Here is a 44,679-nt window from a genome sequence, read left to right as displayed (position 1 = left end):
CCCCTGAACCACGCCAACCCGCCGCCCCACGCGAGCCGAACATTCTCGACCGCGCGATCAGCGGCGCACGCAATTGGCTGTTTGGCGGCAACACCGTGCTGCGCGTCGGCGTGGTGCTGTTGTTCCTCGGTCTGGCGTTCCTGTTGCGCTACGCCACCGAAGGCATGGTCGTGCCGATCGAAATGCGTTACGCCGGCGTCGCCGCCAGTGCGCTGGGCTTGCTCGGGCTCGGCTGGTGGCTGCGCCATCGCAACAACCATTACGCGCTGATGCTGCAAGGCACCGGGATCGCGGTGTTGTACCTGACGGTGTTTGCGGCGATGCGTTTGCATCCGCTGCTCGACCCGAGCGCCGCGCTGGGACTGCTGGTCGCGGTGACCGTGTTCTCGGCGATTCTGGCGATTACCCAAGACTCGCTGGCATTGGCCTGCGCCGCCGCGCTCGGCGGTTTCGCTGCGCCGATCCTGACCTCGACCGGCGCCGGCAACCACGTCGCGCTGTTCAGCTACTTCGCGCTGCTCAACACCGGCATCCTCGCCATCGCCTGGTTCAAGGCGTGGCGCCTGCTCAACCTGATCGGTTTTGTCGGCACCTTCGGCATCGGTTTCGCCTGGGGCCTGCGGTCTTACACGCCGGAACTGCTGTGGAGCACCGAGCCGTTTCTGATTCTGTTCTTCCTGATGTACTTGGGTATCGGCCTGCTGTTTACCCGTCGCAAGTTGCTGGAAATGCCCGACGAGCCGCAGGACGACAGTCGTCAGGCGCTGCTGCACTGGTCGGCGCGCAAGGGCGATTACGTCGACGGCACGATGCTGTTCGGGCCGCCGCTGGTGGGCTTCGGTTTGCAGTTTGCGTTGGTCCAGCACCTCGAATTTGCAGCGGCGTTCAGTGCGCTGGCGCTGGGCATGATCTACATGGCGCTGGCCCGGGTGTTGATGGGCGGGCGCGCGTTGCTGCTGGCGGAAACCTGCCTGGCGCTCGGGGTGATTTTCACCAGCCTGGCGATCCCGCTGGGCCTCGACGCACGCTGGACTGCAGCCGCGTGGGCGGTGGAAGGTGCGGGGATTTTCTGGCTCGGTTTGCGTCAGCAACGACCGCTCGCGCGGGCCTTCGCGTTGCTCCTGCAACTCGGTTCGGCGCTGGCGTTTCTCAGCGAATTGGGGGTTGGCGAGAGCAGCCTGCTCGACGGTTCATGGCTCGGCGCGCTGATGCTCGGCGTGGCGCTGCTGTTCAGTTTCTACCAACTGCACAAAGCCGCGCCGGAGCAGATTTCGGCGTGGGAGCGCCAAGGCTCGCCGCTGTTGGCGTGCCTCGGGTTGAGCTTCCTGTATTTGCTGGCGCCGCTGTTCTTCTTCACCCAAGGCACGGCGATCATCTGGGCGCTGGCCGGTCTGGTCACGCTGTTCGCCGGCCTGCGCCTGCAATCGCGCACGTTCCTGTTCACCGCGTTTGCTGTGCAATTGCTCGGTGGCGCGTTGTTCCTGCTGCGCTTGCAAGGCGCGAGCAGCGATTCGACGGCGGTGTTCAGCGCCGGTTGGAGCGGCCTGCTCAGCGCTTCGCTGATTGGCTTGGCGCTGATCGCCGGCATGTTGCTCGCGGCGCGCGATGACATGGTTCGCAGCGACGTGCGCCTGTTGCGCGGCTTGTCGGTGGTGTTGCTCGCCGGCCTGGTGCTGATCAACCTTGCGGTGCTGTTCGTGCTGCCGTGGCAAACCGCGAGTGCGGTGTGGGCGGCCAGCGGTTTATTGATTATCTGGCTGAGTCTGTACCTCAAGCAGCGCGTGAGTTTTGTCTTCGGCCTGGTGTTGCAGGTGATTGGCGGCGCGGCGTTCCTGTTTGCCGGGCCTGATCTACTGAGGTTTGAGATGCTGGGTCCGCTGGCCAGTGAAGGTTTGAGGCCGCTGGCGCACAGCGGTTTCTGGACGCCGTTGGTGCTGGGTCTGGCGGCATTGGTCGGCGCGTGGCGCTTGCAAGTCGGCAATCATGCAGCGGCGTTCGATGGCCTGAGTTTGCAGCGCTTGTCCGACGTGTTGCTCGCGTGGGGCGCGGGTTGGTGGGCGTTGGCGTGGATCAGCGAAGTGCTGCGTTTTGCCGCGCCGGAGTTGCAAGCGCCGCTGTTGCTCGCAGTCGCGGCGCTGAGTGTGGCGCTGTGGACGGTGCTGGCGCTGCGGCTCAACTGGTCGTCGCTGGGCTTGCTCTGCACTTTGTTGATGCCGGCGGCGGCACTGGTGCTGGTCGCCGCGTGGCATGCGCGTTATCACCCGGCGGCCAACTTCGGCTGGCTGGCGTGGGCGGCGCTGTTTGCCGTGCATTTCATCTCGCTGCGCCGGTTGGCGCCGATGCTGCCGGCGCGCGCGTTGAGCAGCGCGCATGTGCTCGGCTGCTGGCTGTTGCTTGGCGTGCTGGCGCTGGAGTTGCGTTTCGGTTTGCTGTTGTTGTCCGAGCAATACAACGCCTGGCGCTGGTTGGGTTGGGCGATTCTGCCGAGCCTGTATCTGGTGCTCGCCGCCGCACCGCGCGCCTGGCCGTGGCCGGTGTCGGCGCATGCCCGCGAATACCGCGTGTACGCCGCCGCGCCACTGGCGGTGTTGCTGCTCGGCTGGTTCTGGTTGGCCAACACCTTCAGCGACGGCAGCGCCGAACCGCTGCCGTATGTGCCGCTGATCAACCCGCTGGAATTGGGCCTGCTGTTTGCGCTGTTCGGCGTCTACGTGTGGTCGCGCAGCGCGATTGCGCAATCGGCGATTCGCCAGGACCGCGCCGACAACGCCACGCAACTGATCGCCGGGGTTTCGCTGTTCGCCTTCTTCACCGCGCTGGTCAATCGCACCGCGCACCATTGGGGCGGCGTGCCGTTTGAACTCGATACGCTGCTGGCGTCGATGCAGGTGCAGGCCGGTCTGTCGATCGTCTGGACCTTGATGGCGCTGGGCTTGATGATCGGCGGCCATTTGCGCCATCGCCGGGAAGTCTGGCTGATCGGTGCCGCGCTGATCGGCGTGGTGGTGGCCAAACTGTTCTTTGTCGAATTGAGTAACCGTGGCGGGCTCGCGCGGATCGTTTCGTTTATCGGCGTGGGCGTGCTGTTGCTGGTGGTCGGCTATTTCGCGCCGTTGCCGCCCAAGCGTGCCGACGCTGTGCCGGAGGCTGATAAACCGGCCGCTGAACCTGAAGGAGTGTCGTCTTGAGTCAGAAGCTGAACCTGGGTTGGTTGGGCGCCGTTGCGCTGGGCGTGGCGCTGTCGGCCGGGGCGCAGGAAAAACCGGCGGACTTCAGCACGCAAGTGCCGCTGTCGGTGAGCGGCGAAGGCCCGTGGTATCGCCTCGAATTGCCGCTGAGCGTGCAGCTGAATGCGCAGCAAACCGATCTCAGCGACGTGCGCGTGTTCAACGCGGCCGGCGAGCCGCAGGCCTACGCCATGGCCCGGGCGACGGCGCAGTCTGCGCAAGATCGCAACGTGACCGAGGTGAAGTGGTTTCCGCTGTACAACGCGGCGGACGACACCGAGCGCGCGCCGAGCGTGCGCGTGCAATCGAGCGCCAACGGCACGCTGGTCGAAGTGCAACCGTCGAGCCAATTGGAGGCGGGCGAAGAAGTCCTGCGCGGCTGGTTGCTCGATGCCAGCGCGATCAAGGCGCCGTTGCAGCAGTTGATCCTCGACTGGACCAGCGAGCGCGACGGTTTCCAGCGGTTCAGCATCGAGGCCAGCGACGATCTGCAACATTGGCAATCGTGGGGCGAAGGGCAGGTCGCGCGTTTGTCGTTTGCCGAGGAGCGCGTCGAACAACATGAAGTCGGGCTGCCGGGGCAATCGGCGCGTTACCTGCGCTTGCTCTGGAACACCCCGCAATCGGCGCCGACGCTGACTTCGGCGCAACTGGAAAGCGCCAGCACCCGCAGCCTGCCGTTGCCGTTGGTCTGGTCGCAACCGCTGGCCGGGAGCAGCGCGAAGGCCGGTGAATACACCTGGCAATTGCCGATGGGCGTCAACGTCGAGCGCGTGCAAGTTGAATTGAATCAGCCCAACAGTCTGGCGCCAGTGACGTTGGCGGGACGGCGTGAAAGCAGTTTGCCGTGGCAATCGCTGAGCAGCGGTTTGCTCTATCGCCTGACCCAGGGCGGTCAGGACGTGGTGCAAGACGAATTGCAGTTGTCCGGGCAAACCGTGCAGCAATTGAAGCTGACCGTGGATGAGCGCGGCGGTGGTCTGGGCGCCGAGGCACCGAGCGTGAAATTTGCCGTGCGCTCGACGCAAGTGGTGTTTCTCGCGCGCGGTGCCGGGCCGTACACGCTGGCGCTGGGCAATGCCACGGTGAAAGCGGCGAACCTGCCGTTGTCGACGCTGATTCCGGATTACAGCGCGGCGAAGTTTACGACGCTGGGCAAGGCTGCGATCGACGGCGGGGCCGTGGTCACGCAAGCACCACCGGCGGTCGCCGCAGCGACGGCGGACACCAACTGGAAGAAATTCGGGTTGTGGGCGGTGTTGCTCCTGAGCGTGCTGTTTCTGGCGGTGATGGCGTTCAGTCTGCTGCGCAAACCGCCGGCCAAACCCTGAGAATGGCCGGCGCTGCGCGCCATTCGCGGGCAAGCCTCGCTCCTACAAGTTCGCGTCGTGCCAATGTCCGCGAACCACACAAAACTGTAGGAGCGAGGCTTGCCCGCGAAGGCGGCTTGCCTGCCACCAAAAATCCCGAAACCGCGTCGGTTTCGAACTACGCTCAACCCGACGCATGAACTCTATTCGGCGTATCACGTCTGATAGGAGGAAATGCGCCCCGACTCGCGCTAAACTGCGCGGGTTTTTAGCCCCCCATTCCACCGGAGCCGTCCATGTCCCGCGTTACCCTGAGTCGCTATTTGATTGAGCAGACCCGTAGCAACAACACCCCTGCCGATCTGCGTTTCCTGATCGAAGTGGTGGCGCGCGCTTGCAAGGAAATCAGCCACGCCGTTTCCAAAGGCGCCCTGGGCGGCGTTCTGGGCAGCATGGGCACTGAAAACGTCCAAGGTGAAGTGCAGAAGAAACTCGACGTGATGTCCAACGACATCCTGCTCGAAGCCAACGAATGGGGCGGTCACCTGGCCGGCATGGCGTCCGAAGAAATGGACAATGCCTACCAGATCCCGGGCAAATACCCGAAAGGCGCCTACCTGCTGGTATTCGACCCACTGGACGGCTCGTCGAACATCGACATCAACGCCCCGGTCGGCACGATCTTCTCGGTACTACGTTGCCCGAACGAATACCTGACCCAGAACGAGCCTTTGAACGAAAAGGCCTTCTTGCAGCCAGGCACTCAGCAGGTCGCCGCCGGTTACGCGATCTACGGTCCACAGACCATGCTGGTGCTGACCCTGGGCAATGGCGTCAAAGGTTTTACCCTGGACCGTGAAATGGGCAGCTTCGTGCTGACCCATGAAGATATCCAGATCCCTGAGGCCACCCAGGAATTCGCGATCAACGCCTCCAACCAGCGTCACTGGGAAGCGCCGGTTCAACGCTACGTCAGCGAATTGCTGGCCGGCGATGAAGGCCCGCTGAAGAAGAACTACAACATGCGCTGGGTCGCCGCGATGGTCGCCGATGTGCACCGCATTCTGACCCGTGGTGGCTTGTTCATGTACCCGCGCGACAGCCGCGAGCCATCCAAGCCGGGCAAGCTGCGTTTGATGTATGAAGCCAACCCGATGTCGTTCCTGGTTGAGCAGGCCGGCGGCGCATCCACCGATGGCCACCAGCGCATCCTCGACATTCAGCCAGATGGCCTGCACCAGCGCGTCGCGGTGTACCTCGGCTCGAAAGAAGAAGTCGAACGCGTCACGGCTTACCACAAGGAATAAACCATGACCGAGCCCTGGCAGCCGTTGCTCGAATGGTGGTTCGGTTCAGCCGAAACCCCCGACGATATCGCGGCTGACAAGGGCAAGTTATGGTTCGGCAAGCGCGACAGCCAGGACCTCGAAGCGCAGACGCGTTTCGGGGACTGGGTCGAGCAGGCACTGGCCGGCGGTTTGACCGAATGGGCGCAACGCCCCGAAGGTTGGCTGGCCCTGGTGCTGCTACTCGACCAACTCCCGCGAATGATCTTTCGCGAAAACCCCAAATCGTTTGCTGGTGACCTGCGCGCGCAAGCGCTGGTGGCGCAAGGCATCGCCGCGGATTTCGATCGGCAGTTGCAACCGATTCAGCGCGTGTTCATCTACCTGGTGTTTGAGCATTGCGAGCATCTGGCGGTGCAGAACGAAGCGGTTTCGCGCTTTCTCGATCTGACCGAGCAACAACCCGAAGCACAGCGCGCGGTGTTCGCCGACAACCTCGATTACGCCGAACGGCACCAGAAAATCATCGCCCGGTTTGGCCGCTTCCCGCATCGCAATAAAGTGCTGGGGCGAGCGTCTACGGCTGAAGAGATCGAGTTTCTGTCAAAACCGGGTTCACGGTTTTAGATTTTCCTTGCGCCTCAAGCCGTCATCGCGAGCAAGCTCGCTCTCACATTTGATCTCCGGTGGACTCAGATTCTGTGTCCAGCCAGAGCCCCTGTGGGAACGAGCTTGCTCGCGATGAGGCCTGCAAAAGCGCGTTAGATCCTGAAGCTACCGACCAATTGCTTCAGCCGCGCCGCTTGCTGTTCGAGGTCCGAGCAGGCGCGCAGGGTTGCTTGCAGGTTTTCTACGCCTTCCTGGTTCAGCGTGTTGATTTCGGTGATGTCGACGTTGATCGATTCGACCACCGCGGTCTGTTCTTCGGTCGCGGTCGCCACGGACTGGTTCATCCCGTCGATTTCGCCGATGCGCTGGGTCACGCTGCCCAGGCGTTCGCCGGCCTGGTTGGCGATGCCGACGCTGCTTTCGCTCTGGCGCTGACTGTCGGTCATGGTGCTGACCGCTTCGCGGGCGCCGATTTGCAGTTCTTCGATCATCTTCTGCACTTGCTGCGCCGAGTCCTGCGTGCGGTGGGCGAGGTTGCGCACCTCATCCGCGACCACGGCAAAACCACGGCCGGCCTCACCGGCACGCGCGGCTTCGATAGCGGCGTTGAGCGCGAGCAAATTGGTCTGCTGCGAAATACTGGTGATCACTTCGAGAATCTGCCCGATGTTCACCGTGTTGCTGTTCAGCGTTTCGATGTTGCCGCACGAATCGCTGATCTTTGCCGACAGCTGCTGCATCGCCGCGATGGTTTTATCCACCACTTGCTGACCGTCTTCGGCCAGCGCGCGGGCGTCGCTGGAATGTTGCGAGGCGAGGGCGGCGTTCTGCGCGATTTCCTGGGCGGCGGCGCCCAATTCGTTGATCGCCGCAGCGACGCTGCTGGTGCGCGAGGCTTGCTGGTCGGAGTTGAACATCGACGAGTTCGAAGCCGCGACCACGCGCAACGCCACTTCGTTGACCTGGCCAGTCGCCGAAGCCACTTCGCGGATCGAGGTGTGAATGCGTTCGACAAAACGGTTGAACGAGGTGCCCAGCGCACCGAATTCGTCGTGGCCGTGGATGGTCAGGCGTTTGGTCAGGTCGCCTTCACCTTCGGCGATGTCATGCATGGCGCGGCCCATGGTCAGCAGCGGCTGCATCAGGAAGCTGATCAACATGCCGAGCAACGCGATGATGATCACCACGGCAATGACCATGGCGATGATCGCCGAGGTGCGGAATTCGCTGAGCATCGCAAACGCGGTGTCTTTGTCGAGCACCAGCGCCACGTACCAGTCGGCCGACGGCACGCCGTTGACGTGGGTGAACGAGACGAATTGGGTCTTGCCGTCGAACTCGACTTCTTTCAGGCCCGGGCTGACCTGCGGCGCGCCGTTCGGGTAGGCCTCGGCGAGGGTCTTGAGCACGAGTTTGCTGTCCGGGTGAATCAGGATCTTGCCGTCGGCGCTGACGATAAAGGCGTGGCCATGGCCACCAAAGTTGAGCGAGTTGATGATCGCGCTGACACTCGACAAATCAATGTCGGCGCCGGCGACGCCGATCATCTGGTTCTGATTCTGCACCGGCGTGGCCACGGTGATCACCAGTTTGCCCGACGACGCAGCGATGTACGGTTCGGTGACGATGGTTTGCCCGGCGCTGTTGGCCGCTTTGTACCAGCCACGCGCGCGCGGGTCGTAATCGGCGGTGCGGTTGCCGGCCGGGATCGAGAACATCACGCCATCGGTGCCGCCGAAGTAGCTCAACTGGAAATTGCTGGTGTAGGCCGGCAAGTCGATCGCCCGTTTCAGGCTGGCCGGGGCGCTGCCGTCGACGCTGATCTGCTGCGACAGCGATTGCAGCAACTGAATGCGGCTTTCCAGCCAGGTCTGGATGTTGCTGGTGGTCAGGCTGCCGAGTTCCTGCATCGAGGATTCGGTACTGCTGCGCAAAGTCTGGCGCTGGCGGTAGTCGTTGAACAGGATGAAACAAGCGAATGCAACGGCCACCACGAGGGCAGCAGCCAACAGGATTTTGTGGCTGAACTTCATGTTTCTGGTCATTTAATGAGCTACCGCGGAGGGGGCTGGTCAACAAGGGGCGTCAATTTGCCACAGTGATGGGCTTTGCGCTGCTCTTATTTCGACTGGTCCGCGCCAAAGATTAGGCGGTTTTTGGCGAAAACCGACGAAATACCGGACGGCCCGACAAAGTTCCTGATTTATCGGCAAAAGCCAGACGGGCGGCTGAATAAATAGGCGGGCGCTCGGGGAACCAGACAGGGGTTTTCTCTTCTAAGCTCAAGCTTGGCAGCCATGCCAATTCTCGTTCCCCAGGAGTTTCACCATGTCGCTGCGATCTTTCGCCTTGCTCTCGTTCTGCGTCTTGTTGGTCGCGTGCAGCAAGGTCAATCAGGAGAACTACGCCAAGTTGTCGGCCGGCATGCCCAAAGCCGAGGTTGAAACCTTGTTGGGCAAACCTACCGATTGCTCGGGCGCGCTCGGCATGTCGAGTTGCACTTGGGGCGACAAAAACAGCTTTATCAGCGTGCAGTACGCCGGTGACAAAGTGCTGATGTTTTCTGGCCAAGGCCTGAAGTAAACCGGGGCCACGCGCCCACGGGAGAAAAACAATGAAGCGGTTATTTTTAGTTCTTTTCGCTGGCCTGGTATTGGCTGGCTGCGCCTCTTCTGGCGTAGATCCGTTGGCACCGAAAACCGTCAACAGCGTCAACCTCAAGAAGTACCAAGGGACCTGGTACGAGTTGGCGAGACTGCCGATGTATTTCCAGCGCAATTGCGCGCAATCCGAAGCCCGTTACACGCTCAAGCCTGACGGCAACGTGGCGGTGCTCAATCGCTGCCTGACGCCGGACTGGCAATGGGAAGAGGCCCGAGGCACGGCTTATCCACAGGTGCAGGGCAAGACCGACAAGTTGTGGGTCGAGTTCGACAACTGGTTTTCACGGCTGATTCCGGGCGTGGCGAAGGGCGAATACTGGGTGCTGTACGTCAGCGACGACTACAAAACTGCCATCGTCGGCGACCCGAGCCGCAAGTATCTGTGGCTGCTGTCGCGAACGCCGAAGGTCAATGGTGTGGTCCGTGAAGAACTGCTGAGCAAGGCACGTCAGCAGGGTTACGACACCACGCGCCTGATCTGGCGCGCGACGGATACGCAGATGGCCAAGACCTCGAACTAGCGGCGCAGCGCGGATTAAAACTGTGGGAGTGAGCCTGCTCGCGATTGCGGTCTGTCAGTCAACATCTCTGTTGGATATGACGGCCTCATCGCGAGCAGGCTCACTCCTACAATTCGTTCTGCGTTAACCCAGCAACTCGCGCAGCACTTGGGTGAACGCCCGGTTACTTTCTTCTTCCCCCGCATGCCGGCCATCGCGCACCACCCATTGGCCGTTGACCAGCACATCGCGCACTTGGCGATCGCCGCCAGCAAACAACCAACGGTTCAAAATCCCGTCACCGCTCGCCGTTGCCAGGTAGGGATCGTTGCCGTCCAGCACCAGCCAATCCGCACGTTTGCCGACTTGCAGCGCGCCAATCGGCTGACCCAACGCCTGCGCTCCACCGTCCAGCGCCGCATCAAACAAGGTGCGGCCAATCATCGGCTGATCGGCGCCATACAAACGGTTACGTCGCTGATCGCGCAGACGCTGGCCGTATTCCAGCCAGCGCAGTTCTTCGACCACGCTCAATGACACATGACTGTCGGAACCGATGCCCATGCGCCCGCCCTGAGCGAGGAAGTCCACCGCCGGGAAAATCCCGTCGCCAAGGTTGGCTTCGGTGGTCAGGCACAAACCGGCGATGGCCCGACTCTTGGCCATCAGCGTGACTTCTTCTGGGTTGGCGTGGGTCGCGTGGACCAGGCACCAGCGCTGATCGACCTCGGTGTTTTCGTACAGCCATTGCAACGGACGGCGACCGCTCCAGGCGAGGCAGTCATCGACTTCTTTCTGCTGTTCGGCAATGTGAATGTGCACCGGGCAATGGGCGTCGCTGGCAGCCAGAACTTCGCTGATTTGCTCCGGAGTGACCGCGCGCAACGAATGGAAACACAAACCCAGCGACTGCGCCGGTTGCTGCGCCAGCAACGGCTTCAAGCGCGACTGCAGGGTGAGGTAATTTTCGGTGGTATTGATGAAACGGCGCTGGCCATCATTGGGCGTCTGGCCGCCGAAACCGGAGTGGCTGTAGAGCACCGGCAGCAGGGTCAGGCCGATTCCGGCGGAGCTGGCCGCCTGGCTGATACGCAGCGCCAGCTCAACCGGGTCGGCGTAAGGCTGGCCGTTGGTGTCGTGATGCACGTAGTGAAACTCGGCGACCGAGGTGTAACCGGCCTTGAGCATTTCGATGTACAGCTGCCGGGCGATCACGCCGAGTTGATCGGGGCTGATTTTTCCGACGAGGCGATACATCAAGTCGCGCCAGGTCCAGAAACTGTCGTTCGGATTACCCGCCACTTCCGCCAATCCGGCCATCGCCCGTTGGAACGCATGTGAGTGCAAATTGGGCATTCCCGGCAGCAATGGGCCGTTCAGCCGCTCGGCGCCATCTGCGTGGGAATCGGCCTGGACATGGGTCAAAACGCCGTCAGCGTTGACCTCAAGACGTACATTGTTGGCCCATCCACTAGGCAGCAGCGCGCGTTCGGCAAAGAAGGCGGACATGGTTCAGCACCCCATCGTGTGTTATTTGTATATACATATACAGACGTTTGCCTGCTCGGTAAACTCCGGCAAGCTAGCCACCTCTATCGAATGAACAAGGATTAAACGTGCCGACTCCGCCTGCCACATTGCCGCCAAATGCCAATCTGAGCGCCAATCTGGGCGACAGTCCGGCGCCCTTGTACGCCCGCGTCAAACAGATGATCACCCAGCAAATCGACAGTGGAAACTGGCCGCCGCACTACCGCGTGCCATCCGAAAGCGAGCTGGTCAGCCAGCTCGGTTTCAGCCGCATGACGATCAACCGCGCACTGCGCGAGATGACCGCCGACGGCCTGCTGGTGCGCATGCAAGGGGTCGGCACGTTCGTCGCCGAACCGAAGAGCCAGTCGGCGCTGTTTGAAGTGCACAACATTGCCGACGAAATCGCTTCGCGCGGTCATCGCCATACCTGCAAAGTCATCACGCTCGAAGAAGAGGCCGCCGGTTCCGAGCGCGCCCTGGCGCTGGACATGCGCGAAGGGCAGAAGGTCTTTCATTCGCTGATCGTGCATTTCGAAAACGACATTCCGGTGCAAATCGAAGACCGTTTCGTCAACGCGCTGGTGGCTCCGGATTACCTCAAGCAGGACTTCACCCTGCAAACCCCCTACGCCTATTTGAACCAGGTCGCGCCGCTGACCGAAGGCGAGCACGTGGTCGAGGCGATTCTGGCCGAGGCCAGCGAATGCAAATTGCTCCAGATCGAAAAAGGCGAGCCGTGCCTGCTGATCCGCCGCCGCACCTGGTCCGGCCGGCAGCCCGTGACTGCCGCGCGGTTGATCCACCCAGGTTCGCGCCATCGTCTGGAAGGCCGCTTCCACAAGTAGAGAGCCGCACATGAAAGTGAAGGTTTTACGCGCCATCGATTACCCGCGCATGCCCTGGAAAAACGGCGGCGGCAGCACTGAAGAAATTACCCGCGACGCTGGCGCCGGTCTTGACGGTTTTGGCTGGCGGCTGTCGATAGCGGATATTGGTGAGTCGGGCGGCTTTTCGACGTTCGCGGGTTATCAACGCGTGATCACCGTGTTGCAAGGCGAGGGCATGACCCTGCGCGTGGACGGTCACGACACCCGCGCCTTGTTACCGCTGGACCCGTTTGCCTTCAGCGGCGAGAGCCAGGTCGCGTGCACTCTGCTCGGCGGGCCGATCCGCGATTTCAACCTGATCTATGCGCCGCAACGTTACAGCGCGCGGCTGCAATGGCTGGACGGCGAGCAGCGGTTTTTCAGCTCGGCGGCGACGCTGGTGGTGTTCAGCGTCAGCGCTGAGCTTGAGGTCAAGGTCGGCACCAGCGCCTCGCAACTCGGTCGGCATGATTGCCTGCAATTGGATGGCAATAGCGGTTTGCTCGAAGTCTCGACCAGCGGGTCGTGCTGCGTGATCGAGCTGATCGCGCGTTGATCCAGCGGTTTAGAAAGTCTCTGTGGCGAGGGGGCTTGCCCCCGTTGGGCGGCGAAGCCGACCCTGATGTCGCTTCAAATTTTGCGCCTGCTGCGCAGCCGAACGGGGGCAAGCCCCCTCGCCACAAAATGTGGCCACATCCTGTTCCCCGAAGCGCACCACTTTGTTACCTAACGCCCCAGCGTGGCGCAAAACCTCGCTGAAGTAACAGCCGACACTCCCTGCAAAAATCCCCCGCCAAAAATTTCATACTCGCCACAACCCCCAAAACACAAGCCTCCCAGCCCCGTAAAAACTTTTCTCGATCACCCCTCCAGCAAGTTGGCCGCTCGATTGCATATGCTTGTATGTACAAGTAAAGACGTATGCGTATGAGTCGCTTGAGACTCTCCGCAGCGTCCACTGATTCGCTGGTCGCGCCTTGAGGCGCACCCGCTCGCTTGCCCGCTGCCAGGGTTGGTTTGAATTGATCGCTGAGGAGTCTTTTTCGTGACTGACAATACCCAGAAACCTACGCCTACCTTTACCAGACGCCGTGACGTCGAAATCCGTGCCGCACGCGGTAACACGCTGACCGCCAAGAGCTGGCTGACCGAAGCGCCGCTGCGCATGTTGATGAACAACCTCGACCCGGAAGTCGCCGAGAACCCTAAAGAACTGGTGGTTTACGGTGGCATCGGCCGCGCGGCACGCAACTGGGAATGCTACGACAAGATCGTCGAAAGCCTGACCAACCTGAACGACGACGAAACTCTGCTGGTGCAATCCGGCAAACCGGTCGGCGTGTTCAAAACCCACAGCAACGCCCCGCGCGTGCTGATCGCCAACTCCAATCTGGTGCCGCACTGGGCGAGCTGGGAACACTTCAACGAACTCGACGCCAAAGGCCTGGCCATGTACGGCCAGATGACTGCCGGCAGCTGGATCTACATCGGCAGTCAGGGCATCGTCCAAGGCACTTACGAAACCTTCGTCGAAGCCGGTCGCCAACACTACAACGATGACCTTAAAGGTCGTTGGGTCCTGACCGCCGGTCTGGGCGGCATGGGCGGCGCGCAACCACTGGCCGCGACGTTGGCCGGCGCCTGCTCGCTGAACATCGAATGCCAACAGGTCAGCATCGATTTCCGCCTCAACAGCCGTTACGTCGACGAGCAAGCCACTGACCTCGACGACGCCTTGGCGCGCATCGACAAATACACCAAGGAAGGCAAGGCGATTTCCATCGCGCTGCTCGGCAACGCCGCAGAAATTCTTCCGGAACTGGTCAAGCGCGGCGTGCGCCCGGACATGGTCACCGACCAGACCAGCGCCCACGACCCGCTCAACGGTTACCTGCCGGCCGGCTGGACCTGGGACGAGTACCGCGCTCGCGCCAAGACCGAGCCTGCCGCTGTGGTCAAAGCCGCCAAGCAATCGATTGCCGTGCACGTAAAAGCGATGCTCGAATTCCAGAAAATGGGCATTCCGACCTTCGATTACGGCAACAACATCCGTCAGATGGCTCAGGAAGAGGGCGTCGAAAACGCCTTCGATTTCCCAGGCTTTGTCCCGGCTTACATTCGTCCATTGTTCTGCCGTGGCATCGGCCCGTTCCGTTGGGCTGCGCTGTCGGGCGATCCGCAAGACATCTACAAGACCGACGCCAAAGTCAAAGAACTGATCCCGGACGACGCCCACCTGCACAACTGGCTGGACATGGCCCGCGAGCGCATCAGCTTCCAGGGTCTGCCGGCGCGTATCTGCTGGGTTGGCCTGGGCCTGCGCGCCAAGCTGGGGCTGGCGTTCAACGAAATGGTGCGCAGCGGTGAATTGTCGGCGCCGATCGTTATCGGTCGCGACCACTTGGACTCCGGTTCCGTGGCCAGCCCGAACCGTGAAACCGAGTCGATGCAGGATGGTTCCGACGCTGTGTCCGATTGGCCATTGCTCAACGCTCTGCTCAACACCGCGAGCGGCGCGACCTGGGTTTCCTTGCACCACGGCGGCGGCGTCGGCATGGGCTTCTCGCAGCATTCGGGCATGGTGATTGTCTGCGACGGCACTGACGAAGCGGCCGAGCGCATTGCTCGCGTGCTGCACAACGACCCGGCGACCGGGGTGATGCGTCACGCCGATGCGGGTTACCAGATCGCGATCGATTGCGCCAAGGAACAAGGGCTGAATCTGCCGATGATTACCGGCAAATAACACGGGCTGGCTTAGCGCAATACCTGTAGGAGCGAGGCTTGCCCGCGAACCGCGGTGTGTCAGAACAGACGCCTTCGCGGGCAAGCCTCGCTCCTACAGGGGATAGCACCAACGACGAATAACAATCCACAGAGGTTGAATCATGGCTGTCACCACCGATCGTGCAGGCAATAAACCGTTGATCGAGAAGCGCTCGATCGACTACATCCCGGAAGCGGAAAGACACGGTCGTCTGTTGAGCCAATTCACCCTGTGGATGGGCGCCAACCTGCAAATCACCGCGATTGTCACCGGAGCGCTGGCCGTGGTGTTGGGCGGTGATGTGTTCTGGTCGTTGATCGGTCTGCTGATCGGTCAACTGCTGGGCGGCGGGGTGATGGCGTTGCACGCGGCGCAAGGGCCCAAGCTTGGGCTGCCGCAGATGATTTCCAGCCGAGTGCAATTCGGCGTGTATGGCGCGGCCATCCCGATCGTGCTGGTATGCCTGATGTACCTCGGTTTCACCGCGACCGGCACGGTACTTTCCGGGCAGGCGCTGGGGCAGTTGTTCAGTGTCAGCGACAGCGCCGGGATCCTGATTTTCGCCAGTGTCATCGTGCTGGTAACGGTGCTCGGTTATCGGGTGATCCACTTCATTGGCCGGGTCGCCAGCGTCATTGGCGTGATTGCTTTCGTTTACCTGTTCAGTTGCTTGATGAGCCAGACCGATGTCGGCGCGCTCCTGCAGATTCGCCACTTCAGCTGGAGCAGCTTCCTGCTTGCGGTGTCGCTCGCAGCGTCCTGGCAGATCGCTTTCGGGCCTTACGTGGCGGACTACTCACGGTATCTGCCGAGCAAGATTTCTTCGGTCAAAACCTTCTTCGCCGCCGGCGCCGGTTCGGTGATTGGTGCACAAGTGGCGATGATCCTCGGCGTGTTTGCCGCGGCCTCGGCCAACGGCCAGTTCGCCGGTCACGAAGTCGCCTACATCGTCGGTCTGGGCGGCACCGGTGCCACCGCGGCGCTGCTGTATTTCAGCATCGCGTTCGGCAAAGTGACCATTTCCACACTCAACTCCTACGGCAGCTTCATGTGCATCGCGACCATCATCAGTGGCTTTCGTGGTCACCTGCAGGTCTCGCGTTTGCAGCGGCTGGTGTTCGTGTTGGTGATTGTCGGCACGGCGACGCTGATCGCGTTGCTCGGTCAGCACTCGTTCCTCGGTGCGTTCAAGTCGTTCATCCTGTTTCTGCTAGCGTTCTTCACACCGTGGAGCGCGATCAATCTGGTGGACTACTACTGCATCACCCGCGAGCGTTATGACGTGCCGGCGCTGGCCGATCCGAATGGTCGCTACGGGCGCTGGAACCCGCTGGGCATCAGCGTCTATGTTTTCGGTGTGCTGGTGCAATTGCCGTTCATTTCCACCAAGTTCTTCACCGGGCCGCTGGTGGAGGCCATGGGCGGCGTGGACATTTCCTGGATCATCGGTCTGGTGCTGCCCGCAGGCCTGTATTACGTATGTGCGAAAAAATGGCACGGCAGCGTGCCCGACCACTTGATCCTGCCGGTCGAGCAGGACACGGTCACCGAACAAAAGCTGAGTAAGGCGGGTCGTGCAGCTGCGATCTAGACCTTCACGGACGTGGACAGGGCTGGATGCCATTTGACCTGCAGGAGCAAGGCTTGCGCGCGAACCGGTGCACCATGGTGCGTCAGGAAAGACGCCTTCGCGGGCAAGCCTCGCTCCTACAAGGACTGACTGCCGTAAGCCAACTCATGATTAGGAGCGTCACCACAATGAAATCGAACAAGACCCTGCTGACCACATTACTGTCCATGGGCCTGCTCGCCAGTGCCGGCGCCACCCAGGCGGCCGGTTGGTGCGAGTCGGGCAAACCGGTGAAATTCGCCGGCCTGAACTGGGAAAGCGGCATGTTGCTGACCGACGTGATGCAAGTCGTTCTGGAGAAGGGCTACGACTGTAAGGTCGACAGCCTGCCGGGCAATTCGATCACCATGGAAAACGCCCTGAGCAGCAACGATATTCAAGTGTTCGCCGAAGAGTGGGTCGGCCGCAGCGAGGTCTGGAACAAAGCCGAGAAGGCCGGCAAAGTCGTTGGCGTCGGCGCGCCGGTGGTCGGTGCAATTGAAGGCTGGTACGTGCCGCGCTACGTCATCGAAGGCGATGCCAGCCGCAAGCTCGAAGCCAAGGCCCCGGACCTGAAAAACATCGCCGACCTGAGCAAATACGCCAGCGTGTTCAAGGACCAGGAAGAACCGGACAAAGGCCGTTTCTATAACTGCCCGGCCGGTTGGACATGCGAGCTCGACAACAGCGAAATGCTCAAGAGCTACGGCCTCGAAAACACCTACACCAACTTCCGCCCAGGCACCGGCCCGGCGCTGGATGCTGCGGTGTTGTCGAGCTACAAGCGTGGCGAGCCGATCCTGTTCTACTACTGGTCGCCCACCCCGCTGATGGGCCAGGTTGACCTGGTCAAACTCGAAGAAAAACCTGGCGTCGACAAGCGCGTGACCATCAAGGTCGGCCTGTCCAAGACCTTCCACGAGCAAGCCCCGGAACTGGTGGCGGTGCTGGAGAAGGTCAACATGCCTATCGACCTGCTGAACCAGAACCTCGGGCGCATGGCCAAGGAGCGCATCGCTTCGCCGAAACTGGCGAAGATCTTCTTGAAGGAACATCCTGAAGTCTGGCACGCGTGGGTAAGCGAAGACGCAGCCAAGAAAATCGACGCGGCCTTGTAGGTCGAGTTTCGCCGACTGTCGGTAACGGCAGTCGGACGCTTGATCGCAACCCCTTGATTGAGAGCCTCTTATGTTTCCCGAAAGCTTTACTTTTTCCATCGCCGACTGGGTCAACGGTTGGGTCGATTCGCTGGTCACCAACTACGGCGATGTGTTCCGACACATCTCCGACACGCTGTTGTGGGCCATCGTCAATCTGGAAGGCTTGCTGCGTGCCGCGCCGTGGTGGCTGATGCTCGCCATCGTCGCCGGTGTTGCCTGGCACGCGACGCGCAAAATTGTCACGACTGCGGTGATCGTCGGTTTGCTGTTTCTGGTCGGCGCCGTCGGCCTCTGGGACAAGCTGATGCAAACCCTGGCGCTGATGATGGTGGCGACGGTGATTTCGGTGCTGATCGGCATTCCGCTCGGCATCCTCTCGGCGCGCAGCAATCGCCTGCGTTCGGTGCTGATGCCGTTGCTCGACATCATGCAAACCATGCCGAGTTTCGTGTACCTGATCCCGGTGTTGATGCTGTTCGGTCTGGGCAAGGTGCCGGCGATTTTCGCCACGGTGATCTACGCCGCACCGCCGCTGATCCGCCTCACCGACCTGGGCATTCGTCAGGTTGACGGCGAAGTGATGGAAGCGATCAATGCCTTCGGCGCCAACCGCTGGCAGCAACTGTTCGGCGTGCAATTGCCGCTGGCGCTGCCGAGCATCATGGCCGGGATCAACCAGACCACCATGATGGCCCTGTCGATGGTGGTGATCGCCTCGATGATCGGTGCCCGTGGCCTGGGTGAAGATGTTTTGGTGGGGATCCAGACCCTCAACGTCGGACGAGGTCTTGAGGCCGGTCTGGCGATCGTGATTCTGGCAGTGGTCATCGACCGCATTACTCAGGCGTATGGTCGGCCACGGCATGAGGTGAACAAATGAGCAGCGAAGCCATCAGCAAAATCGAAGTCAAAAACGTCTTCAAGATTTTCGGCAACCGTTCCAAGGACGCGCTGGCAATGGTTGGCCAGGGCAAAACCAAGGATCAGGTGCTGGCCGAAACCGGCTGCGTGGTCGGCGTCAATGACTTGTCCCTGAGCATCGGCACCGGCGAGATTTTTGTGATCATGGGCCTGTCGGGTTCCGGCAAATCGACCCTGGTCCGCCACTTCAATCGGCTGATCGACCCGACCAGCGGCGCGATCCTGGTGGACGGCGTGGACATCCTGCAATACGACATGGAAGCCCTGCGCGAATTTCGTCGGCACAAGATCAGCATGGTGTTTCAGAGCTTCGGTTTGCTGCCGCACAAGACCGTGGTGGAGAACGTCGCCTACGGTTTGAAAGTGCGCGGCGAGAGCAAGCAAATGTGCTCGGAACGGGCGCTGCACTGGATCAACACCGTGGGCCTCAAGGGCTACGAAAACAAATACCCGCACCAGCTCTCCGGCGGCATGCGCCAGCGTGTGGGCCTGGCGCGCGCATTGGCGGCGGACACCGACATCATCCTGATGGACGAAGCGTTCAGCGCGCTCGATCCGCTGATCCGCGCCGAGATGCAGGACCAGTTGCTGGAACTGCAAAAAACCCTGCACAAGACCATCGTGTTCATCACTCACGACCTTGATGAAGCAGTGCGCATCGGTAACCGCATCGCGATTCTCAAGGATGGGAAATTGATTCAGGTCGGCACGCCGCGCGAGATCCTGCATTCGCCGGCGGATGAATATGTCGACCGGTTCGTCCAGCGGCGGGCTGCGGTGGTTTGAGGCGAATGATCGGTAAGTTGTGAATCCATTGTGGCGAGGGGGCTTGCCCCCGTTCGAGCGCGCAGCGGTCGCAGATTTTTGGGGGCTGCTCCGCAGCCCAACGGGGGCAAGCCCCCTCGCCACAGGTTTTCATCGATCAACAGAATTTTGTATGAGGCTCCCGATGTCCCACGCGGAAAAAATCGTTATCGCCGACACCCCGCTGCGTTGGCAGGATGTGGTCGCCGTCGCCCGTCATGGCGCGCAGCTTGAGCTGTGCGCCGAGACCTGGGCGCGCATCGATAACGCGCAGGCAATCGTCCAGCAAATCGTCAGCAGCGGCGAGCGCGCGTATGGCGTCAACACCGGCCTTGGCGCCTTGTGCAATGTCTCGCTCAGGGACCAACAACTCAGCCAGCTCTCGCGCAACACCTTGCTCAGCCACGCCTGTGGCGTCGGCGCACCACTGGCCGACGAACAGACCCGGGCGATTGTCTGCGCCGCCATTCGCAATTACAGCCACGGCAAATCCGGGATTCATCGGCGCGTCGTCGAAGCGCTGCTGGCGCTGCTCAATCGCGGCATCACCCCGCAAGTGCCGTCCCAGGGTTCGGTCGGTTACCTGACGCACATGGCGCACGTCAGCATCGCGTTGCTGGGCGTCGGCAACGTCAGCTATCGCGGGCAGATCGTCGCGGCGCAACACGCGTTGGCCGAAGAAGGTCTGGCGCCGGTTCAGCTCGGCGCCAAGGACGGTTTGTGCCTGGTCAACGGCACGCCGTGCATGACCGGCCTGAGCTGCCTGGCGCTGGCCGATGCAACCAATCTGCTGCAATGGGCCGACGTGATCGGGGCGATGAGTTTTGAAGCGCAGCGTGGCCAGATCGCCGCGTTCGATGCCGACATCATCGCGCTCAAAGCGCACCCCGGCATGCAGCAGGTCGGCCGCAATCTGCGCGCGCTGCTCGATGGCAGTGAAGTGATCGCGGCGAGCAAAGGCATCCGTACTCAGGATGCGTTGAGCATTCGCTCGATCCCGCAAGTCCACGGCGCCGCGCGCGATCAATTGCAACACGCGCAAAACCAGATCGAAACCGAGCTCAATTCGGTTACCGATAACCCGATGCTGCTCGGCACGCCGGAGAATTTCCGGGTGATGTCGCAGGCCAATCCGCACGGTCAATCAGTGGCCATGGCCGCCGATTTGCTGGCGATTGCCATGGCCGAAATCGGCTCGATCGCCGAGCGCCGTCTCGACCGTTTGATCAACCCGCACGTCAGCGGTTTGCCGGCGTTTCTGGTGGCCAATCCCGGGGTCAATTCCGGAATGATGATCGTCCAGTACGTCGCCGCTTCGCTGTGTGCGGAAAACCGCCAATTGGCGCAACCGGCGGTGCTCGATAACTACGTCACGTCGGGGTTGCAGGAAGACCACTTGAGCATGGGCACCAACGCGGCGCTGAAACTGCATCGAGCGTTGGAAAACTGCACGCAAATCCTCGCCATCGAATATCTGCTGGCGGCTCAGGCGTTTGAATTTCTCAAGGAACAACGCTTCGGCGCGGGCACCGATACCGCGTGGCGTCTGCTGCGCGAACGCGTCCCGGCTTACGACGAAGACCGCTGGTTGGCGCCGGATATCGCGGCGGCCGCCAGCGTGCTGAAACAGCCGAATTTGCTGCGACAAGCTTTGCCGAATCTGCACTGAGTTTCACTAGCAATTTTTACAAACCAGCGTGCCAAGGCGCGGCTCTCCAAAAGCGAGACGCGACGGACAACGGACATCTCCGGAGCGACTGGTCAGTACTCTTCTTTATAAAAGAAGAAAACCTCACAAAAGGAGAACAAAAGTGACTGAGCTAAATTTGATTCCAGGCCAACTGAGCCTCGCCCAACTGCGTGATATTTATCAGCAGCCGGTCAAGATCAGCCTCGACAGCAGCGCCTCGGCGCAGATCGAAGCCAGCGTGGCGTGCGTGGAACAAATCCTCGCCGAGAGCCGCACCGCGTACGGCATCAACACCGGTTTTGGCCTGCTGGCCTCGACGCGCATTGCCAGCGAAGACCTGGAAAATTTGCAGCGCTCGCTGGTGCTGTCGCACGCCGCCGGTGTCGGCGAGCCGATCAGTGACGCGCTGGTGCGGCTGGTCATGGTGCTCAAGGTCAACAGCCTCAGCCGTGGTTATTCGGGCATTCGCCGAGTGGTCATCGACGCGCTGCTGGCGCTGATCAACGCCGAGGTGTATCCGCACATTCCGCTGAAAGGTTCGGTCGGTGCCTCGGGTGATCTGGCGCCGTTGGCGCACATGTCGCTGGTGCTGCTGGGCGAAGGCAAGGCGCGCTACAAAGGCGAGTGGCTGGAAGCCACCGAAGCGCTGAAAGTCGCCGGTCTGACGCCGCTGACCCTCGCCGCGAAAGAAGGCCTGGCGCTGCTCAACGGCACGCAGGTGTCGACCGCTTATGCGTTGCGCGGCTTGTTTGAAGGCGAGGATCTGTTCGCCGGTGCGCTGGCGTTGGGTGCGCTGACCGTTGAAGCGGTATTGGGCTCGCGCTCGCCGTTCGATGCGCGCATTCACGCCGCGCGCGGGCAGAAGGGCCAGATCGACGCTGCCGCCGCTTACCGGGATTTGTTGGGCGAGCGCAGTGAAGTCTCCGACTCGCATCAGAATTGCGACAAGGTTCAGGACCCGTACTCGCTGCGCTGCCAGCCGCAAGTCATGGGCGCCTGCCTGACCCAGTTCCGTCAGGCGGCCGAAGTATTGGCCGTCGAAGCCAACGCGGTGTCCGATAACCCGCTGGTGTTTGCCGCTGAAGGCGATGTGATTTCCGGCGGTAACTTCCACGCCGAACCAGTGGCAATGGCCGCTGACAACATGGCGTTGGCGATTGCCGAAATCGGTTCGCTGAGCGAGCGCCGGATCTCGCTGATGATGGACAAGCACATGTCGCAGTTGCCGCCATTCCTGGTGGCGAATGGCGGGGTGAATTCCGGTTTCATGATTGCCCAGGTCACGGCCGCCGCACTCGCGAGCGAGAACAAAGCGTTGTCGCATCCGCATTCGGTGGACAGCCTGCCGACCTCGGCGAACCAGGAAGACCACGTGTCGATGGCCCCGGCGGCCGGCAAGCGTTTGTGGGAAATGGCCGAAAACACCCGCGGCGTGCTGGCGGTGGAATGGCTGGCGGCGTGTCAGGGCCTGGACCTGCGCGCGGGTTTGAAAACCTCGGAAAAACTCGAAAAGGCGCGGGCGATTTTGCGTAAAGAAGTGCCGTTCTACGAGAAGGACCGCTTCTTTGCGCCGGACATCAACGCCGCGAGCGAGTTGCTGGCCACGCGCTGCCTGAACGAGCTGGTGTCGGCGAAGTTTTTGCCGAGCCTGTAAGTACTTGAGGGGGATTTTCGGCGTGTTTGAAAACCACCCCTCACCCCAACCCTCTCCCCAGAGGGGAGAGGGGGAAAGGGAGCCGATCTCCATGCTTTTCAAAACTTGAATTCGACTTTCGATTTCAGGTCGCAGTAAGCCGAACAAACAACTCGGTCAGTCCCCTCGCCGCTTTGGGGAAAGGGGGAAAGGGAGCCGATCTTCAAGCTTTTCAAGGCCTGAGTTCGGCTCGATATTCCAGGTCGATGTCGCTCGAAAGAACAACTCGGTCAGTCCCCTCGCCCCTTTGGGGAGAGGGTTAGGGTGAGGGGTCAATCTCCATGACACCCCGTAAAAACCAACAACCAACGGAGACCCCAACAATGAAAACACTCTGGCAACACTGCCACGTCGCGACCATGGCGCAAGGCGTCTACTCGATCATCGAGGATGCGGCCATCGTGACGTCCGGTGCGCACATTGAGTGGATCGGCCCGCGCGCTGAACTGCCGTCCGGCGAATACCCGGCGGTCAACGATTTGCACGGGGCCTGGGTCACGCCGGGCCTGATCGACTGCCACACCCACACGGTGTTCGGCGGTAACCGCAGCGGCGAATTCGAACAACGTCTGCAAGGCGTCAGCTACGCAGAAATCGCTGCGGCCGGTGGCGGCATTGCCAGCACCGTGCGCGCCACCCGCGCGGCGACCGAAGACGAGTTGTTCGCCAGCGCCGCCAAACGTTTGAAAAGCCTGCTGCGCGACGGCGTAACCACGGTCGAGATGAAATCCGGCTACGGCCTCGACCTCGCCAGCGAACGCAAGATCCTGCGCGTTATCCGTCGCCTCGGCGCCGAATTGCCGGTCAGCGTGCGCAGCACCTGCCTGGCCGCCCACGCCTTGCCGCCGGAATACGCCGATCGCACCGACGCCTACATCGAGCACATCTGCGCCGAAATGCTCCCGGCATTGGCCGCCGAAGGATTGGTCGACGCGGTAGATGCGTTCTGCGAATACCTGGCGTTCTCGCCGGCGCAAGTCGAGCGTGTGTTCATCACCGCGCAAGCGCTTGGTTTGCCGGTCAAACTGCACGCCGAACAGCTGTCGTCGCTGCACGGTTCGAGCCTCGCCGCGCGATATCACGCACTGTCCGCCGATCATCTGGAATTCATGGACGAAAGCGATGCGATCGCCATGGCCGAATCCGGCACCGTCGCGGTGTTGCTGCCCGGCGCGTTCTACTTTCTGCGCGAAACCCAATTGCCGCCGATGGACGCGTTGCGCAAACACAAAGTCAAAATCGCTATCGCCAGCGACCTCAATCCCGGCACCTCGCCCGCGTTGTCATTGCGCCTGATGTTGAACATGGCGTGCACCTGTTTCCGCATGACCCCGGAAGAAGCCCTGGCCGGCGCGACGATTCATGCCGCCACCGCACTGGGCATGGCCGACACCCACGGTTCGCTGGAAGTCGGCAAAGTCGCCGATTTTGTCGCGTGGCAGATTGATCGTCCCGCCGACCTTTGTTATTGGCTGGGCGGCGACCTGGAAAAACGCGTCGTGCGTCACGGCGTAGAAACAAATCTTCAGGAGAGCACTCGTGGATAAAGTTCTGCATTTCAAACAAGGTCGCGTGCCGCTGCTGATCAGCATGCCCCACGCCGGCCTGCGCCTGACCCCGGTGGTCGAGGCCGGATTGATCGCCGATGCGCGCAGTCTTCCGGACACCGATTGGCACATTCCGCAGCTTTACCAGTTCGCCACCGAGCTGGGCGCCAGCACCCTGGCCGCCGAATACTCGCGGTTCGTCATTGACCTCAACCGGCCGTCCGACGACAAACCGATGTACGTCGGCGCCACCACGGGCCTGTTTCCGTCGATCCTGTTCGACGGCATTCCTCTGTTTCAAGAGGGCATGGCACCGTCGGCGGCCGAGCGCGCGACTTATCTGGAGCACATCTGGGCGCCATACCACCGCACGTTGCAGGATGAACTGGCGCGCCTCAAAGCCGAGTTCGGCTATGCGCTGTTGTTTGACGCGCACTCGATCCGTTCGGTGATCCCGCATTTGTTCGACGGCAAACTGCCGGACTTCAATCTCGGCACCTTCAATGGTGCGAGTTGCGACCCGCAATTGGCCGCGCAAATGGAAGCCATCTGCGCCAAGTACAGCGATTACAGCCATGTGCTGAACGGGCGTTTCAAGGGCGGCCACATCACCCGGCATTACGGCAACCCGGCCGAGAACATCCACGCGGTGCAACTGGAACTGTGCCAGTGCACCTACATGGAAGAATTCGAACCGTTCCGCTATCGCCCGGACCTGGCCGAGCCGACGCAGGTGGTGCTCAAGCAATTGCTCGAAGCGTTCGTGGCTTGGGGGCAGAAAAAATTCGCCGCATGACGGTGCCGGATCACGACCGTCGGCAGCACCTGCGGGGATGTCGGCGGGGCGAATTGCCGGTCGGGTTTGCGGCTGACAGACTCTGAGGTTGCAAGGGCATGCTCATTGGCGTAATTCGGGTTTATGATGCCGGACGGCAGAATAATTGAAGTCCCCAGCAGGGATGACCTCGACCCTATACGGAGCGTGCAATGCAGACTTTGTACCCGCAGATCAAACCCTACGCCCGGCACGATCTGGCCGTCGATAAAACCCACACGCTGTACGTCGACGAAAGCGGTACGCCGGAAGGTTTGCCCGTCGTGTTCATCCACGGCGGCCCCGGCGCCGGGTGTGATGCGCAGAGCCGGCGGTTTTTCGATCCGAATCTGTATCGCATTGTCACCTTCGACCAGCGCGGCTGCGGTCGCTCCACGCCGCACGCCAGCCTGGAAAACAACACCACCTGGGATCTGGTCGAAGACCTCGAGCGCATTCGCAAACACCTGAACATCGAGAAATGGGTGCTGTTCGGCGGCTCCTGGGGTTCGACCCTGGCGCTGGCCTACGCGCAGACTCACCCGGAGCGCGTGCATGGCTTGATCCTGCGTGGGATCTTTCTCTGCCGGCCGCAGGAAATCGAGTGGTTCTACCAGGCTGGCGCCAGCCGTCTGTTCCCCGATTACTGGCAGGACTACATCGCGCCGATCCCGCTGGACGAGCGCGACGACTTACTCACGGCTTTCCACAAACGCCTGATCGGCAATGACCAGATCGCGCAGATGCACGCCGCCAAGGCCTGGTCGACGTGGGAAGGGCGGACCGCGACCTTGCGGCCGAATCCGCTGGTGGTCGATCGCTTCTCCGAGCCGCAACGCGCCTTGTCGATCGCGCGCATCGAATGTCACTACTTCACCAACAAAGCCTTCCTCGAACCAAACCAGTTGATCCGCGATATGGGCAAGATTGCGCATCTGCCGGGCGTCATCGTGCATGGCCGTTACGACGTGATCTGCCCGCTGGATAACGCCTGGGAATTGCACCAGAACTGGCCGAACAGCGAACTGCAGGTGATCCGCGATGCCGGCCACGCCGCCTCGGAACCGGGTATCACCGATGCCTTGGTGCGCGCCGCTGGTCAGATGGCCCGGCGTTTGCTCGACTTGCCGCCAGAAGAAGCATGAAGGGTCTGCTGCAACGGGTGCGCGGCGCGCGCGTCGAGGTAGCGGGGGAAGTGGTGGGCGCGGTGGACCAGGGTTTGCTGGTGCTGGTCGCCGTCGAGCCCGGCGACACTCGGGCCAGCGCCGACAAACTTCTGCATAAGCTGCTTAACTATCGTGTGTTCAGTGACGCTGACGGCAAGATGAATCTGTCCCTGAAGGATGTCGACGGTGGCCTGCTGCTGGTCTCGCAGTTCACCTTGGCGGCTGACACCAAGAGCGGCTTGCGCCCGAGTTTTTCGACGGCGGCGACTCCGGCCCTCGGTGAAGAACTTTTCGACTATCTATTAGGCAAAGCGAAAGTCATGCATGGCACTGTGGCATCAGGTAGATTCGGCGCGGATATGCAGGTGCATCTGGTCAATGATGGCCCGGTTACCTTCCTGTTACAGTCCTGAAAGGCCCTGAAACATGTTTTTAAGGGCATTTCGACTGAAAACAGGGGTTTTTCGCGATAAATACTTTGTTACCCCTGATGCGTTGTAACGCGGCCTACTAGATAATCGCGCGCTACGGGGATCAGCGTTCGTTGGCCCATTTGACTTAGGTAGAGCCTTGCCCGGAACCTGTTGGGGAATCATTTTGCCCCACGGGAGTCGGAACATTGCTCGCCAACCTGGCATATAGATAGCTGGCCGTTGGTTTTTTGATCTGTTTTCGGCGAGGGTTGCTCGTGATTGTTAGTCCCTGTAATGCACCAAAATTGTCTGCCAAACGGTTCCGAAGCGCTCTGGTAGCGGGCTCTGCACTGCTCTGCCTGTTTAGCGCCGGTCAGCTTTGGGCATTCAATCTGGATGATGTGTCGGTCAAGGCGAAAGAGCTGGCCGGGCAGAAATACGAAGCCCCGCGCAGTAACCTGCCGAACGAATTCCGCGAAATGAAATTCGCGGACTATCAGAAAATTCGTTTCCGCACTGAAAAAGCCGAGTGGGCCGATCAGAAGACTCCGTTCAAACTTTCGTTCTATCACCAGGGCATGCACTTCGATACCCCGGTGAAAATCAACGAAATCACGGCCAGCACCGTCCAGGAAATCAAATACGACCCAAGTCGTTTCGATTTCGGCGACGTGCAGTTCGATCCTAAAGCCACCGAACAACTGGGTTATGCCGGTTTCCGTGTGCTGTACCCGATCAACAAGGCTGACAAACAAGACGAAATCATGACCATGCTCGGCGCGAGTTACTTCCGCGTTGTCGGCAAGGGTCACACCTATGGCTTGTCCGCTCGCGGCATGGCCATCGATACCGCATTGCCGTCCGGCGAAGAATTCCCGCGTTTCACCGAATTCTGGATTCAACAGCCAAAACCGGGTGACAAGCACCTGGTGATCTTTGCGCTGCTCGATTCCCCGCGCGCTACCGGTGCTTATCGCCTGACCCTGCGTCCAGGCAGCGACACCGTGGTCGACGTCAAAGCGCAGATGTTCCTGCGTGACAAAGTCACCAAGCTCGGCGTTGCGCCGCTGACCAGCATGTTCCTGTTCGGCGCCAACCAGCCGTCGAAAGTGCTCAACTACCGTCGCGAACTGCACGACTCCAGCGGTCTGTCGATCCATGCCGGCAACGGCGAGTGGATCTGGCGTCCACTGAACAACCCGAAACACCTGTCGGTGAGCAATTTCGGCATCGAGAACCCGCGCGGCTTCGGTCTGCTGCAACGTGGTCGTGACTTCAGCCACTACGAAGACCTCGACGACCGCTACGACAAGCGCCCAAGTGCCTGGATCGAGCCAAAAGGCGATTGGGGCAAGGGTTCGGTCGATCTGGTGGAAATCCCGACTGCCGACGAAACCAACGACAACATCGTGGCTTTCTGGAGCCCGGAAAAACTGCCTGAGCCAGGCCAGCCGCTGGATGTCGCTTATCGCATGCACTGGACCATCGACGAAGCTGCCCTGCACGCACCGGACAGCGCCTGGGTCAAACAGACCCTGCGTTCCACCGGCGACGTCAAGCAGTCCAACCTGATTCGTCAGCCGGATGGCAGCGTTGCCTATCTGGTCGACTTCGAAGGTCCGTCGCTGGCCGCATTGCCGGAAACCGCTGACGTGCGCAGCCAGGTCAGTGTTGGCGACAACGCCGAACTGGTCGAAAACAGCGTGCGTTACAACCCCGACACCAAAGGCTGGCGTCTGACCCTGCGCATGAAGATCAAAGACCCGAGCAAGGCCACCGAAATGCGTGCCGCGCTGGTCGAGAACATCGTGCCTGAAGACCTCGCCAAGACCTCGCTCCCAGCCTCCAATTCCTCCGTTGCCAAGGCCGACAAAGTCGCCGCCAAGCAGCAGGAGAAAGCGGACAAAGAAGCCAAGGACGCCAAGCAGGTTGACGCCAAACAGGCTGAAGCCAAGCCGGTTGCCGATGCCAAGGATCAGAACAAGGACAAGGACAACAAAGACGCCAAGCAGCCTGCTGCTGCGGACGCGGCCCCAGCCACACCGGAATCGACAGCGACTGAACAAGTCCTGACCGAGACCTGGAGCTACCAGTTGCCTGCCGATGAGTAATTCTCAAGTACAGCCAGAGACTCTTTCCGAGTATCTGGCGCATTTACCGATGACCGACCAGCAGCGCGCGGAACTCGCGGGCTGCCAGTCCTTTAGCGAACTGCACCAGCGTCTGTCGTCCTCGACGTTCGACGCACCTGCCGAGGCGGCTCAGGCCTCGGTGGGCAAACGCCTGCTGTTGAACAGCGCGGAAGAACTGGAAGAGGCGGAGATGCTCGCCGTTGATGCCAGTGGCCGCGTTGTGCTCAAGGCGACTCCGCCGATTCGTCGGACCAAAGTCGTCCCGGAACCGTGGCGCACCAACATTCTGGTGCGTGGCTGGCGCCGGATGACCGGTCGCACCAACCCTCCGGCACCGCCGAAGGACGAGAACGTGTTGCCGGCCGCGCGCTGGCGCACCGTCGGTTCGATCCGCCGTTACATTCTGCTGGTGTTGATGCTCGGCCAGACCATCGTTGCCGGCTGGTACATGAAAGGCATCATGCCGTACCAGGGCTGGTCGTTCGTCGACCTCAACGAAGTCCTGCACCAACCGGTCCTGCAAACCATCACGCAAGTGCTGCCGTATGCGCTGCAAACCAGCATCCTGATTCTGTTCGGGATTCTGTTCTGCTGGGTCTCCGCCGGTTTCTGGACTGCACTGATGGGCTTCCTCGAGTTGCTCACCGGTCACGATAAATACCGCATCTCCGGCAAAAGCGCCGGCAACGAGCCGATTGCCAAGGACGCACGCACCGCACTGGTGATGCCGATCTGCAACGAAGACGTGCCGCGGGTATTCGCCGGTTTGCGCGCGACGTTCGAGTCGGTGGCGGCCACGGGTGACCTCGACCGTTTCGACTTCTTCGTCCTCAGCGACAGTAACGAAACCGATATCTGCGTTGCCGAGCAGCAAGCCTGGCTGGACGTCTGCCGCGAAGCCAAAGGCTTCGGCAAGATCTTCTATCGTCGCCGTCGCCGTCGCGTGAAACGTAAAAGTGGCAACCTTGACGACTTCTGCCGTCGCTGGGGCGGCGACTACAAGTACATGGTCGTGCTCGACGCGGACTCCGTGATGAGCGGCGAATGCCTGACCAGTCTGGTGCGCTTGATGGAAGCCACGCCGGACGCCGGGATCATCCAGACCGCGCCGCGTGCGTCGGGCATGGACACCCTTTATGCGCGGATGCAGCAATTTGCGACCCGCGTGTACGGTCCGCTGTTCACCGCTGGCCTGCACTTCTGGCAGCTGGGCGAATCGCACTATTGGGGCCACAACGCAATCATCCGCATGAAGCCGTTTATCGAGCACTGCGCCCTCGCGCCGTTGCCGGGTAAAGGTGCTTTTGCCGGGGCGATTCTGTCCCACGACTTCGTCGAAGCCGCGCTGATGCGCCGTGCTGGTTGGGGCGTGTGGATTGCCTACGATTTGCCGGGCAGCTACGAAGAACTGCCGCCGAACCTGCTCGACGAACTCAAGCGTGACCGTCGCTGGTGCCACGGCAACCTGATGAACTTCCGGCTGTTCCTGGTCAAAGGCATGCACCCGGTGCACCGTGCGGTGTTCCTGACCGGCGTGATGTCTTACTTGTCGGCGCCGTTGTGGTTCTTCTTTCTGGTGCTGTCCACCGCGCTGTTGGCGGTGAACACGCTGATGGAGCCGCAATACTTCATGGAGCCGCGACAGCTGTATCCGTTGTGGCCGCAGTGGCACCCGGACAAAGCCGTCGCGCTGTTCTCGACGACCGTCGTGCTGTTGTTCCTGCCGAAGTTGCTGAGCATCATCCTGATCTGGGCCAAAGGCGCGAAAGAGTTCGGCGGCAAGTTCAAAGTGACGTCTTCGATGTTGCTGGAAATGCTCTTCTCGATGTTGCTGGCGCCGGTGCGGATGATCTTCCACACCCGTTTCGTCCTCGCCGCGTTCCTCGGCTGGGCCGCGACCTGGAACTCGCCGCAACGTGACGACGACTCGACGCCATGGAGCGAGGCGGTCAAGCGCCACGGGCCGCAAACGTTGCTGGGCTTTTTCTGGGCACTGCTGGTGATCTGGCTGAACCCGAGCTTCCTCTGGTGGCTGGTGCCGATCGTCGGTTCGCTGATGCTGTCGATCCCGGTGTCGGTGATTTCCAGCCGTGTCGGCCTGGGCCTGAAGTCGCGCGATGCGAAGCTGTTCCTGATTCCTGAGGAATACAATCCGCCGCAGGCTCTGGTCGCGACCGATCAGTACACCCACGAAAACCGTTATCACGCGTTGAACGACGGTTTCGTTCGGGCCGTGGTCGATCCGCAGCAGAACGCCCTGGCGTGCTCGCTGGCGACTTCGCGTCACGGTCAGGCCGAGCCGATCGAGTGGTTGCGCGTCGAACGCGTCCGTCATGCGTTGAAAGTCGGCCCTGCCGGGCTGAACAACCATGATCGCCTGCAACTGCTGAGCGACCCGGTGGCTTTGGGTCGTCTGCATGAGCAGGTGTGGAACGAAGGTCACGCCGAGTGGCTGCAAGCCTGGCGCCAATCGGTGAAAGCCGATCCGCACGCGCCGCTGCTGCCGCTTAAACCACTGAGCGCACAGCCTCAGTTGGCGTAATGAAAAACCCCGCGAAAGCGGGGTTTTTTTTGTTTGTGGCGTGTTCTGGATGTGTGTGTACCCCAAGAGCCACCCCTCTCCCTAACCCTCTCCCCAAAGGGGCGAGGGGACTGACCGAGGTGTCTTGCTTCATACATCGACCTGAGATATCGAGTCGAACTCAGGTTTCGAAAAGCCCCCGATCTGCTCCCTTTCCCCCTCTCCCCAAAGGGGCGAGGGGACTGATCGAGGTGTCTTGCGTCATACATCGACCTGAGATATCGAGCCGAACTCAGGTTTCGAAAAGCCCCCGATCTGCTCCCTTTCCCCCTCTCCCCAAAGGGGCGAGGGGAATGACCGAGGTGTCTTGCGTCATACATCGACCTGAGATATCGAGCCGAACTCAGGTTTCGAAAAGCCCCCAATCTGCTCCCTTTCCCCCTCTCCCCTATGGGGAGAGGGCTGGGGTGAGGGGTGGCCCTTGAATGTTTAAAAAAACCAACAGCCACCCACATTCCTCCGCAGGGTATTTCCTGCCCCTTAGCCAACAAATCCCAACCAAACACTTGTGCAAACACCCCAGTGCGTTAGCATCCGTCCCCGAATTGGTGCGCCCGGACAGATTTCTGTCCGTATCGAGCGGTTTCCCAGCGGAATCCGCCGATTGCGCGCCTCACAACGCAATGGTTTTGGGGACTTGATGATGAAGAAGTATCTCTCGATGCTGCTGGTCGGCGTCACGGCATTGGTTGCAGTCAACGCGGCGCAGGCCGGTGCCATCGATGACGCGGTCAAGCGCGGCACGCTGAAAGTCGGCATGGACCCGACCTACATGCCGTTCGAAATGACCAACAAGCGCGGCGAGATCATCGGTTTCGAAGTCGACATCCTCAAAGCCATGAGCAAAGCCATGGGCGTGAAACTGGAGCTGGTCTCCACCGCCTACGACGGCATCATCCCGGCGCTGATGACCGACAAGTTCGACATGATCGGCAGCGGCATGACCCTGACCCAGGAACGCAACCTGCGCCTGAACTTCAGCGAACCGTTCATCGTTGTCGGCCAGACCTTGCTGATCCGCAAGGAGCTGGAAGGCACGATCAAGACCTACAAAGACCTGAACACCGACCAGTACCGCATCACTTCCAAGCTCGGCACTACCGGCGAAATGGTCGCGAAAAAGCTGATCTCCAAAGCCAAGTACCACGGCTACGACAATGAGCAGGAAGCCGTGCTCGACGTGGTCAACGGCAAGGCCGATGCCTTCATCTACGACGCGCCGTACAACGTCGTCGCAGTGAACAAGGTCGGCGCCGGCAAACTGGTGTTCCTCGACAAGCCGTTCACCTATGAGCCACTGGCCTTCGGCCTGAAGAAGGGCGATTACGACAGCCTCAACTTCGTCAACAACTTCCTGCACCAGATCCACGAAGACGGCACCTACGATCGCATCCATGACAAGTGGTTCAAAGACACCGCTTGGCTCAAGGACATGGAATAAGCCTTACCGCTGATCGTTCTCACGCTCTGCGTGGGAACGAGCGAATCTGAGAGTCCTGCAATGAAACAGAAAAAAGCCCTGTGGCCCTGGCACCTGCTGACGGTGCTGGTGCTGATCGGCCTGGCCGGCGCGCTGTATTACGCCACCTCGCTGATGTCCTACGAATGGCGCTGGAACCGCGTGCCGCAATACTTCGCCTATCACGCCGAAGAATCCCAGCGCGCCGCCGACATCTCGACCGTCAGCGAACTGGTGCGCAAGGGCGATAAGGCCGACGTCACCCTGCGCAACGACGCCGGCGACGAACAACACCTGACGGTCGACGAAAACAGCCTGCAAGTGGCTCAGGGCGATGACGTGGCGGAGGGCGACGTCGTCGGCGTGACCCGGCATTGGGCCGCCGGACCGCTGTTGTGGGGTTTGTGGACGACGTTGTGGTTATCGGTGGTCTCGGGTGTGCTTGGATTGCTGATCGGCCTGGTCACCGGCCTGTGTCGTCTATCCAGCAACCCGACCCTGCGCGATCTCTCGACCATTTATGTCGAACTGGTGCGCGGCACGCCGCTGCTGGTGCAGATCTTCATTTTCTACTTCTTCATCGGCACCGTGATGAACCTGTCCCGCGAGTTCGCCGGGATCGCCGCGCTGTCGCTGTTCACCGGTGCTTACGTCGCCGAGATTATTCGTTCTGGCGTGCAGTCGATCGCCCGTGGGCAGAACGAAGCGGCGCGCTCGCTGGGCCTGAGCGCCGGCCAGTCGATGCGTCACGTGGTATTGCCGCAAGCGCTGAAACGCGTGCTGCCGCCGCTGGCCGGGCAGTTCATCAGTCTGGTCAAAGACACGTCGCTGGTGTCGGTGATCGCGATTACCGAGCTGCTGAAAAGCGGTCGCGAAGTCATCACCACCTCGTTCTCGCCGTTCGAAATCCTGTTCTGCGTGGCCGGGTTGTACCTGTTGATCAACCTGCCGCTGTCGAAAATTGCCAGCCGGCTTGAGCGGAGGCTCGCGCAAAGTGATTGAAGTCCGCGATCTGGTAAAAGTCTTCGACACCCGTGGCCAAGTGGTGCGCGCGGTGGATAACGTGTCGACGCACGTAGCCAGGGGCGAAGTGCTGGTGGTGATCGGCCCGTCCGGTTCCGGCAAATCGACTTTCCTGCGCTGCCTGAATGGCCTGGAAGAATTCGATTCGGGCTCGGTGAGCATCGACGGCCTGCAACTGGCCGACCCGAAAACCGACGTCAACGCCTACCGCCGGGAAGTCGGCATGGTGTTCCAGCATTTCAATCTGTTCCCGCACATGACCGTGCTGGAAAACCTCTGCCTCGCGCAGAAAGTCGTGCGCAAGCGCGGTAAAAAGGAGCGCGAGGCCAAGGCCTTGGCGTTGCTGGAAAAGGTCGGCATCGCGCAGAAGGCCAATGAGTTTCCATCGCGCCTGTCCGGCGGCCAGCAACAACGCGTGGCGATTGCCCGGGCGTTGGCGATGGAGCCGAAGGTCATGCTGTTTGATGAGCCGACGTCGGCGCTGGATCCGGAAATGGTCGGCGAAGTGCTGGACGTGATGAAAACCCTGGCCGTGGAAGGCATGACCATGGTCTGCGTGACGCATGAAATGGGTTTCGCGCGGGAAGTGGCGGATCGGGTGCTGTTCTTCGATCACGGCAAACTGCTCGAAGATGCCGCGCCAGCGGAGTTCTTCGATGCTCCGAAGGATCCGCGGGCGCAGGCGTTTTTGCGCCAGGTTTTGTAGCTTCGGCGTCTGTTCTGACGCCTTCGCGGGCAAGCCTCGCTCCTACAGTTTTGAGGTGGTACACACAACCCTGTAGGAGCGAGGCTTGCCCGCGAACGGCGCGACGCGGTTTCAAACCTTGAACTTGCCCACCAGCATCTGCAGATGCGTGCCCAATCGTGCCAGTTCAACGCTCGACGCCGCTGTCTCTTCGCTCGCCGCCGAGGTCTGCTCGGACACGTCGCGCACGTTCAGCACGCTGCGGTTGATCTCTTCGGCGACGGCGCTCTGTTGCTCGGCCGCTGCAGCGATCTGTTGGTTCATCGACTGAATCGCCGACACTGTGCGGGTGATGCTTTCCAGCGAACCACCGGCGCGGCGGGTCAGCTCGACGCTGCTGTCGGTCAGGCTGCGGCTGTTGTCCATGATGGTTGCGACTTGCTGGGTGCCGGTTTGCAGGCCGACGATCAACTCTTCGATTTCCTCGGTGGACTTCTGCGTGCGCTGAGCCAGGCTGCGCACTTCATCGGCGACCACGGCAAAACCGCGTCCAGCCTCACCGGCACGCGCGGCCTCGATGGCGGCGTTGAGTGCCAGCAAGTTGGTTTGCTGCGCGACCGACTTGATCACGTCGAGCACGCTGCCGATCTTGTCGCTCTCGCGCTTCAGATCGCCCATGGCGGCCGTGGAGTTGCCGACTTCGATGGCCAGGCGCTCAATCTGCGCGATGGCTTCGCCGACCACTTTGTCACCTTCACGGGCCTGTTGATCGGCAGCGGCCGCCGCTTCCGAGGCTTCCTCGGCGTTGCGCGCGACTTCCTGCACAGTGGCGGTCATCTCGTGCATCGCGGTGGCGACCTGATCGGTTTCGATTTTCTGATTATTGACCCCGGCGCTGGTCTGCTCGGTCACCGCCGACAACTCTTCGGCCGCGCTGGCGATTTGCGTAACGCCATCGCTGATGCCGCCAATCAGCTCGCGCAGGCCCAACGTCATGCTTTGCATGGCGCGCTGCAATTGGCCGAGTTCGTCTTCACGCTGGGAAATCAGGTTGAGCGTCAGGTCGCCAGCGGCAACGCGCTCGGCAACTTTCAAGGTTTCGCTCAGCGGAATCACGATCTGCCGGGTGATCGCCCACGCCGCCAGCAGCCCGACGACCAGCGCCAGAATCGACGCCATCAGCAAATGGGTTTTGGCTTGCGCCGCATCGGTGTCACGCACCACCGTTTGCGAAACGGTGAGTTTTTTACTGAGGTCGAGCAACACATCGCCTTGCGCGACCATGCGTTTGAGGGCAGCGGCGTTGGCCACTTGCGAGTCGCGGAACTGGCTGACGGCGGCGCGATAAGCCTTCAGTGATTCGGCGGCCTGTTGCAGGTTGGCGTTGTGCTGTTCGGTCAGTTGCTCCGGCAGTTGCGTCGGCAGGCTGGCGATGTTTTTCAGCGCGTTGTCGATGGCGTCCAGTGCCGGTTGCTCGGCTTCAGTCTTGGCGCTGTAGGTGTAACCGCGCACCTGGAAGCGGGCTTGCTGGATCAGTTTGCTCAGGTCGACCACCGCGTTGAATTGCGCGACATTTTCGCCCTGGAGCAGGGATTTCTCGACTTCAGCGACTTTCGCCACGGCATTGTCGGCCGTAGCGCCGAGCTTGCCGCGCGCGTCTTCGCGGGTGGCGGCGGCCTGGGTCATGGCGTTGAACGCTTGTTTGTACTCGCTGACGGCGGCCAGTTGCTGGTCGATCATCGCCACGTCGGCCGGTTGTTCGATCAGCTTGCGCGCGGTTTGCAGGCCGGCGTCGAGGCGCCCGAGCATCTCGTTGACCGCGCCCGGGCCTTGTTCGCCACGACGCGTTTCGTATTCCTGGCGGGCGAGGCGCAAGTCTTTGGTCATATCGTTGAGGCTGGCAATGAACCCGAGCTTGTCGCCACGGCTCATCACACCCGTCAGCCCGGTCCAGCCGGTGAAGGCGATCAACAAGGTCAGGAGCAGGACGAGACCGAAGCCGACACCCAGTTTGCGTTTAACGCTTACGTTTCCAAGCTTCTCGGCTAGCCAACGGTACATGCTGCTACTCCCCCACGAACGGCGTTTTGGTTTTATGAGGAATGTATCGGCCCGAGGCTGGGAATCTGTAGCCCTGTGGCGAGGGGGCTTGCCCCCGTTTGGGCGCGAAGCGGCCACTGGTTCCCCCAACACATCACATTTGGCTGTTTGGCGACTGCTTCGCAGCCGAACGGGGGCAAGCCCCCTCGCCACATGGGTGTGTCAGGCAACAGATGAGTTGACTGGCAGTCCGCTATCGCGAGCAAGCTTTGCTCCTACAGGTTTTGTGTATTGCAGGCGGGTGTGTTGTTAAAAGAGGCGGGCGAGCAGGGCGGTGACGGCGGTTTCGACGCGCAGGATGCGCTCGCCGAGTTGCACCGGTTGCAGGCCGGATTTGCCCAGCAATTCGATCTCGTAAGGAATCCAGCCACCTTCCGGGCCAATCGCCAGTGTCACCGGTTCATCGAGACCGCGCGGGCAGGGCGGGTAGTTACCGGGATGCCCGACCAGGCCCAAAGTGCCCTCGGCAATGGCCGGCAAACGGTCTTCGACAAACGGCTTGAAGCGCTTCTCGATGACCACCTCCGGCAACACGCTGTCGCGCGCCTGTTCGAGGCCGAGGATCAATTGCTCACGAATCGCCTCCGGTTCGAGGAACGGCGTCTGCCAGAAGCTCTTCTCGACGCGATAGCTGTTCACCAGCACGATGCGCGGCACACCCATGGCCGCAACAGTCTGAAACACCCTACGGAGCATTTTCGGCCGTGGCAGCGCCAGCACCAGGGTCAACGGCAGCTTGGTCGGCGGCGATTGGTCGAGGGTCACGCGCAATTCGGCTTCGCCGGCCTCCAGCCGCAACACCTCGGCCGAACCCATCAATCCGCCGATTCGCCCGACGCGCATGCTGTCGCCGACTTCGCAGCGATGCACTTCCTGCATGTGCGTCAACCGACGATCACCCAGGACCACGCGGTCGGGCGCGATAAAATCGGCCTCTTCGAGGAGCAGCAGGTTCACGGTTGGGTCGCTGGCGGCTGGTCGTTGTGATCGTCAACCGGCTGGTCTTCCGGTCGATCGCCACGCTTGCTGATGAGGCTGCCGAAGATAATGCCGATCTCGAACAGCAGCCACATCGGCACTGCCAGCAAGGTCTGCGAGAAGATGTCCGGCGGGGTCAGGATCATGCCGACGACGAAGCAGCCGATGATCACGTACGGGCGGATTTTCTTCAGATAGATGACATCGACCACGCCGATCCACACCAGCAGCACCACGGCCACCGGGATCTCGAACGCGACGCCGAAAGCAAAGAACAGCGTCATCACGAAATCGAGGTAGCTGCTGATGTCGGTCATCATTTCGACACCGGCCGGGGTGGCGGCGGCGAAGAATTTGAAGATCAGCGGAAACACCAGGTAATAGGCGAAGGCCATGCCGGTATAGAACAGCATGATGCTGGAGACCAGCAACGGCACGGCGATGCGCTTCTCGTGTTTGTACAGGCCCGGCGCGATGAAACCCCATATCTGATGCAGGATCACCGGGATCGCGAGGAACAGCGACACCATCATCGTCAGCTTCAGCGGCGTCAGGAACGGCGACGACACGTCGGTGGCAATCATCGTCGCGCCGACCGGCAGATACTGGCGCAGCGGCGTGGAGACGAAGGTGTAGATCTGCTGGGTGAACGCGAACAACCCGGCGAAGATGATGAAAATCGCCGCTACGCAGCGCAGCAGGCGGGTACGCAACTCGGTGAGGTGCGAAACCAGCGGCATGTGCTGGTCGTTTTCAGGGAGATCGCTCATGGGGCTCGCGGCGGCAATGGAGTGTCGTGAGGTGCCGGCGTGGTCGGCGCGGCGGCAGGCGCAGCAGGTTGTTCAGGTGCTGCGGGCGCAACAGGTGCTGGCGCGTCAATCACTGGCGCGGGTTCGACGCCGCCCATGCTTGGCACGGATTCGGTGCCCGGCGCGTGAATGGTCTGCTCCAGCACCGGCTCGACCGGTTTGACCGGCGTGGCTTGCTGCTGGGTCGGCGTGAAAATCTTCCGCGCCTCCTGCTCCAGCGACAGAATGTGTTCGTTGTGCAGTTGCCGACGAATCTCGTCGGCACCGATTTCACGTTCAACTTCCTGTTTGATCGCGTTGAAACTGCGCTTCAACCGCCCGACCCACAGGCCAGCAGTGCGCGCAGCACCCGGCAGACGCTCGGGGCCCAGCACCAGCAGGGCCACGAGGCCGACGAGCAGCAGTTCAGAGAAGCTGATACCAAACATTAGTCAGTGCTCACACGTCTTTGCGGATCGGCTCTTCGACTTTCTGCGCCTGCACGTCGATGGTGTGCGGCTGGTTCAGCGGCGAAGTGGCCGTGGGTTGCGCAGGTGGCACCGGTTGCGCCGGGGTCACGGTCGGATCGGCCGGTTTTTCGTCATCATTCATGGCTTTGCGAAAGCCCTTGATCGACTCGCCGACGTCCGTGCCGAGGTTTTTCAGTTTTTTGGTGCCGAACACCAGCACCACGACAACCAGGATGACGATCCAGTGTTTCCAGTCAAAAATGCCCATGTTGCTGTTCCTCTAAATACTAAATAGTTGTTCAGGCGGACGGGCGCGAGGCTTTCTCGGCGTGTCCGGACAGACCGAAGCGACGGTCCAGTTCATCGAGCACAGCCTGTGGATGCTGCCCCAGTTGGGCGAGCATGACCATGCTGTGGAACCACAAGTCGGCGGTCTCGTAGATCACGTCGCTGCAGTCGCCGCTGATCGCGGCGTCCTTGGCGGCAATAATCGTTTCGACCGACTCTTCGCCGACTTTCTCCAGAATCTTGTTCAAACCCTTGTGATACAGGCTGGCGACATACGAGCTGTCGGCCGCCGCGCCTTTGCGCGCTTCCAGCACTTCGGCCAGACGGGTCAGGGTGTCACTCATGGCTGTGTCCTGCGGAATAAATGGAGTGCGGGTCTTTCAGGACCGGGTCGACGGTTTTCCAGTCGCCGTTCTCGTAAACGCGATAGAAGCAGCTTTGGCGACCGGTATGGCATGCGATGTCGCCAATTTGCTCGACCATCAGGATGATCACGTCGGCGTCGCAGTCGAGGCGCATCTCATGCAGGGTTTGCACGTGGCCGGACTCTTCACCCTTGCGCCACAACTTGCCACGCGAACGTGACCAGTAGATGGCACGGTTCTCGGCGGCAGTCAGTTCCAGCGCTTCGCGATTCATCCAGGCCATCATCAGCACGCGCCCGGTTTGGTGATCCTGGGCAATCGCCGGCACCAGGCCATCTGCGTCCCATTTGATCTCGTCCAGCCAGTTTTTCATCTTCGACTCCGACAGCGGCCCGACACTTCATTAGTCGGGCAGGCGTTGAAACAGTGTGCCAGCGTGTGCCGGCTCTGGCTATCGGCGCACGACCAGATACAAACCGACAATCACCATCACACCGGCCGGCCAATGCCCCAGTTCATTCAGCGGGCCGCCCGCCGCGAGCACCGCGCCGCCGCCCAGATGCGCGCAACCGAGCAGCCGCAGGAACCAGTCGTCCTTGCGTTTATGCCACGGTGGCGGTGGGTCGTAGGCGTGTGGCTGGGACATGCGTTCGAGCAGGTCGCGGGCCATGTTGGCCAGGTGCGGCAGTTGCTCGAACTGGCTTTGCACGTTGCCGATCAGGGTTTTCGGGCTGACGCGCTCGCGCATCCAGCGTTCGAGGAACGGCTGCGCGGTGTTCCACAAATCCAGGTCCGGGTACAACTGACGGCCCAGGCCTTCGATGTTCAGCAGGGTTTTTTGCAGCAATACCAACTGCGGCTGCACTTCCATGTTGAAGCGTCGCGCGGTCTGGAACAGGCGCATCAGCACCTGGCCGAAGGAAATATCTTTTAACGGTTTTTCGAAGATCGGTTCGCAGACGGTGCGGATCGCTGCTTCGAATTCATTCAGTTTGGTCTCCGCCGGCACCCAACCGGAATCGATGTGCAACTGCGCCACACGCCGATAATCACGCTTGAAAAACGCGAACAGGTTACGCGCCAGATAATCCTGATCTTCCGGGGTCAGGCTGCCGACGATGCCGCAGTCGATCGCAATGTACTGCGGGCTCCACGGGTTGACGGTGCTGACGAAGATGTTGCCGGGGTGCATGTCGGCATGGAAAAAACTGTCGCGGAACACTTGAGTGAAGAAAATCTCGACGCCACGTTCGGCGAGCATTTTCATGTCGGTGCGCTGGTCGGCCAGCGTCGCCAGGTCCGTCACCTGAATCCCGTAAATGCGCTCCATCACCAGCACTTTTGGCCGGCACCAGTCCCAGTAGACTTGCGGCACATACAGCAGCTGCGATCCTTCGAAATTGCGCTTCAACTGACTGGCGTTGGCAGCTTCGCGCAGCAGGTCGAGTTCGTCGTAGATGGTTTTTTCGTAGTCCAGAACCACGTCCACCGGGTGCAGCAGGCGTGCATCGGCGGAGAGCTTTTCAGCCGCGCGGGCGAGGATGAACAGCCACGCCAGATCCTGCGCAATGATCGGTTTGAGGCCAGGACGAATGACTTTGACCACGACTTCTTCGCCGCTTTTCAACTGCGCGGCATGCACCTGCGCCACCGAGGCCGAGGCCAGCGGTTCGACGTCGAAACGGCTGAAGACTTCGCTGATTTTTTTCCCGAGCTGCTCTTCGATCAACTTGATCGACACTTGCGAGTCGAACGGCGGCACGCGGTCCTGCAGCATCATCAGCTCATCGGCGATGTCTTCCGGCAGCAGGTCGCGGCGCGTGGAAAGAATTTGCCCGAACTTGATGAAAATCGGCCCGAGGTCCTGCAACGCCAGGCGCAATCGCGCGCCACGGCTCAGTTCCAGGGTCTTGCGCGGGAACCAGCGCCACGGCAACGCATAGCGCAGCGCCAGCAGAAACCAGGGCAGCGGCAGGGCGAACAGCAGGTCATCGAGGCGGTAGCGGATCACAACGCGCTGGATGCGCAACAAACGGCGGACGGCAAGCAGCTTCATGCGTTATCGCTTGGGTCGAGGGATCGGGAAAGGCGCTCGAAACGCGCCTCAAGACGTTCCAGATCAAGTTTGATCTGGTCCAGTTCACTGAAACGGGCTTCGGCTTCGCGTTGACCGACGAGGGTGCGCGATTCTTCGGCCAGGTATTCGCCAAGGTTCTGGTTGAGGCTGGCGAACCCTTGTTGATAAAAGCGTGCGCGGCTGCGCAGGTGACCGCCGACCAGTTGCGTGGCCACCGGACCGAGCCAGCGCGAGAGTTCGTACTCCCAGTCCAGCTCGAGGTCCTGAAGGATCGCCGCAAGGTCCAGCAGCACGCCGCTGTCGCCGTCGAGTTCGACTTCAGGGCCGTGCAGCACGGCAGTCTTGTCCTTGCTGGTCGCCAGTTTCAACAGGCTGGCGGCCGGTGCGCGCAAGGTGCAATCGGCGCCGGTTTCCCACTGCGAGGCGAGCATCAGGCCTTCATCGCTGGGCAGGATAAACAGTTGCAGCGCCGGGCTGCGGCAATCGACGGCAATCACTTTGCCGCTCAAATGCGCGAGGCGCGGCAGCGCTGTGCTGTCGAGGCGCAGCACCCGGTTAATCCCGAGTTCAACGCTGGCGAGCAGTCCGGCGAGCAGCATCAGGGTTTGATGCCGCGGTGCAGGGCAACGATGCCTGCGGTCATATTGTGATAGGTCACTCGGTCGAAACCGGCCTCGACCATCATCGACTTCAGGGTTTCCTGATTCGGGTGCATGCGGATCGATTCGGCGAGGTAACGATAGCTTTCCGAATCGTTGGTGATCAGCTTGCCCATCAACGGCATGAAGGCGAACGAGTAAGCGTCGTAGGCTTTGGACATCAATGCGTTGGTCGGTTTGGAGAACTCCAGCACCAGCAGGCGACCGCCCGGCTTGAGCACGCGCAGCATCGAACGCAGGGCGTCTTCCTTGTGCGTGACGTTGCGCAGGCCGAAAGCGATGGTCACGCAATCGAAATGGTTGTCCGGGAACGGCAGCTTTTCAGCGTCAGCCTGGACGAATTCGACGTTGCCGGCGACACCCAGATCCAGCAGGCGGTCGCGACCGACTTTGAGCATGGATTCGTTGATGTCGGCCAACACTACGTGGCCGGTAGGGCCGACGAGGTGCGAGAATTTTTTGGTCAGGTCGCCGGTGCCGCCGGCAATGTCGAGCACGCGGTTGCCGCTGCGAACGCCCGAGAGTTCGATCGCGAAACGCTTCCACAAACGGTGCATGCCGCCCGACAGGAGGTCGTTCATCAAGTCGTACTTGGCGGCTACCGAGTGGAAAACTTCAGCGACTTTTTCCGCTTTTTGGCTTTCCGGAACGTTTTTGAAACCGAAGTGAGTGGTGGGTTCGGCATCGCTGCCTTTGCGCTGATCAGTCATATCGCTGTCACCAGAAGAGAATGCGGGACATTCTAATCCCGGTGGCCTGCTTTGTCTTGGAGTGCCTAAAGGTAAGATGTCGAACCGCCGGGACGTTTTGCCGCAGCAGCGGTCAAGATGCTTCAGGAAAGTATCCCTATAGAAGGAGTCATTCAATGGCCCGAATCAGTGTTGAACGTACCCACGACCTGGGCAAGGAAGCGGCCCGCGAGAAGGCTGACCTGCTGGCGAAGAAGCTCTCTGAGCAATACGGCCTGGAGCCGCAATGGTCCGGCGACACCCTGAACCTCAAGCGCTCGGGCGTGAAAGGCGCGGTGCATGTCGGCGAAGATTCGATCAAGGTCGATGTCGAGCTGGGCCTGTTGATGTCAGCCATGAGCGGCACGATCAAATCAGAGATCGAAAAGGCCCTTGATAAGGCCCTGGTCTGACTAATACCTGTAGGAGCGAAGCTTGCTCGCGAAGAGGCCGGTACATTCGCTGCTTCTTCTATGGCAGGAATTCGGCCTTCGCGGGCAAGCCTCGCTCCTACAGTTTTCACGGCACGCAAATGTTGCGGTTGTTAGGGTGCCGTTTCTAATTTTTCTGCCTACTTTGTGCCAGAGCCCGACACTTTCGCGGGCAGTTCCTCAAACCTTCTGCGCGTGAGGTGCACCATGGCCAAAGTTATTTTGAAGAAAAAAATCGACTCCTCGACTAACGCTCTGCACGACGTCAAATCGTATGCCCGCAAGATCTGGCTGGCAGGCCTGGGTGCCTACACCAAGGTTGGCCAAGAGGGCAGCGAGTACTTTCAAGAGTTGATCCAGGCTGGTCAAACTGTTGAAAGCAAAGGCAAAAAAGTAGTTGCCGAAAAACTTGAAGCGGCCAACTCCGAGATCGATGAAGCCAAGAGTGAAGTGAACACTTTCAAAGGCAAGGTCGAAGTTCAACTCGACAAGGTTGAAAAGGCTTTTGACTCACGTGTCGCAAGTGCCTTGAATCGTATCGGCATTCCGTCTAAACATGACGTTGAGACACTGTCTGCTAAGCTCGATGAGTTGACGGCATTGCTCGAACGCGTCGCGCGTAAATCTTAAGGAGAACGGGATGGCTGGTAAAAAGAATACTGACAAAGAAGGCAGCTCGTGGATCGGGAAGGTCGAAGACTACTCCCGCAAGATCTGGCTGGCTGGTTTAGGCGTGTACTCGAAGATCGACACTGACGGCAGCAAGCTCTTCGATACATTGGTCAAAGACGGCGAGAAAGCCGAGAAGCTCACCAAAAGTGCAGTTGGCAAGAAAGTCGACTCCGCCAAGGATTCCGCTTCCTCTGCCAAGTCGCGCATCAGCGGCGTGAAAGATCGCGCACTGGGCAAGTGGGATGAACTGGAAGGTGCTTTCGACAAGCGCCTGAACAGCGCCATTTCGCGCCTCGGTGTTCCAAGCCGCAATGAAGTGAAAGCACTGCACAGCAAGGTCGATACCCTGACCCGGCAGATCGAGAAACTCACCGGCGCCAAGGTTGCGCCAGTTGCGAGCAAAACCGCAGCTGCAAAACCTGCCGCTAAAACTGCTACGGCTGCTAAAACTGCTGCGGCGAAACCGGCAGCCAAATCCGCTGCCAAGCCACTGGTCAAAGCCGCTGCCAAAGCAGTTGCCAAACCTGCTGCCAAAGCCGCCGCGAAAACCGCTGCGGCGAAACCTGTAGCCAAGGCCGCCGCGAAAACTGCAGCCAAGCCTGTCCCTGCAAAAACCGCCGCAAAACCAGCTGCGAAACCGGCTGCCAAAACCGCCGCGGCGAAAC

At 60.8% G+C, this 44,679-nt stretch carries 39 protein-coding genes and 2 pseudogenes; 27 read left to right on the top strand and 14 right to left on the bottom strand.

The window, feature by feature from the left end:
- The 4 genes from BI292_RS16990 to BI292_RS16975 all read left to right on the top strand — a co-directional run.
- Positions 1-3,188, top strand: a 3,188-nt coding sequence (locus BI292_RS16990; RefSeq protein WP_101208547.1) for a DUF2339 domain-containing protein, incomplete at its 5' end; no start/stop codon positions are given.
- On the top strand, positions 3,185-4,558 hold the full coding sequence (locus BI292_RS16985; RefSeq protein ID WP_101208546.1) for a DUF3999 domain-containing protein: 1,374 nt from the start codon (positions 3,185-3,187) through the stop codon (positions 4,556-4,558). The genes BI292_RS16990 and BI292_RS16985, both read left to right, overlap by 4 nt.
- Positions 4,559-4,833: 275 nt before the next feature.
- Entirely contained in the window at positions 4,834-5,844 is a 1,011-nt protein-coding gene (locus tag BI292_RS16980) for a class 1 fructose-bisphosphatase (RefSeq protein WP_092274636.1), read from the top strand.
- 3 nt (positions 5,845-5,847) lie between these two features.
- Positions 5,848-6,450 (top strand): DUF924 family protein, encoded by a 603-nt coding sequence (locus BI292_RS16975; RefSeq protein WP_092274633.1) that lies wholly within the window; start codon positions 5,848-5,850, stop codon positions 6,448-6,450.
- A gap of 134 nt (positions 6,451-6,584) precedes the next feature.
- Here the strand turns inward: BI292_RS16975 and BI292_RS29520 are convergent, their stop codons facing one another.
- Together BI292_RS29520 and BI292_RS29515 are read right to left on the bottom strand one after the other, a co-directional pair.
- Complete coding sequence (locus BI292_RS29520; protein WP_371918738.1) at positions 6,585-7,349, bottom strand: methyl-accepting chemotaxis protein; 765 nt, start codon at positions 7,347-7,349, stop codon at positions 6,585-6,587.
- A 93-nt stretch (positions 7,350-7,442) separates the two neighbouring features.
- Positions 7,443-8,465, bottom strand: a pseudogene (locus BI292_RS29515) (cache domain-containing protein); the annotation flags it as partial.
- A gap of 295 nt (positions 8,466-8,760) precedes the next feature.
- On the opposite strand from BI292_RS29515, the gene BI292_RS16965 reads away from it, so the two are divergent.
- Complete coding sequence (locus tag BI292_RS16965) at positions 8,761-9,015, top strand: hypothetical protein (protein WP_101208544.1); 255 nt, start codon at positions 8,761-8,763, stop codon at positions 9,013-9,015.
- Positions 9,016-9,046: 31 nt separating this feature from the next.
- Positions 9,047-9,616, top strand: a complete 570-nt coding sequence (locus BI292_RS16960) for a lipocalin family protein (protein ID WP_101208543.1) — start codon at positions 9,047-9,049, stop codon at positions 9,614-9,616.
- Positions 9,617-9,739: 123 nt separating this feature from the next.
- Here BI292_RS16960 and BI292_RS16950 read toward each other — a convergent pair whose 3' ends face one another.
- Positions 9,740-11,104, bottom strand: a complete 1,365-nt coding sequence (locus BI292_RS16950; RefSeq protein ID WP_101208542.1) for a formimidoylglutamate deiminase — start codon at positions 11,102-11,104, stop codon at positions 9,740-9,742.
- A 200-nt stretch (positions 11,105-11,304) separates the two neighbouring features.
- Here BI292_RS16950 and hutC point away from each other — a divergent pair, with 200 nt between their 5' ends.
- The 18 genes from hutC to BI292_RS16855 all read left to right on the top strand — a co-directional run bounded on the left by hutC (position 11,305) and on the right by BI292_RS16855 (position 34,479).
- Positions 11,305-11,973 carry a histidine utilization repressor gene (gene hutC, locus BI292_RS16945; protein WP_231987162.1) on the top strand — a complete coding sequence of 223 codons (669 nt, stop codon included), beginning with the start codon at positions 11,305-11,307 and terminating at the stop codon, positions 11,971-11,973.
- 10 nt (positions 11,974-11,983) lie between these two features.
- Positions 11,984-12,550, top strand: a complete 567-nt coding sequence (locus tag BI292_RS16940) for a HutD family protein (RefSeq protein WP_101208541.1) — start codon at positions 11,984-11,986, stop codon at positions 12,548-12,550.
- A 489-nt stretch (positions 12,551-13,039) separates the two neighbouring features.
- Positions 13,040-14,740: a urocanate hydratase gene (gene hutU, locus BI292_RS16930; protein WP_101208540.1), complete on the top strand. Its 1,701-nt coding sequence runs from the start codon at positions 13,040-13,042 to the stop codon at positions 14,738-14,740.
- 142 nt (positions 14,741-14,882) lie between these two features.
- Positions 14,883-16,352, top strand: coding sequence for a cytosine permease (locus BI292_RS16925; RefSeq protein WP_101208539.1), 1,470 nt, complete (start codon positions 14,883-14,885; stop codon positions 16,350-16,352).
- Between the two features lie 167 nt (positions 16,353-16,519).
- Positions 16,520-17,488, top strand: a complete 969-nt coding sequence (locus tag BI292_RS16920; RefSeq protein ID WP_101208538.1) for an ABC transporter substrate-binding protein — start codon at positions 16,520-16,522, stop codon at positions 17,486-17,488.
- A gap of 70 nt (positions 17,489-17,558) precedes the next feature.
- The gene (locus BI292_RS16915) at positions 17,559-18,410 is read left to right on the top strand and encodes a proline/glycine betaine ABC transporter permease (RefSeq protein WP_092274602.1); all 852 of its coding nucleotides are present in this window, start codon (positions 17,559-17,561) and stop codon (positions 18,408-18,410) included.
- Positions 18,407-19,237, top strand: a complete 831-nt coding sequence (locus tag BI292_RS16910; protein ID WP_092274599.1) for a glycine betaine/L-proline ABC transporter ATP-binding protein — start codon at positions 18,407-18,409, stop codon at positions 19,235-19,237. Before BI292_RS16915 ends, BI292_RS16910 begins: the two co-directional genes overlap by 4 nt.
- A gap of 163 nt (positions 19,238-19,400) precedes the next feature.
- On the top strand, positions 19,401-20,924 hold the full coding sequence (gene hutH / locus BI292_RS16905) for a histidine ammonia-lyase (RefSeq protein ID WP_101208537.1): 1,524 nt from the start codon (positions 19,401-19,403) through the stop codon (positions 20,922-20,924).
- 142 nt (positions 20,925-21,066) lie between these two features.
- Complete coding sequence (gene hutH / locus BI292_RS16900) at positions 21,067-22,599, top strand: histidine ammonia-lyase (RefSeq protein WP_101208536.1); 1,533 nt, start codon at positions 21,067-21,069, stop codon at positions 22,597-22,599.
- A 362-nt stretch (positions 22,600-22,961) separates the two neighbouring features.
- Positions 22,962-24,185, top strand: a complete 1,224-nt coding sequence (hutI, locus tag BI292_RS16895) for an imidazolonepropionase (RefSeq protein ID WP_101208535.1) — start codon at positions 22,962-22,964, stop codon at positions 24,183-24,185.
- On the top strand, positions 24,178-24,981 hold the full coding sequence (gene hutG, locus BI292_RS16890) for an N-formylglutamate deformylase (protein WP_092274587.1): 804 nt from the start codon (positions 24,178-24,180) through the stop codon (positions 24,979-24,981). The genes hutI and hutG overlap by 8 nt, the downstream gene beginning before the upstream one ends.
- Before the next feature lie 191 nt (positions 24,982-25,172).
- Positions 25,173-26,144, top strand: a complete 972-nt coding sequence (gene pip, locus BI292_RS16885; RefSeq protein WP_092274584.1) for a prolyl aminopeptidase — start codon at positions 25,173-25,175, stop codon at positions 26,142-26,144.
- Complete coding sequence (dtd, locus tag BI292_RS16880; RefSeq protein WP_092274581.1) at positions 26,141-26,578, top strand: D-aminoacyl-tRNA deacylase; 438 nt, start codon at positions 26,141-26,143, stop codon at positions 26,576-26,578. The genes pip and dtd overlap by 4 nt, the downstream gene beginning before the upstream one ends.
- A 275-nt stretch (positions 26,579-26,853) precedes the next feature.
- Entirely contained in the window at positions 26,854-28,689 is a 1,836-nt protein-coding gene (locus BI292_RS16875) for a glucan biosynthesis protein G (protein ID WP_092274578.1), read from the top strand.
- Positions 28,682-31,252, top strand: coding sequence for a glucans biosynthesis glucosyltransferase MdoH (gene mdoH, locus BI292_RS16870; protein WP_092274575.1), 2,571 nt, complete (start codon positions 28,682-28,684; stop codon positions 31,250-31,252). Before BI292_RS16875 ends, mdoH begins: the two co-directional genes overlap by 8 nt.
- A gap of 682 nt (positions 31,253-31,934) precedes the next feature.
- Positions 31,935-32,732 carry a transporter substrate-binding domain-containing protein gene (locus tag BI292_RS16865; protein WP_101208548.1) on the top strand — a complete coding sequence of 266 codons (798 nt, stop codon included), beginning with the start codon at positions 31,935-31,937 and terminating at the stop codon, positions 32,730-32,732.
- A 60-nt stretch (positions 32,733-32,792) separates the two neighbouring features.
- On the top strand, positions 32,793-33,752 hold the full coding sequence (locus BI292_RS16860; protein WP_092274572.1) for an amino acid ABC transporter permease: 960 nt from the start codon (positions 32,793-32,795) through the stop codon (positions 33,750-33,752).
- Entirely contained in the window at positions 33,745-34,479 is a 735-nt protein-coding gene (locus tag BI292_RS16855) for an amino acid ABC transporter ATP-binding protein (RefSeq protein WP_101208534.1), read from the top strand. Before BI292_RS16860 ends, BI292_RS16855 begins: the two co-directional genes overlap by 8 nt.
- Before the next feature lie 111 nt (positions 34,480-34,590).
- Here the strand turns inward: BI292_RS16855 and BI292_RS29510 are convergent, their stop codons facing one another.
- From BI292_RS29510 to ubiE, 11 genes and pseudogenes are all read right to left on the bottom strand, one after another.
- Complete coding sequence (locus BI292_RS29510; protein ID WP_371918737.1) at positions 34,591-35,304, bottom strand: methyl-accepting chemotaxis protein; 714 nt, start codon at positions 35,302-35,304, stop codon at positions 34,591-34,593.
- 144 nt (positions 35,305-35,448) lie between these two features.
- Positions 35,449-36,519: pseudogene (locus BI292_RS29505) on the bottom strand (methyl-accepting chemotaxis protein); the annotation flags it as partial.
- Between the two features lie 288 nt (positions 36,520-36,807).
- Positions 36,808-37,515: a 16S rRNA (uracil(1498)-N(3))-methyltransferase gene (locus tag BI292_RS16845; protein WP_101208532.1), complete on the bottom strand. Its 708-nt coding sequence runs from the start codon at positions 37,513-37,515 to the stop codon at positions 36,808-36,810.
- Positions 37,512-38,306: a twin-arginine translocase subunit TatC gene (gene tatC, locus BI292_RS16840; protein WP_092274559.1), complete on the bottom strand. Its 795-nt coding sequence runs from the start codon at positions 38,304-38,306 to the stop codon at positions 37,512-37,514. The genes BI292_RS16845 and tatC overlap by 4 nt, the downstream gene beginning before the upstream one ends.
- On the bottom strand, positions 38,303-38,773 hold the full coding sequence (gene tatB, locus BI292_RS16835) for a Sec-independent protein translocase protein TatB (RefSeq protein WP_092274556.1): 471 nt from the start codon (positions 38,771-38,773) through the stop codon (positions 38,303-38,305). The genes tatC and tatB overlap by 4 nt, the downstream gene beginning before the upstream one ends.
- A 10-nt stretch (positions 38,774-38,783) precedes the next feature.
- Complete coding sequence (locus BI292_RS16830) at positions 38,784-39,062, bottom strand: twin-arginine translocase TatA/TatE family subunit (protein ID WP_101208531.1); 279 nt, start codon at positions 39,060-39,062, stop codon at positions 38,784-38,786.
- A gap of 31 nt (positions 39,063-39,093) precedes the next feature.
- Complete coding sequence (locus BI292_RS16825) at positions 39,094-39,426, bottom strand: phosphoribosyl-ATP diphosphatase (protein WP_008025232.1); 333 nt, start codon at positions 39,424-39,426, stop codon at positions 39,094-39,096.
- Positions 39,419-39,820: a phosphoribosyl-AMP cyclohydrolase gene (gene hisI, locus BI292_RS16820; protein ID WP_092274551.1), complete on the bottom strand. Its 402-nt coding sequence runs from the start codon at positions 39,818-39,820 to the stop codon at positions 39,419-39,421. The genes BI292_RS16825 and hisI overlap by 8 nt, the downstream gene beginning before the upstream one ends.
- A gap of 78 nt (positions 39,821-39,898) precedes the next feature.
- Positions 39,899-41,503: a ubiquinone biosynthesis regulatory protein kinase UbiB gene (gene ubiB, locus BI292_RS16815; RefSeq protein ID WP_101208530.1), complete on the bottom strand. Its 1,605-nt coding sequence runs from the start codon at positions 41,501-41,503 to the stop codon at positions 39,899-39,901.
- Positions 41,500-42,123, bottom strand: coding sequence for an SCP2 domain-containing protein (locus BI292_RS16810; RefSeq protein WP_092274546.1), 624 nt, complete (start codon positions 42,121-42,123; stop codon positions 41,500-41,502). Before BI292_RS16810 ends, ubiB begins: the two co-directional genes overlap by 4 nt.
- Positions 42,123-42,893 (bottom strand): bifunctional demethylmenaquinone methyltransferase/2-methoxy-6-polyprenyl-1,4-benzoquinol methylase UbiE, encoded by a 771-nt coding sequence (gene ubiE / locus BI292_RS16805; RefSeq protein ID WP_092274543.1) that lies wholly within the window; start codon positions 42,891-42,893, stop codon positions 42,123-42,125. The genes BI292_RS16810 and ubiE overlap by 1 nt, the downstream gene beginning before the upstream one ends.
- A gap of 155 nt (positions 42,894-43,048) precedes the next feature.
- Here ubiE and BI292_RS16800 point away from each other — a divergent pair, with 155 nt between their 5' ends.
- From BI292_RS16800 to BI292_RS16790, 3 genes are all read left to right on the top strand, one after another.
- On the top strand, positions 43,049-43,324 hold the full coding sequence (locus BI292_RS16800; protein ID WP_101208529.1) for a polyhydroxyalkanoic acid system family protein: 276 nt from the start codon (positions 43,049-43,051) through the stop codon (positions 43,322-43,324).
- A gap of 225 nt (positions 43,325-43,549) precedes the next feature.
- Entirely contained in the window at positions 43,550-43,972 is a 423-nt protein-coding gene (locus tag BI292_RS16795) for a phasin family protein (RefSeq protein ID WP_101208528.1), read from the top strand.
- Between the two features lie 10 nt (positions 43,973-43,982).
- Positions 43,983-44,679: phasin family protein (locus tag BI292_RS16790; RefSeq protein WP_101208527.1), on the top strand; the 697-nt coding region annotated here is incomplete at its 3' end.

The organism is Pseudomonas sp. 43NM1 (genome assembly GCF_002836905.1).
GTDB classification, from domain to species: Bacteria; Pseudomonadota; Gammaproteobacteria; order Pseudomonadales; family Pseudomonadaceae; genus Aquipseudomonas; species Aquipseudomonas prosekii.
Note: the sequence above shows the minus strand (reverse complement) of the source record. Positions and strands in the feature narration are given on the sequence as shown.

Excerpts from the sequence above, each read along its gene's own strand:
- tatC (WP_092274559.1), bottom strand. The coding sequence starts at position 38,306 with ATGAGCGATCTCCCTGAAAACGACCAGCACATGCCGCTGGTTTCGCAC.
- BI292_RS29520 (WP_371918738.1), bottom strand. The coding sequence starts at position 7,349 with ATGTTCAACTCCGACCAGCAAGCCTCGCGCACCAGCAGCGTCGCTGCG.
- BI292_RS16950 (WP_101208542.1), bottom strand. The coding sequence starts at position 11,104 with ATGTCCGCCTTCTTTGCCGAACGCGCGCTGCTGCCTAGTGGATGGGCC.
- BI292_RS16795 (WP_101208528.1), top strand. The coding sequence starts at position 43,550 with ATGGCCAAAGTTATTTTGAAGAAAAAAATCGACTCCTCGACTAACGCT.
- BI292_RS16960 (WP_101208543.1), top strand. The coding sequence starts at position 9,047 with ATGAAGCGGTTATTTTTAGTTCTTTTCGCTGGCCTGGTATTGGCTGGC.
- ubiB (WP_101208530.1), bottom strand. The coding sequence starts at position 41,503 with ATGAAGCTGCTTGCCGTCCGCCGTTTGTTGCGCATCCAGCGCGTTGTG.
- BI292_RS16830 (WP_101208531.1), bottom strand. The coding sequence starts at position 39,062 with ATGGGCATTTTTGACTGGAAACACTGGATCGTCATCCTGGTTGTCGTG.
- hisI (WP_092274551.1), bottom strand. The coding sequence starts at position 39,820 with ATGAAAAACTGGCTGGACGAGATCAAATGGGACGCAGATGGCCTGGTG.
- BI292_RS16810 (WP_092274546.1), bottom strand. The coding sequence starts at position 42,123 with ATGCTGCTCGCCGGACTGCTCGCCAGCGTTGAACTCGGGATTAACCGG.
- BI292_RS16965 (WP_101208544.1), top strand. The coding sequence starts at position 8,761 with ATGTCGCTGCGATCTTTCGCCTTGCTCTCGTTCTGCGTCTTGTTGGTC.
- BI292_RS16860 (WP_092274572.1), top strand. The coding sequence starts at position 32,793 with ATGAAACAGAAAAAAGCCCTGTGGCCCTGGCACCTGCTGACGGTGCTG.
- BI292_RS16865 (WP_101208548.1), top strand. The coding sequence starts at position 31,935 with ATGAAGAAGTATCTCTCGATGCTGCTGGTCGGCGTCACGGCATTGGTT.
- tatB (WP_092274556.1), bottom strand. The coding sequence starts at position 38,773 with ATGTTTGGTATCAGCTTCTCTGAACTGCTGCTCGTCGGCCTCGTGGCC.
- BI292_RS16920 (WP_101208538.1), top strand. The coding sequence starts at position 16,520 with ATGAAATCGAACAAGACCCTGCTGACCACATTACTGTCCATGGGCCTG.
- ubiE (WP_092274543.1), bottom strand. The coding sequence starts at position 42,893 with ATGACTGATCAGCGCAAAGGCAGCGATGCCGAACCCACCACTCACTTC.
- BI292_RS16915 (WP_092274602.1), top strand. The coding sequence starts at position 17,559 with ATGTTTCCCGAAAGCTTTACTTTTTCCATCGCCGACTGGGTCAACGGT.
- hutI (WP_101208535.1), top strand. The coding sequence starts at position 22,962 with ATGAAAACACTCTGGCAACACTGCCACGTCGCGACCATGGCGCAAGGC.
- pip (WP_092274584.1), top strand. The coding sequence starts at position 25,173 with ATGCAGACTTTGTACCCGCAGATCAAACCCTACGCCCGGCACGATCTG.
- BI292_RS16800 (WP_101208529.1), top strand. The coding sequence starts at position 43,049 with ATGGCCCGAATCAGTGTTGAACGTACCCACGACCTGGGCAAGGAAGCG.
- BI292_RS16980 (WP_092274636.1), top strand. The coding sequence starts at position 4,834 with ATGTCCCGCGTTACCCTGAGTCGCTATTTGATTGAGCAGACCCGTAGC.
- hutC (WP_231987162.1), top strand. The coding sequence starts at position 11,305 with ATGATCACCCAGCAAATCGACAGTGGAAACTGGCCGCCGCACTACCGC.
- BI292_RS16925 (WP_101208539.1), top strand. The coding sequence starts at position 14,883 with ATGGCTGTCACCACCGATCGTGCAGGCAATAAACCGTTGATCGAGAAG.
- BI292_RS16825 (WP_008025232.1), bottom strand. The coding sequence starts at position 39,426 with ATGAGTGACACCCTGACCCGTCTGGCCGAAGTGCTGGAAGCGCGCAAA.
- BI292_RS16940 (WP_101208541.1), top strand. The coding sequence starts at position 11,984 with ATGAAAGTGAAGGTTTTACGCGCCATCGATTACCCGCGCATGCCCTGG.
- BI292_RS16910 (WP_092274599.1), top strand. The coding sequence starts at position 18,407 with ATGAGCAGCGAAGCCATCAGCAAAATCGAAGTCAAAAACGTCTTCAAG.
- mdoH (WP_092274575.1), top strand. The coding sequence starts at position 28,682 with ATGAGTAATTCTCAAGTACAGCCAGAGACTCTTTCCGAGTATCTGGCG.
- BI292_RS16975 (WP_092274633.1), top strand. The coding sequence starts at position 5,848 with ATGACCGAGCCCTGGCAGCCGTTGCTCGAATGGTGGTTCGGTTCAGCC.
- BI292_RS29510 (WP_371918737.1), bottom strand. The coding sequence starts at position 35,304 with ATGCACGAGATGACCGCCACTGTGCAGGAAGTCGCGCGCAACGCCGAG.
- dtd (WP_092274581.1), top strand. The coding sequence starts at position 26,141 with ATGAAGGGTCTGCTGCAACGGGTGCGCGGCGCGCGCGTCGAGGTAGCG.
- hutH (WP_101208537.1), top strand. The coding sequence starts at position 19,401 with ATGTCCCACGCGGAAAAAATCGTTATCGCCGACACCCCGCTGCGTTGG.